This is a genomic window from Seohaeicola saemankumensis (assembly GCF_042678485.1).
GTDB lineage: Bacteria > Pseudomonadota > Alphaproteobacteria > Rhodobacterales > Rhodobacteraceae > Seohaeicola > Seohaeicola saemankumensis.
On the sequence record NZ_JBHTKR010000003.1, the window covers coordinates 57,672 to 113,912 of the forward strand.

The window sequence follows — 56,241 nt, forward strand, 5'->3', positions numbered from 1 at the left end:
GCCCGTTGTTGAGCAGCGCACCGATGCCGCGTTCGCCGCCCATGAAAACCCAGGCGCCGACGATGTTCGCGGCCAGAAAGGCCAGCGCCACCGGCATGCCGATTGCCATCAGCGCCAGGATAGACCCCAGTAGCAGGCCAAGTGCCTCATACCATTCCATTATTCGTGTATCCCTGCTTCACCGGAATGCATCAGCTCGGTCCCGAAGACAAAGCGCGAAAACTCGATCGCCATCAGACCGAAACAGATCGGGAATGACACGGTCAGGATCCAGCGCGGAAAATAATAGGCGCGCACATCATAGTCGTTGCGCGCGATGTTGGTCTGGAACAGCTCGAAGCCTTTCCAGGCCAGGATCAGGCTGACCAGCACACAGGCCAGCGCGACACCCCGGCTGACCAGTCGGCGCAGCGCGGGCGGCAGGGCGGCGGTGACCAGTTCGATATGCACATGGCCCTTTTCCCGCACCAGCCAGGGCGCGCCCAGCATGGTGATGTAAAGCATCGCATATTCGGTCGAGGTGAAGAGCCACGCCCAAGGCTGCATGCCGATATTACGCATGCCCACCGACATGATGACCGCGATCATCACCCAGACCAGCATGGCCCCGGCAAGAACGGCCATGCCGTAAAGGATCAGGGAATAGAACCGGCTCAACTGCTGCATAAGTGCCTCTGGCGGTCGGGTGCGGTTCAGTTTTCATGTCCGCACCGGGAAGGGAAAGCGCGGCCCCGTCACGGGGGCCGCGCAGACCGGACTTACTTGTCCAGTTCGGCGTTGTAGAACAGGCCGATCAGCGTGTCATACTGGCCGTCACCCATCGGGCTTTCCGCCATCAGGCCCTTCATGCGGCCCCAGGTCTTTTCGCGGGCGGCCGCCAGGTAGTTGGCGCGCGCTTCACCCTGAAGCTCGACCACTTTCATGCCGCCGGCCTCGAGTGCCGCGAAATCCTCGTCACGCTTGACGCGCAGCGCTTCGACGGACGCCTTTTCATGCTCGATTGCGACATCCTGAAGGATGGTCTTGGCCTCGTCGGACAGGCTGTTCCACTTTTCCAGGTTCACGATCACGCCCAGGTCGGTCGAGAAGAAGCTCGGCTCGACACGGTAGTTCAGGAACTCGTTCCACTTGAGGTCGATCAGGCCGATCTGGGTCCAGCCGGTCGCATCCACCACGCCACGCTCAAGCCCGGCATAGACTTCGGTCGTGGGCAGGTCGATCACCTGTGCGCCCAGATATTCGGTGAAGAAGGCGTTGTAGACCGCGTTGCCGCGCAGCTTGATGCCCGAGACGTCAAGATTGCCGTTCGCATCCAGCTTGGGCTCGTCCTTCATCCACAGGTTATAGCTGACGCCGCTGTCGAACCAGCCCAGGTACTTGACGCCCATCTTGGCCTGATGGATTTCGTCGATCAGGGCGATGCCGCCATTCTCGCGGGCTTCAACGGCCGTCAGGTTGGACGCGACCAGCGCATCCTTCTCGGGCAGCGCGCCACCGTAGAAGCTGCCGGGGGTGTAGACCATGTCCACGATCCCGTCGCGCACGGCGTCGGGCTGCTGGAACATGCCGATGGCCTCGGGGCCGCCGCGCACTTCGATCTGCACGACACCTTCGCCGGCCTTGTTCACCTTGTCGACGAACTGCAGGAAGGATTGCGTATAGATCAGCGTGCCGGGGAAGGCGTGGACGGCGGTCAGGGTTTCCTGTGCCGTGGCGACCGCGCCGAACATGGTGGAACCGGCGACAATTCCGCCGATAAGGGTCATTTTCATCGTTCTCTCTCCTTTTTCGGGGGTGGCCCCCGCCCTGTTGAAGGTGCCCTTTCAGGGTCACCCGATTGGTGCCACGCGCCACATCAGGCGCGCGGGTCTTTCAAGTCTCCTGCGGCAGCATGGCATGGGGCGCATGTTTCGCCCTTGCCGCGCGGAAAGCCGCGATTGCCGCGCCATGGCTGGCGGTCATGTCGATGTCGTCCCAGCCGTTCAGCAGTTTCAACCGCCAGATCGGATCCAGATCGAAGGCGATCACCTCATTCCCGATGCGGATCACGCCATCCGTCAGATCCACGGTCATCACGGCCGCATCAACGCCCAACCGCGCGATCAGCGCCTCGATCTTGTCCTCTGGCAGGCGGGCCGGCAAAAGGCCGTTGTTCACGGCGTTCGAGGCGAAGATATCCCCGAAACTGGGCGCGATCACCGCCTTGATGCCAAAATCCACCAGCGCATAGACCGCCGCCTCACGTGAGGAGCCGGACCCGAAATTGCGACGTGTGACCAGGATGCTGGCCTCTGGGTGACGGTTCAGGGGCATGTCGGGGCGCACCGCGCCCTCGGCATCGAAGCGCAGATCGTGCAGCAGATAGGGGCCATAGCCATCCTTGCGCGGCACCGACATGAAGCGCGCGGGGATCAGCTGATCGGTGTCTATATTGTCCTGCGGCAGCGCCACGGCCCGACCTTCGATGATGTTCCAGCCCGCCATGTTCACATCCGCCCTTCCAGCAAAGGGCGCACATCGGTCAGCGTGCCGGTCACGGCAGCGGCGGCGACCATCGCGGGGCTCATCAGATGGGTGCGAGCGCCGCGCCCCTGACGGCCCTTGAAGTTGCGGTTGGTGGACGAGGCGCAGCGCTTGCCCGGCGCGACCAGATCGCCGTTCATGCCGACGCACATGGAACAGCCTGCTGCGACCCAATCCAGCCCGGCTTCGGTGAAGATCCGATCCAGCCCTTCCTGTTCCGCCTGCGCCTTGATCAGGGCCGAACCGGGCGAGACAAGACCCGGAACCCTGGACTTGCGGCCCGCCAGAACGGCGGCTGCCATGCGCAGATCCTCGATCCGGCCATTGGTGCAGGACCCGATGAAGACCTGATCGACGGGCGTGCCTTCGATCCGCTGGCCGGGGGTCAGGCCCATGTAATCCATCGCGGCACGGGCCTGATCGGCACGTCCACCTTGCAGTTTGGCGGGATCGGGCAGGCTGGCGGTGATCGGCAACGCCTCTTCCGGGCTGGTGCCCCAGGTTACGGTGGGGGCGATGGCCGCGCCGTCCAGTGTCACTTCGCGGTCGAACACCGCACCTTCATCCGTGGTCAGCGCGCGCCAGTCCGTGACGGCTGCGTCCCAAACCGCACCAGTGGGCGCATAGGGGCGGCCCTCGATATAGGCGAAGGTCACATCATCCGTGGCAATCATGCCACAGCGCGCGCCGCCCTCGATAGACAGGTTGCACAGCGTCATGCGCCCTTCCATCGACAGCGCCCGCACCACAGGCCCTGCATATTCGATGGCATGGCCGCGCGCGCCGTCCGCACCCAGTTCGGCGATCCATGACAGCGCCAGATCCTTGGCCGTGACTGAAGGGCCAAGCTGGCCCGTCACCGTGATCCGCATTGTTTTGGGGCGCTTCTGCCAGATCGTCTGGGTGGCCAGCACATGCGCCACTTCGGTGGCCCCTATCCCGAAGGCCAGCGCGCCGAAGGCGCCATGCGTGGAGGTGTGGCTGTCGCCGCAATTGATCAGCAGGCCCGGCAGGGTCAGCCCCTGTTCCGGCCCCATCACATGCACGATGCCCTGACGCGGATCGCGCATCCCGAAGCAGCGGATACCATGGCGGGCCGTGTTTTCTTCCAGCGTGCGGATCATCCGCGCGATATCCGGGTCACCGATCCGGTCGCGGTTCCGGGTGGGGGCGTAGTGATCGACCACGCCGATGGTCAGCGCAGGTTCTGCCACGGGCAAGCCGCGTTCGGCCAGTTTGGCGAAAGCGTGGTGCGAGCCTTCGTGCACCAGATGACGGTCCACCCAGAGGAGGGATGCGCCATCCTCGCGCCGCAGCACTTCATGCGCGTCCCAGACCTTGTCGAACAATGTGCGGGGATGCGCGCTCATTCCGCGGCCTCCCGCGTGGCGGGATCGCCGATCACCGGCTCCCAGTGCCGCGCGGCACCCTGGCCGACGCGATTCAGGGTCATTTCCAGCCGGAAGGCATCGGCGCGATAAAGCGCAGAAAGGTATTCGACCCCCTGCCCGCTGACATCCCGCACCACCCGGCGCAGCGACAGCAGGGCAGAACCCACGGACACGCCCAGCGCCTCGGCCACATCGGGCGAGGCGAGGGTAGCGGTGACGGATTGATGCGCCGCATCGACCTGCACGCCCGAGCGTTCCAGCAGGCGAAACAGCGGCGTCGTGGCCAGATCGGCCTCGGTGTAGTTGGCGGCGATGGCTTCGGGCACATAGGTTGTCAGATGCGAGAAGGGCCGCCCGTCAACCAGGCGCACGCGCACGGCGGTCTGCACCCGCGCCCCATCCGGCAGGGCCATGGCCCTGGCCACCACTGCGGGCGCGGGGCCGTAGGAGAAGGACAAAAGCCGCGCGGTCGTGGCCTGACCCATGGCCACAAGCTGCGGGATCAGCGTGGTAAAGTCAGCCGCCAGCGGGGCCGCCGCCCCCTCAGGGGCGCGCACGACGCTGCCGCTGCCGACGCGCTTTTCGATCAGCCCATCGGCGGCCAGCGCCTCGAGCGCGCGGCGGATGGTAACGCGCGAGACGGCATGGACTTCGGCCAGACGCTGCTCACCCGGAAGGCTGCTACCGGGCACGTAGGTTCCATTGGAAATGTCATCGCGCAGCAGCAGATAGACCCTGCGCGCCTTGCCACCTTCCGGAAGACCTGCCCTGCCCTGCGTGTCCAAATCATTCCCCCAAAATGCCGGCCAAACGGACCGGATTCGCCTTCAACCGTATCAACGGTTTTTTGAAAAGCAAGCAATCCGTCACCTCAAGGCGCAAATATTTGCGCTTTCCAGATACCACTATCTGTATTACCAAAGATACAGATTTCAGAGGGAGGGATGCGATGCCGATCATCGAGGCGCATGTTCTGGAAGGCTATGACAATGATGCGAAAACGCGTCTTGGCAAGGCTTTGACCGATGCGGTGCAGCTTGTCGTTCCCGCCGCCCCAGATGCCATCACCGTGATTCTGCACGAGATGCCGCGCACCCACTACATGCGCGGCGGCACCCATCGCAGCGGTGCACCTGCCCTGCCCGATCCTTGTGCAGCGGTGCGCGATTATCTGGCGGCGATGGAAGCGCGCGACCTGGACAGCGCCCGCGCCATGCTGGGGGCAGGTTTCGTGATGAACTTTCCCGGCGCATCCGGCCTGACCACGCTGGAAGAGCTGATCGCATGGTCGAAACCGCGCTACCGTTTCGTCAAGAAAACCTATGACGGGTTCGAAGCCCTGCAAGGCGAGGGTTGCGCCGTCGTCTATGCGCGCGGCACGCTATACGGCGAATGGCCCGATGGCGCGCCGTTCGACAGCATCCGCTTCATCGACCGCTTCGAGGTCACGGCGGGCAAGATCACCCGTCAGGACGTCTGGAACGACATTGCCGAAGTCAAAGCATCAGGACACCCGAACGCATGACCCAGACCGCCGATATCGACCCGATCACCCTGGCCGTTCTGGCCGGCCGGATGGAACAGATCGCCGACGAGATGGACGCGACCCTGTTCCGCGCCGCGTTCAACCCGATCATCGCCGAGGCGCATGACGCCAGCCACGGGCTTTATCACGCGGTCAGCGGCGACACGCTGGTGCAGGGCAAGTCCGGCTTGCCGATCTTCGTGGGCGTCATGTCATTCGCCGTGAAAGCGGTGATCGACAAGGCCGCAGAACATGGCGAGATCCGCGACGGCGATATCTATATCTTCAACGACGCGCATCTGGGCGGCACCCATCTGTCGGACATGCGTCTGGTGCGCCCTTATTTCCGGGATGGGCAGTTGTTCTGCTATCTCGCCTCGGTCGGGCATTGGCATGATGTGGGGGGCGCGGTTCCCGGCAACTACAACCCCGCCGCCACGGATGCCTTTCAGGAGGCGTTTGTGCTGCCGCCCGTCCGCCTTGCGCGCGGCGGCGAGGTGAATACCGATATCATCGACATCCTGATGCGCAACACGCGCCTGCCGCAATCGGCCATGGGCGATCTGAACGGGCAGTTGGGCGCGCTGGACCTGGGCGTGCGCCGGATGGACGAATTGCTGGACGAATACGGTGCCGACACCGTGCGCGCGGCGCTGGACGCGCTGGGGCACCGGGCAGAAGCGCTGATGCGGGCCGAGTTGACCGCCCTGCCGGATGGGCGCTGGGAAGCGCTGGATTACCTGGACAATGACGGGATCACCGATGTGGCCCTGCCGATCAAGGTCGCGCTGGAGATCAAGGGCGACCGGATGGTGCTGGATTTCGCTGGCACCGCACCGCGTTGTGCCGGGCCCGTCAACATCGCGCTGCCCACGGCGGTGGCCACGGCCTATGTGGCGATCAAGCATATCTTTCCGGCCCTGCCCGCCAATGCCGGTGTCATGCGGCCCATTGATGTGCGTATCCCCGAAGGATCATTGCTGGCGGCCGAATTTCCCGCGCCCGTGGGCGGCTATACCGAAACGATCCTGCGGATGATCGACGTGATCTTTGCCGCCGCCGGTCAGGCCGCGCCCGACCGCGTGGTGGCCAACGCCTATGGCACGATCAACGCGCTGTCGATTGCGGGCAAGCGCAAGAACGGCCAGCCTTGGGTGATGTTCAGCTTTTACGGCGGCGGTCATGGTGGATCGCCGGAAAGCGACGGGTTGAACCATGGCAACGCGCCGATTTCCACCGCGACGATCCCCCCGATGGAGATCCTCGAGGCGGCCTATCCCGTGATGTTCCGCAAATGGGCGCTGCGACCCGACAGCGCCGGGGCAGGTGCCCATCGCGGGGGCTTGGGTGCCATCTATGAGATCGAAGTGCTTGAGGAAAACGGAGCCGAGGCGTTCCTGTTCGGTGAACGCGGGCGTTTCGCGCCCAAGGGGGCCGCAGGCGGCGGCGAGGCGGCGTTGAACGTCTTTTCCTACGAACAGGCCGATGGCTGGCATCATCCACCACTGGCCTCGAAGATGCGCGGCATCAAGCTGACGCAGGGCCAGGCCGTGCGGTTGGAAACACCCGGCGGCGGGGGCTATGGCCAGGCGGCGGACCGCGACCCCAAGGCTGTCGCGCATGACGTGGCACTGGGGCTGATCAGCGCGGATGAGGCCGACAAGGCCTATGGCGACGCATGGAAAGGGGTTCAGGCATGAGCGAGGCAACAATCGCGGGCCGCATGATCGGCGTCGATGTCGGCGGCACCTTCACGGATGTGTTCGTGCTGGACGAGGCCGCAGGCACGGCCACGGTCGCCAAGGTGCCGACCACGCGGCCCGACCAGTCGGGCGGATTTCTGGACGGGATCGGGCGGCAGGTGTCGGACCTGTCAAGCGTCGCCGTGGTCGTGCATGGCACCACCGCGGGCACCAACGCCCTGCTGGAACGCAAGGGTGCCAGGATCGGCGTGATCACCACCGAAGGGCTGCGCGACGTGCTGGAGATGCGGCGGCGCGACCGGCCCCGGACTTGGGGTCTGCGCGGGGATTTCACGCCCGTGGTGTCGCGCGATCTGCGCCTTGAGGTGCCGGAACGCACGCTGGCCGATGGCACGATCCGCACGCCCGTCGATCTGGACGCGGTGCGCGCTGCCGCGCAAACGCTGATGGATCAGGGCTGCGCCGCCGTGGCGGTGATGTTCGCCAATGCCTATGCCAATCCGGCCAATGAGGCGGCGGCGGTGGCGGCGATCCGCGAAATCTGGCCGAACCCGCATGTCTCGGCCTCCTCCGAGATCCTGCCGGAGATCCGCGAGTTCGAGCGGTTTTCGACCACGGCGCTGAATGCCTATCTGCAACCCGAGGTCTCGGGTTATCTGGACCGTCTGGAAACCGCGCTGAAACAGGGCGGTTTCGGTGGCGAGTTCATGATCGTGCAATCCAATGGCGGGGTGATGGCAGTGGATACCGCCTGCCGTCTGCCGGTCCGCACGGCGCTGTCGGGGCCCGCCGCGGGGGTGATCGCGGCGGCCTATATCGCGCAGACCGCAGGCTTTCCCGATGTGATCACGGGCGACATGGGCGGCACCAGCTTTGACGTGTCGCTGATCGCGGGCGGGCAGTCGATGCTGTCGCCGCAGACCTCCATAGATTTCGGCATGGTCGTACGCTCGCCGATGATCGAGATCACGACGATCGGCGCGGGCGGCGGGTCCATCGCATGGGTCGACAAGGGCGGCTTGCTGATGATCGGGCCGGAAAGCGCCGGATCGAACCCTGGCCCCGTGGCCTATGGCCTTGGCAACACGCGTCCCACGGTGACGGATGCCAATGTGGTGCTGGGCCGGATCGACCCGGACAACCCCATCGGCGGCAAGCTCACGCGTCTGGACGTGGAGGCCGCGGCGAAAGCCATCGACGCGCATGTGGGCAAGCCCCTGGGCCTGTCGACCCTGGCCGCGGCCGAGGCGATCCTGCGGGTCGCCAACAGCCGCATGGCAGGCGCGATCCGTCTGGTCAGCATCGAGCGCGGTTTTGATCCCAAGCGTTTCGCCTTCATGCCCTTCGGTGGCGGGGGCGCGCTGCATTCCGGCGCGATGCTGGCGGATGTGGGATTGGCGCGGGCGATTGTACCGCGCTATCCCGGCGTCACCTCGGCCATGGGCTGCGTGATCGCCGACATGCGCCAGGATTTCGTGCAGACCATCAATGCCATGGTGGACGGTCTGGACGAGGGCGCGCTGGCCGGTTTCATGCAGTCGCACATGACGCAGGGCATGGCGATGCTGGACGCGGCCCAGACCCGGTTCGAGGCGCGCGAAACGGCGTTCGAGCTGGACATGGCCTATGTCGGGCAGACGCATACCGTGGCGGTGCCGCTGCCGGTGACGATCACGGATGGCCGGGTCGTGCCGCCCACCCGCGCCCAGATCGCCGCGGCTTTCGATGCCGCCTACAAGGCCACCTATGGCCGGTTGCTGCCCAAGGGCGCGCGGCGGGTGATGAACCTGCGCTCTGCCGTGACGGGACGGCGACCGAAGTTCGATCTGGCGACCCTGGCCCCGCGCGGAACAGGCACGGCCGAGGACGCCCGCAAGGGCGCGCGCCCGGTGCATTTCGGCGACCAGTGGCATGATACCGCCATCTACAACCGGCTGGACCTGCCGGTGGGTGCCGTGATCCACGGCCCCGCCATTCTGGAGCAACCCGACACAACGGTGTTGATCGAACCGGGCCTGACCGGCACGGTGGATGCCTATGGCAACACCATCATCACACGGCAGGAGGTTTGAGCCATGGGCGCATTGACCACGATTGACCCGAAACGCACGGCGCTTCTGACGATCGACCTGCAAAACGACTTCCTGCATCCCGAGGGGGCTTACGGCCGCGCGGGTCAGGGATCCGAGGCGATCAAGGCCCTACCCGCCCGCGTGGCCCCGGTGCGCGACGCGCTGCGCGCCAAGGGTGGCACCTATGTGTCGGCCCAGTTCACGCTGGTGCCGGGGCCAGGGGGCGAGCCGCTGATCGCGCCACATCTGAAACAGCTGCGCCCCTTTCTGACCAAGGGCGATTTCGCGCCCGGCGGTTTTGGCCACAGCCTTGTGGATGACCTGGCTCCTGCGGATTACACCATTGAAAAGGTGGCCTATTCCGCGTTCTACCAGACGCGGCTGGAATACATCCTGCGCGCACTGGATATCGACACGCTGATCGTCGGCGGGATCGTCACCAATGGCGGGGTCGCCAGCACCCTGCGTGACGCGCATCTTCGCAACATTGAAACGATCATGCTGTCCGATGGTTGCGCCGCCTTCAAACAGGAGGTGCATGACGCCACGCTGATGTCGCTTGGCACCGTGACCCATGTGATGACCTGCGCCGAAACCATCGCCCTGCTGGAGTCTGCAACATGAGCCTGCGCGCCCGCTTGACCCAGACCGACATCCTCATCGCGCCCGGCGTCTATGACGGGCTGACCGCCACGCTGGCCGAACAGGCCGGGTTCGAGGCGCTCTATCTGTCCGGCGCCGCGGTCGCCTATACGCGACTGGGGCGGCCCGACATCGGCCTGACCTCGGTGTCGGAAATGGCCGACACGATGGGCCTGATCCGTGACCGCACGGCGCTGCCGGTCATCATCGACGCCGATACCGGCTTTGGCAATGCGCTGAACGCACAACGCACAATGCGCCTGTACGAACGTGCGGGGGCCACGGCCTTGCAGGTCGAGGATCAGACATATCCCAAGCGCTGCGGGCACCTGGCAGATAAATCGCTGATCTCGCCGGCGGAAATGGCGGGAAAGATCGCCGCGATGGCCGATGCACGCGCCAGTGACGACACGCTGATCATCGCGCGCACCGATGCCATCGCGGTCGAAGGGTTCGACGCCGCCATGGACCGGGCCGAAACCTATGTGCAGGCCGGGGCCGATGTGCTGTTCATCGAGGCGCCCCGCTCGGGTCAGGAACTGGCGACCATCGCGCAGACCTTCAAGGGGCGCGTGCCGCTGCTGGCGAACATGGTCGAGGGCGGGCATACGCCCATCACCTCGGCCACGGACCTGCAAGCCATCGGCTTTGACATCGTGATCTTTCCGGGCGGGATCGTGCGGGCCCTCGCGCGCACGGCGCAGGATTACTATGCCAGCCTGCGGGCCAACGGGTCCAACACGCCCTTCGCCGACCGGATGTTCGATTTCGACGGGCTGAATGCCTGTATCGGCACGCCCCAGATGCTGGCCATGGGTCAGCGGTTCGACGGGCAGGACAAGGGCTGACCCATGACCATCGCCCCCAGCCCCGCCCAAGGGTTCGATCTTGAGGTGCAGACCCTGATCATCGGGGCCGGCGCCTGCGGTATGGTGGCGGCGCTGGCCGCGCAGGAGGCGGGGCAAGAGGTGCTGGTGATCGAGGCCGATCTCCTGCCGCGCGGATCCACCGCGCTGTCGGCGGGGTTGATCCCGGCGGCGGGCACCCGGTTCCAGAAGGACGCCGGGATCACGGATGATGCCGCGCTCTTTGCCGCCGACATCCAGCGCAAGGCCCATGACGAGAACGACCCCGATCTGGTCGCGGCCCTGGCAGAGGGATCAGGCCCCGCGATCGACTGGCTGGCGGATCGGTTCGGGCTGCCCTTCTCTGTCGTCACGGATTTCGACTATCCCGGCCATTCGCGGCGGCGGATGCACGGGCTGCCCACGCGGTCGGGCGCGGAACTGGTGGACCGGCTGCGCCAGACCTGCGAGGCGGAAGGCATCGACATCATCTGCGAACGCCGCGCGACGGTCCTGCATCACGAGGGCCGGACAATCACCGGCGTCACCGTCGCCCTGCCCGATGGCAGCACCGAGACTATCGGCTGCGCGCGACTGATCCTGGCCTGCAACGGCTATGGCGGGAACCGGGCGATGGTGGCCGAACACATGCCCGCGATCAGTGATGCGCTCTGGTTCGGCCATGATGGCAACCGGGGCGAGGCGGTTCTGTGGGGTCAGGCCCTTGGCGCAGGCACCCGGCATCTGGGCGCCTATCAGGGGCATGGCAATGTCGCACATCCCCATGGCATCCTGATCACATGGGCCGTCATCACCGAAGGCGGCGTACAGGTGAACCTTGAAGGGCATCGTTTCTGGAACGAGGCGCAAGGCTATTCCGAGGCCGCGCGCGCCGTCATGGGCCAGCCGCAGGGTCAAGCCTGGGCGATCTTCGATACCCGCATTGCCGGAATAGCCCGCCAGTTTGCCGATTTTCAGGCGGCCGAGGCGCAGGGCGCGGTCAAGACCGCTGACACTGTTGCTGCCTTGGCTGAGGCCACGGGCCTGCCTGCCGATGCGCTGGCCGACACGCTGGCCGCGATCCCGCAGGGCGGCACGGATCAGTTCGGGCGCAGCTTCCAGACCCCGCCGCTGACACCCCCTTATGCCGCCGTGCGCGTGACCGGGGCGCTGTTTCATACGCAGGGCGGGCTGGACGTGACCGGCACAGGCCGCGTGCGGCATCAGGACGGCACGCTTTTCCCCAACCTGCATGCGGCAGGCGGGGCCGCCTGCGGTGTATCGGGAACGGCCGACAGCGGCTATCTGTCCGGCAACGGTTTGCTTAGCGCGGTGGTTCTGGGGCGTGCCGCCGGGGCTGACCGGATCGCGTGACATCGGCGCGTTTCGCCGGGCATCTGCAAGCTTTGCAGGCATATGCGCGTCTTCGCTGCACCGCAGCGCGACATTTCGCCGTGGATCACATGTCCGATATTGCGGGAATCACGGGTGCAGCGTAGGCCGCAAGTCATGAGCACACGCGCCCGCCTGACCCGAACCGACTGGCTGCTGGCCGGCTTCCACGCCCTGGCAGAGGCCGGTCCCGTCGCCTTGAAGGCCGAACCGATGGCCAGGCGGCTGGGTACGACCAAGGGGTCATTTTACTGGCATTTCGCCGATGTGCCGGATTTTCATCGCCAGATGCTTGCGCTGTGGGCCGAAGGGGCGCTGGGGCATATCCCGGCCCTGCTTGCCGATCAGCCCACGCCCGTCGCACGTCTGCGCCGGTTGGGACAGGTGGTGGCCGGGGATGGTCATCCGGTGCTGGGCGATCTGGCGGTCGAACCCGCGATCCGCGCCTGGGCGCGCGGGGATGACAAGGTGGCCCAGGTGCTGTCCGGCGTCGATGCCGCGCGCATCGATCATATCCAGCAGCTTCTGACCGAAGTCGAGATCACCAACCCCGAGATGGCCCGCATCATCTATGCGGCCCATGTCGGCATGCAGGACCTGGCCGCGCGTGACGGTCGCGACAATGCAGGTCCGATGGGGTCGCTGGTCGATCTGGTGCTGGCGCTGCGCTGATCCCGGCCTCAGGTCGGCGCGCTGCGCCGCGCGAATGCATCGACAAAGCGCTGACGCGCCTCGGGCAGAGGTTTGTTGCCCATGGCGGGCGCCAGATGTTCGCGCAGGAAATGCCCGGTCGTGCGGAAACCTTCGGCAATCTCGTGATCGGGGGCGGGGCCATGGCCCATCAGGCAGGGTGGCAAGGGCAGCAAGCGGTCCGCCCAGTCGCCGGCCCCGGCCCGCGACACCGCGCGCCCCGTGCGCGGCGAGACGTAACTCAGGTCATTGGCGCCATGCCCCAGCACGGCGCATGTGCTCAGGTCCAGCCCAAAACCCGCCTCTTCCAGCAGGGCCAGTTCCCATTGCAGATAGGCCAGCGGCCACAGGTCCTGATCCCCCAGCAGATCCAGAAGCGCCTCGCTCCGGGCATAAAGCACGGGATGGCCTTCACGTTCGGGCAAGGCGAACACCAAAAGTGCCGTGACCGCGTTCAGCCCGGCAAGGGCCTGCCTGTCGGACAGGGCCATGGCGGCGCGGCTGCGCAAGGGTTCGACGGTATAGCTGCCGATATGATCCTCAAGCCGCGCGCGCCAGACAACGTCCAGCTGCGCGCCGGGCTGCAGGATCGGCGCGATCTTGCGGCTGGCCCCGCCGCGCACCACGCCTGCGTGGCGGCCATGTTCGCGGGTGAATACCTCGATGATGGCCGCGGATTCACCGTGCCGCCTGCTGCTCAGCAAAATACCCTGATCGCGCCAGTCCATGGTTTCACTATCCACGCGGAAGGGTGCGGGACAAGGGCAGAATGGGTCAGTCCGACAGCCCCGGTTCGTCCAGCAGATGCCGGCCCTGCCGGTCCTCGACCTCGATCACCCAGATATCCCGGTCACGCGCCCGCTGCCGAAGCAGGGCGGCATCCACCTCGGCTTCGTCCCCTTCGGCCAGCACAACCCAGGTGCGCGCGCCCGACATCAGGTCGAAAGATCGCTGGAAAGCGACGGCGCGCCGATCAAGCGTATTCAGCTTGACCAGAACCGCGCCGGCGCTGTCATCGCCATGCGCCACCACGAAGGCCGGGATATCGGCCAGGCGCAGCCGCGCCAGATAGGCCGCGACCCAGAAACTTGCGGTCAAGCGATCCGACATGCCGCGCCCCCTGCTTCATCGTTCCAAAAATACTCAAGGTGCGGCGGCGCGCCGTTTCAGGCGTTGCCGTCCTTGAAATCCAGACCCATCTCGGAATAGCGCTCGGCCTCGTCCAGCCAGCCCGAGCGTACCTTGACCTGAAGGAACAGATGCACCTTGCGGCCCAGGAACTCCTCGATCTCGGCGCGGGCCGCTTGCCCGACCGCCTTGATGGTCTCGCCCTTGTTGCCCAGAACGATGCCCTTGTGCCCGTCCCGGATCACATAGATCACCTGGTCGATGCGGGCGGAGCCGTCCTTGCGCTCTTCCCAGTTCTCGGTCTCGACGGTCAGCTGATAGGGCAGTTCCTGATGCAGCCGCAGGGTCAGCTTTTCGCGCGTCATTTCGGCGGCGATCATCCGCATCGGCAGATCGGCGATCTGATCCTCGGGGTAAAGCCAGGGGCCTTCGGGCAGTTCCTGGGCCAGCCATGCGCGCAGATCCTGCACCCCATGCCCCCGTTCCGCCGAGATCAGGAAAGTCTTCACGAAAGGAAAGCGCTCGTTCAGGTCCTTGGTCAGCGCCAGCAGCGCCTCGGATTTCACGCGGTCGATCTTGTTGATGGCCAGGGCCACGGGACGGCTTTTGCCGATCCCTTCCAGCCCTTCCAGAATGCGCTGCACGCCGTCGGTCACGCCACGATGCGCCTCGACCAGCAACACCACGATATCCGCATCGGCGGCCCCGCCCCAGGCGGCGGCCACCATGGCGCGATCCAGCCGCCGCTTGGGTGCGAACAGACCGGGCGTGTCGACGAAGACGATCTGCGTCTCGCCTTCCATCGCCACGCCACGGATACGCGCGCGTGTCGTCTGCACCTTATGCGTGACGATCGAGACCTTGGCCCCCACCATCCGGTTCAGAAGTGTCGATTTCCCCGCGTTCGGCTCGCCGATGAGGGCCACGAATCCTGCGCGTGTCATGCGCTCTCCAATCTGTCCAGCAGGGCCTTTGCCGCTGCCTGTTCCGCCTGCCGCTTGGATCCCGCGGTGGCGCTTTCGCTCTCGCCCGTCTCAAGCTGGGCCGCCATGGTAAAGACCGGGGCATGATCCGGCCCTGACCGTTTCAATTCAACATATTTCGGAGGCGGCAGGCCGCGTGCCTGCGCCCATTCCTGCAACGCGGTCTTGGCGTCACGGGCGTCTTCCTCGACCGCGCCGATCCGGTCGCCCCAGAGCCGCAGGATCAGGGACCGCGCCGGATCAAAGCCCGCATCGATGTAGACCGCCGCGATCAGGGCCTCCATCGCGTCGCCCAGCAGCGCCAGCTTGCGCCGCCCCCCCGAGATCATCTCGGACCGGCCCAGTTTCAGCACATCGCCAAGGTCGATCTGGCGGGCCACATCGGCGCAGGCTTCCTTGCGCACCAGCGCGTTGTAGCGCGGGGCCAGCTGGCCTTCGGTCGCCTTGGGATCATTGGCCAGAAGCGCCTCGGCCATCACCAGGCCTAGCACGCGATCTCCCAGGAACTCCAGCCGCTGGTTGTCATCCCGCGTGGCCGAGGACATCGACGAATGCGTGACCGCGCGCACCAGCAGTTCGGGCCTTTGGAATGTATACCCGATCCGGCCCTCAAGCGCCTTCAGTTCCGCGGAAAGCTTCACTCGATCCCCTTGAAGTAACGATCGCTGCGCCAGGTCCAGAAGGCCAGCATCGAGCTTCCGGCGGAGGAGAACATGATCCGGTCCGCCCGGCCGATCAGGTTTTCATAGGGCACGAAGCCAACGCCCCCGGCCTGCTGTGGCACACGGCTGTCGGTGGAATTGTCGCGGTTGTCGCCCATGAAAAAGTAATGCCCCGCGGGCACCGTGTAGAGCGGCGTGTCATCCGAGCTTTGGCGCGCGATGTTCAGCACCTTGTGGCTGCGCCCGCCGGGCAGGGTTTCGATCTGGCGCGACTTCAGGCAGGCGCCACCCTCACCCACCGGGCCGTTTTCGCAGCGCGGGCGCAGACGCTGGGGGCCCTGGGCGGTCATCACCTCTTCGAAGATGCCATCATCCTCAAGCTGCACCGGCTGGCCATTGATCTGCAACACGCCGCCGATCACCTGGACGGTTTCGCCCGGCAGGCCGACAAGGCGCTTGATGTAATCCTGACCGTTCACCGGGTGGCGGAAGACCACGACATCGCCGCGCTCCGGTTCGCCGGCCAGAAACCTGGTATTGTCTCCACCGACAAAGCCGCAGATGTCCTCGGCGTCGATGTTCAGGCCCACGACGGGAATGCGGATTGTCGGGCAGGAGGCAAAGGAATAGCCATAGGACATCTTGTTGACGAAGAGGAAGTCACCGATCAGCAAGGTCTCCTTCATCGACCCGGACGGGATCCAGAAGGGTTGGAACAACAGCGTGCGGAAAATGCCCGCGATCAGCAGGGCATAAACGACAGTCTTGATCGTCTCGATGACGGAATTGCCTTTATTGGCATCGGTGGCCATTGGGTCGTGCTCCTGCTCGGGCGGTCAGCGCTACATGAGGGGCGAGGGGGCGCGAGTCAAGCCAAGCCGGGCGCGATGATCTGCCGCCGTCTGCCGGTTTTGCCGGTTACGGGCCTTTTTCGGCGATGGGGCGCGCTTCGATCACCACGAAGGCCTGCGCCCAGGGGTGATCGTCCGTCAGGGTGACATGAATGATCGCCTCATGCCCCGGCGGGGTCATGGCGGCCAGCCGTTCCGCCGCCCAGCCGGTGACCTGCATCTGCGGCTGGCCGCTGTGCAGGTTCGAAACCGCCATGTCGCGCCAGCTGATCCCCATGCGCAGGCCGGTGCCCAGCGCCTTTGAACAGGCCTCCTTGGCGGCCCAGCGCTTGGCATAGGTGCCGGCCACATCCTTGCGGCGTTCGGCCTTGGCCTGTTCGACAGACGTGAAGACACGGTTGCGGAAACGGTCGCCAAACCGTTCAAGCGTGGCGGCGATGCGGTCGATATTCGCAAGGTCGGTGCCGATGCCCAGGATCATTGTCTTTCCCTTTCTGGCCCGCAGACGCTAGCCGATTGCGCTGAACAGCGGAAAACTGACACCCAGCGCCCAGGCCAGCACCAGCCCCAGTCCCAGGCCCGCCGCCGCCGCACCGCTGCGCCGCGCCACCCAACGCCCCATAAGACCATGGACCACATAGAACAACAGGATGACAGGCGCGATCATCACCAGAAAGAACAGCCCTTCCGGGTCCAGGGCCACAGCGATGCCCAGCGACACAAGAAAACCCAGCCGCGCCAGGATGCGCCGCCCCCATGTGCCATGCCCTGCCCCGCTGATCAGCGCGTCGGCTAGCATGAAGGGCACCGCCCCCAGCGCCAGCGCGGCGATGATCCAACCCCGATCGACCGTTGGCAGGAAATTCGCGCCGTAGCGATCCAGCGTCAGACCGAAGGCCCCCAGCCCCCACAACAGCACGAAACCCGCCGCAGGCAGGGATAGCGGGCCGGGCCGCAGGCCGAACCGCCACAGGATCGCCAGTTGCAGACCACCATAGATCAACAGATGCACCGCCAGATGATCGGCCACCAGAACAGGCAGAGTCTGAAGGCCCAGCATTACCGCCAGCACCGGGGCCAAAACGGCGGGCAGCATGATCGCCAAGGCGAACTGTCCGCGCGTGACCTGTGCAACGGGCTTGCCCAGCTTCGGCAGATAACCGGACAAGGGCCAGGCCAGCACCACGACCGCCGCCAGCAAAAGCGCAAGCCAGCGGCCCGTGGCGGGCGGTGTGACATCGCTGACGCGACCGAAGGACTGGTCGAACCAGTCCAGCGCCGCCGCCTGCCCGGCCCTGCTGAAAAGAACGCCGACGTGTTCCACACCCGGCGCCACGATGGCCGCGCGCCGGACAGCGCCATCCGTCACGGTCTGCCCTTCTGCGGCCTTGGGGTCCACCATGTGCAGGGCAGCAAGGGCAAAGCGGCGCAAGGGCGGCTCTGCCTGACCGCTGATCAGCAGCATATCGGCGGGAAAATCCGGTGTGACGGCTTGCGAGAAGGCGGAAATGGCCACGATTGGCCCGATGCCAGGGTCGGCCGCAGCCGTGCGGATGATGATGTCCGTGGCCATCGAATGGCCCAGCAGGGCGACCGGCCCGGTCCAGCCTTCGGCGGCGCGGGCGGCATTGACTACCGCCAGGGTCTGATCGACCAGGCGCATGGTCGTGCCCTCAATCACGGTGACATCGCCGGACATGGGGACCGTGTTGCGGCCATGGCCCTGAAAGTCGAATGACCAGACGCGGTAGCCTGCCCGCGCCAGCGGCAGGGCATAGCCCTGCATCATCTGGCGTGACCCGGCAAACCCGTGTGCGACGATTACCAGCGGGCCGTCGGCACCGGGCAAGGCCGCGCGGGTCACGGGACTGTCCGCCGCGATCAGGCTTTCGATCTGAAGGCCCTGCCGCGCGCGTTCCAATTGCCACAGTGCCAGCGACGCAAGACCCAGCCCCAGCAGCAGGACCGCCTGCCGCCACAGGGTCTTGCGCCGACGCGCCACGGGATCAGGCCTGTGCGGGGGCGCGGGCGGCATCCATCAGGCGGCGCATTTCGTGGATGGCCGGGGCCAGCCCGCGAAAGATCGCCTCGCCGATGATGAAATGGCCGATGTTCAGCTCCATCACCTCGGGGAAGGCCGCGACGGGCTGCACGGTGTCATAGGTCAGGCCATGACCGACATGCACCTCGAGGCCCAGGGAATGGGCAAAGCGGGACATCTCGCGCAGCGCTTCGAGTTCGCGATCCCTGTCGTCGAAACGCCCCTCGTGATGGGCGTCGCAATAGGCGCCCGAATGCAGTTCGATCACCTGCGCGCCGATCCGGTGGGCGGCCTCGATCTGGCGGGCGTCGGCGGCGATGAAGATCGACACGCGGCAACCCGCTTCGCGCAGGGGGGCGATGAAATGCGCCAGCCGGTTTTCCTCGCGCGCGACCTCAAGCCCGCCTTCGGTCGTGCGCTCCTCGCGCTTTTCGGGCACGATGCAGACGGCATGCGGACGGTGGCGCAGCGCGATGCGCTGCATCTCGTCGGTTGCGGCCATCTCGAAGTTCAAAGGCACCTTGAGCACCTGCATCAGCCCTTCGATGTCGGCATCCGAAATATGGCGGCGGTCTTCGCGCAGATGGGCGGTGATGCCGTCGGCACCCGCTTCCTCGGCCAGCCGCGCGGCGCGCAGCGGATCGGGCGTGTCGCCGCCGCGCGCGTTCCGAACGGTGGCCACATGGTCGATATTCACGCCAAGGCGGAGCTTTCCAAGCGGCTTCATCACAATCATCCTTTCGCGTCAGTCGGTTTTTTGCCGCGCCTCGGCCGAACGCTTGGCCTTGGCCTTGAGCGCCGCCAGCTTGGCCTTGATCACCCCGCTGCGGCGTTTCTGATAGGCGCGGATCAGCGGTACACTGATGATGTAGCAGATCGTCGCCGCGACAAGCCCCGGGATGATGCCGCCAATCAGATAGGGAAAGAAAACCTCGTCATAGAAAATCTTGAGGCTGTGCCAGTCGACCGTGGCATCGGTGAACATCGCCATGAAATTGTGCTTCAGCGCCTCGCCTGCATCCATGAACTTGCCGCCAAGCGAGCGCGCGATGTGATCGTCCGAATGCGCGGGCGTGCCCAGCAGGAAATAGCCCATCCGCATCGAAATCACGCCAATCGGCACATAGGTCAGCGGGTTGCCGAAGAAGGTGGCCAGCAAGGCCGCAAGGACATTGCCCCGCATCACGAAGGCGATGATCGCGGCCGTCAGGAAATGCAGCCCATAGAAGGGGGTGAAGGTCGTGAACACACCCGCGAATATGCCGCGGGCGATTTTCTCGGGCGTATCGGGCAGACGATGCAGACGGTGGCGGACATATTGCGCCGCACGTGTCCAGCCGCCACGCGGCCAGAAGAACTCGAACACGACCTGCCAGAGCGGACGCTTTTCCCTGCGCTTGAATACCAAGGACCTGCTCCTCCTCTAACTGTTCGAAGCGCCGGCACGGGACGGATCCCGGAACCTTTCCACTGCGGCCACGTCACTTTCCGCCTCGAGTGCGGAGATGACGGAATGCAGGTGCTCGGCATCCCGCAGATCGACTTCGATCAGCAGTCGATAAAAATCCGGTTTACGGTCGACGAATTGCAGGTCCGAGATATTCGCCTTCTGCTCGCCGATCAATGTGCAGATACGTCCCAATACGCCCGCGTCATTGCCGATGGTCAGGTTCAGGGTGGCGGTATGGATCGGCGGGTGCTTGCCCGAGTGCCAGTGCACGTCCAGCCAACGGTCGGGCTGATCCTCGTAGGTGGCCAGCGCCTCGCAATCAATGGCATGCACCACCACGCCCTTGCCCCGTAAGGTGATGCCCACGATCCGTTCACCGGGCAGTGGCTGGCAGCAGCGGGCGCGGTCGAAATTCTGCTCCGGCGACAGACCGATGACCGCACGTTTCGTGTCGATCTCGTCCGTCTGATCGGGGGTCAGATCGGGATAGACCGAGCGCACGACCTCGCGCGCGCTCAGCTCTGCGCTGCCCAGACGCGCCAGCACCTCGTCGCGCCCGTCCAGCCGCAGATGGCGCGCGGCGGTGTCCAGTACCTTGTCGGTGGCCTTCTTGCCCAGATGTTCGAAAGCCGAGCGCGCCAGTTCGTGCCCCAGCTTGATGAAGCGGCCGCGGTCCACCTCGCGCAGGGCGCGGCGAATGGCGGCCTTGGCCTTGCCGGTCGTGGCGATCTCAAGCCAGGTGGCCTGCGGGATCTGTCCCTGTGCTGTGATGATCTCGACCGACTGGCCATTCTTGATCCGGGTCCAGAGCGGCACACGCATCGCGTCGATCTTGGCGCCCACGCAGGCGTTGCCGATCCGGGTGTGGATCGCATAGGCAAAATCAATGGGTGTCGCGCCGCGCGGCAGTTTCACCACATCGCCCTTGGGCGTGAAGCAGAAGACCTGATCCGAATACATCTCGAGTTTCACCGCCTCGAGGAATTCGTGGTGATCCTCCTCGGCGTCGAACTGTTCGGACAGGCCCGCGATCCACTTGGCGGGATCAACCGCAAAGGGGTTTTGCGTACGCACGCCGTCGCGATAGGACCAATGCGCCGCCACGCCGGTTTCGGCCACGTCATGCATCTGCCGGGTGCGGATCTGCACCTCGACCCGCTTGCCGTCACGCCCCGACACCGTGGTATGGATCGAGCGGTAGCCGTTCGATTTCGGCTGGCTGATGTAATCCTTGAACCGGCCGGGCACTGCACGCCAACGCTGGTGGATCACGCCCAGCGCACGGTAGCAGTCTTCCTCGGACAGGGTGATCACGCGGAACCCGTAGATGTCGGAGAGGCGCGAGAACCCCATCTCTTTTTCTTCCATCTTGCGCCAGATCGAATAGGGCTTCTTGGCGCGCCCGAACACCTGCGCCTCGACCCCGGCCTTTTCAAGCTCGGCGCGCATGTCGCTGGTGATACGATGGATCACATCGCCGGTTTCTTTCTGAAGCGTGATGAACCGCCGCATGATCGAGGCGCGGCCTTCGGGGTTCAGCACCTTGAAGGCCAGATCCTCAAGCTCCTCGCGCATCCACTGCATCCCCATGCGGCCAGCCAGCGGCGCGAAGATATCCATCGTCTCGCGCGCCTTCTTGGCCTGCTTTTCGGGGCGCATCGCCTTGATGGTACGCATGTTGTGCAGACGGTCGGCCAGCTTGACCAGGATCACGCGCAGATCCTTGGACATGGCCATGAAAAGCTTGCGGAAATTCTCGGCCTGCTGGGTCTCGCTGCTGGACAGTTGCAGATTGGTCAGCTTGGTCACGCCATCGACCAGATCGGCAATCTCGGTGCCGAAACGCTCGGCTACTTCGGCATAAGACGCCTTGGTATCCTCGATCGTGTCATGCAACAGCGCGGTGACGATGGTTGCATCGTCAAGCCGCTGCTCTGTCAGGATGGCGGCAACGGCGACGGGATGGGTGAAATACGGCTCGCCTGATTGGCGAAACTGACCCTCGTGCAGGGCCAGGCCATAGTCATAGGCCGCGCGAATAAGCGCCTCGTTGGTCTTTGGGTTGTAGTTGCGGACCAGTGCGATCAGGTCTTCAACCGCGATCATTCCGTCCGCTTCCTTCCCGCGCGCGAGCCTCAGCCCTGACCCTGTGCTTCCATCAGGGCGCGCAGCAGCTTTTCCTCGGACATGTCGTCGTCCATCGGCTTGTCAGCCGCTTCTCCGCCACCCATCAACAGGGCCATCGAATCATCCTCGGGCTCGTCGACCTCGATCTGGTTCTGGTTCGATTCGATCAGACGCTCGCGCAGCTCACCGGCGGACTGGGTTTCCTCTGCGATCTCGCGCAGGGCAACGACAGGGTTCTTGTCCTTGTCACGATCCACGGTAAGAGCAGCGCCAGCAGCGATTTCACGCGCCCGGTGCGCGGCAAGCATCACCAGTTCGAACCGGTTCGGAACCTTGTCTACGCAGTCTTCAACGGTTACGCGGGCCATGAGAGCACTCCAATCAGCGGATGTCGTGTCATACACACAAGGGTGTATACTGTAGAAACCCGCTATTTAGGCCGGATCGATGCCAGTTACAAGCCGCTATTGGCCGGATCCCGTTGCAAGGGGCGCACGGCGGCGCGATCCGCTGCGGAGAGGGCCGCACACATCTGCGCCACGGTCTGCCCGGTCAGCGGGTGTATCCAGTCGGGCGCGACATCGCACAATGGAACCAGGACGAATGCGCGGTCCTGAATCCTGGGATGGGGCAGGATCAGGCGGTCGGGCACATCGCGCGCCTGACGCTCGGCCGGCAGATCGCGCCATGCGGCCTGTGTTGCCGCATCCGGCAAGACAGTGTCCCCTGCGGCCAGCAGATCAAGATCCAGTGTCCGCCCCCCCCAGCGCTGCAGGCGTTTGCGGCCGTGCCGGGCCTCGATCCGGTGCAGGATCTGCAGAACCTCCTGCGGGGTATGCCCCCCCGCCAGACGCGCCGCGGCATTCACATAATCAGGCCCGGCGCCTGCCGGAAAACAGGGTGTAGCGAAGAACCGGCTGACCGCGAGAACCTGCAAACCCGCCGCTGCAATGTCGCGCAGCGCGGCCTGCAATGTCTGATCAGCGCCCCCCGCAGCCGTAGGAAGATTGCCGCCGAGGGCGATGAGGAATTCCTGTATGTGCATGATTTATCAACTATCTTTTGATACCATGATAATGGCTTGCGATTGTACGGGTCGCAGCATAATTTCAACCGCAACTGTCGCTTATTTTACATCTTACACCACTCACGCGTATCATTTCTCGTCTTTTTACAAAAACCGCCCCCCTCCCCCCGTTGCGACAGTGCCGGAACTCGGAAGGATCCACTTATGTTTTACAAGGACGAACGGCTTGCGCTGTTCATCGACGGCTCGAATCTCTATGCCGCAGCCCGTTCGCTCGGTTTCGACATCGACTACAAGCTTCTCCGCCAGGAATTCATGCGTCGCGGCAAACTTGTGCGCGCATTCTACTACACGGCGCTGCTGGAAAATGACGAATATTCGCCGATACGCCCCCTCGTGGACTGGTTGCATTACAACGGGTACACGATGGTGACCAAACCCGCCAAGGAATATACCGACAGCCAGGGGCGTCGGAAGGTCAAGGGCAACATGGATATCGAACTGACCGTCGATGCCATGGAACTGGCCCCGCGCGTGGATCATATCGTCCTGTTTTCGGGCGATGGCGATTTCCGCCCGCTGGTGGAAAGCCTTCAGCGGCAAGGCGTCAGGGTATCGGTCGTGTCGACCATCCGCAGCCAGCCGCCGATGATTGCCGACGAATTGCGCCGCCAGGCCGACAACTTCATCGAACTGGACGAGCTGAAGGACGTGATCGGCCGGCCGCCGCGCGACCTTCCCCTGCCGCGTGACAATGGGGTCGTGGCCGAAGTCTGATGGCGCCGGAACACATGGCACCACATCAAGCGGGCGGGTTGCGGATGCGATCCGCCCGTTTCACGTCATGCGGTCATTTCACCGCGGCCCGCGCATTGATCTGATCGTGAATCTCGATCACGCGCGGTGGCCATGTGCTTTTGATATAGGCCAGCGTCGCTGCGATCTCGGCATCGGTCAGCACATCCGCAAATCCTGACATGTGGCTGCGGTAGCCACCGCCGACCATCGCCTCGATCCCGTATTTCGTGATGTCGAACAATTGCTGATCGGGGTGGTGCCAGGTGTGACCGCTGGGATCATGGGGTGGGGCCGGCAGGTAGCCGTCTTCGTCCCGCACCTGCCAGTCCGCCTGCCCCTCCAGCCCTGCCCCATGACAGGCCGCGCAATATTCACCATAGATCTGCTGCCCCTGGGCCACTGCCGCCGGATCGCGCCACGGCAGAAACCCGGCCTGTTCCGCGGCGCTCAGCGGCTGTGCCACCGGCGCAAGGGCAATTACGGCCAGTATCCGCATCCGCATCGTCACGATCCTTTCCTGTTGTCGCCCGCACCATCTGCGACAGGGCCTTGGCGGGCAAGTCACAGCGCCGTGAGATCGCGGCCCTGCCGTCTTGGGGACTGGACCCGAGGCGGATCAGGCTTTACCTCTGCGGGTAACAGGAGAACGCGATGACAAAACCGCCCCTTACCCTTTACCTGGCCGCCCCGCGCGGGTTCTGCGCGGGCGTGGACCGCGCGATCAAGATCGTCGAGATGGCGCTGGACAAATGGGGGGCGCCGGTCTTTGTGCGGCACGAAATCGTGCATAACAAATTCGTCGTCGATGGGCTGCGCGCCAAAGGCGCCGTTTTCGTCGAGGAACTGGACGAGGTTCCGGCCGACCGCCCGGTGATCTTTTCCGCCCATGGGGTGCCGAAATCCGTGCCCGCCACCGCCGAGGCGCGGCAGATGATCTATGTCGATGCCACCTGCCCGCTGGTCAGCAAGGTTCATATCGAAGCAGAGCGGCACCATGACAACGGGCTGCAGATCGTGATGATCGGCCATACCGGGCATCCTGAAACCATCGGCACGATGGGGCAATTACCCGATGGCGAGGTGCTGCTGGTGGAGACGCCGCAGGATGTGGCGGGGCTGACGGTGCGCGATCCGGCCAAGCTGGCGTTCGTGACGCAGACCACACTGTCAGTGGATGACACCGCCGAGGTCGTGGCAGCCCTCAAGGCGCGTTTTCCGGGCATCGTGGGGCCGCACAAGGAAGACATCTGCTATGCCACGACCAACCGGCAGGAGGCGGTCAAGGCGATGGCCCCCAAATGCGACGCGATGCTGGTCGTGGGGGCGCCCAATTCGTCGAACTCGAAACGCCTTGTCGAAGTGGGGGCGCGGGCGGGATGCGCCTATGCCCAGTTGGTGCAGCGGGCCACGGATATCGACTGGCGCGCGCTTGCGGGCATTTCCAGCATCGGGATCACGGCGGGCGCCTCGGCCCCCGATGTGCTGATCACCGAAGTGGTCGATGCCTTCCGCGACAGGTTCGACGTGACCGTCGAGCAAGTCGTGACCGCCGAGGAGAACGTGGAATTCAAGGTGCCGCGTGTCCTGCGGCAACCGGCCTGAGGCGGATCATGCAAGGCATTCCCCGCTCCGCCCTGATCCTTGGCCTGGCCGGTCTGGTTCCCTTCGTCTGGGGTGCGCTGACCGTGCTGTCCGAGCCGCTGAATTTCTGGAGCGGTCAGACACTGGGGGGGCGCTTCACAGGCCCCTATATCGGGCTGTTCTACGGCGCGGTGATCCTGTCGTTCATGTCCGGCGTGCTGTGGGGGTTTGCCACCAAGGCCAGCGGGGCGGTCGCGGCCTCGGGCTATGTGCTGTCGGTGATCCCGGCGCTCTGGGCGTTCTTCATGACGGGCGGCGGTCCGGTCAGCGCCTCGATCAACCTGATCGCGGGCTTCACGGGCTTGCTGTTGCTGGACTGGATGTTCTGGAAACAGGGGCTTGCGCCCGAATGGTGGATGGGGCTGCGGGTGCTTCTGACCACGATCGTGGTGATCTGTCTGGCGGTCGTCGCCTTCGCCTGACATAGAGGTGCGACCTTTCAAGGAATGCGATCATGACCCGGATGACCCTTTATTCGATGCCATCCTCCGGCAACAGCTACAAGGTGCGGCTGCTGCTGGCGCTTCTGGGGCGTGACTATGCCCATGTGCCCTGCGAGGCGGGAACGCCCGCGCTGGCGCAGGCCAAGGCGGATGGCAAGGCGCCGCTGGGCAAGTTCCCGGTGCTGCATCTGCCCGACGGGCGGGTGCTGAACGAATCCGACGCGATCCTGTGGTATCTGGGCGCAGGCACGGATTGGGTGCCCGCCGAACCATTCGCGCAGGCGCAGATGCTGGCCTGGATGTTCTTCGAGCAAAACCGCCACGAGCCAGTGATCGCCGTCCGCGCGGCGCTGCGGTGCTATCCCGAGCGCGCGCATCTGGCCACGCCGGAACGGATGGCCGCCCTGCTGGAGGAGGGCCACGGCCTGCTGGCGCTGATGGAGGATGGTCTGGCCGGGCAGGACTGGTTCTGCGGCGCGCGTCCGACAATCGCGGATATCGCGCTTTACGGCTATACCTGCACGGCGGACACGCGCGGCGGTTTTGACATGACGCGCTTTCCGGGCCTGCAGGCATGGTGTGCCCGCATGGCTGCCCTGCCAGGGTATGTCGCGCTGGATCATCAGCCGTGACGCAGCTTTACGCCTATACGGACGGGGCCTGTTCCGGCAATCCCGGCCCCGGTGGCTGGGGCGCGCTGATGCGCGCGGTGCGTGACGGGAAAATCATCAAGGAACGCGAGCTGAACGGCGGCGAGGCAGAGACCACGAACAACCGCATGGAACTGCTGGCCGCGATCAACGCGCTTGAGGCACTGGAAAGGCCCAGCGAGATCACCATCGTCACCGACAGCGCCTATGTGAAGAATGGCGTGACGGCGTGGATCCACGGCTGGAAAAAGAATGGCTGGCGCACGGCGGACCGCAAGCCCGTCAAGAATGTCGAGCTGTGGCAAAGGCTGGACACCGCACAGGCGCGCCACAAGGTGACCTGGGAATGGGTCAAGGGCCACGCCGGCCACCCCGAGAACGAGCGTGCGGATGAATTGGCCCGCGCGGGCATGGCCCCGTTCAAGGTGAACGGAAAGGCCAACGGGACATCGGGCCGATGAGCCTGCTTGTCCTGCTCGACTATGCCTCGGTGCTGGTCTTTGCGCTGACCGGGGCGCTGGTCGCGTCGCGCGCGCAGCTTGATATCGTGGGGTTCTTCTTCATCGCCTGCCTGACGGCGGTGGGTGGCGGCACGCTGCGCGATGTGCTGCTGAACCGCGATACCGTCTTCTGGGTGGCGGAACCCACCTATATTGCCATCGCCTGCACGGCGGCGCTGGTGGTGTTCTTCACTGCGCATCTGCTGGAAAGCCGCTACCGCGCGCTGATCTGGCTGGACAGTCTGGCGCTGGCCGTGGCGGTGCCTGCGGGCGTGGGTGTGGCCATGGGCATGGATCAGCCTGCCGCCATCGTGCTGATCATGGGCATGGTCACGGGCTGCCTGGGTGGGCTGATGCGCGACGTGGTCTGCAACGAGGTGCCGCTGGTCCTGAAACAGGGCGAGCTTTACGCATCCGCCGCCTTTGCGGGGGCCGGTGCCGCGCTGATCGCGCGCGAGTTGGGGGCCGGGACACTGACGGTTCTGGCGGCCTGCGCGCTGCTGACATGGGTGCTGCGCGCGGGATCGCTGGCCTTTGGCTGGCGTCTGCCAGTCTACAAAAGCCGCCCGCCACGGGTGTGACAGGCCGATAACGGATCGCTGACGCCGATGTTATCCGGGGGGCGATTGCACGGGGATTTCCTGCCACCCATGTGACCCCTGTTCCGGTGCGTCAACCCTTGAAAGGATATCCCGTGCGCCATCTGTTTCTGACTGCCGCCATCACGCTTGTGGCCCTTCCGGCCCATGCACAAAGGGATGTGACACCCGTATCCAAGGCCGAACGCGGCACGATGGTGACGGTTCAGGGCAAGGTCGCGCGCATTCTGGATGAGGACACGTTCCGCCTGAGCGACAGCAGCGGCGAGATCCGTGTCTATGTCGGGCCGAACGTCGTTCCCGCCAAGGTGGGCGAGAAGATCACGGTGCATGGTGTCGTCGATGACGATCCCGGCCCGCGCGAGATCTATGCGCGCACCATGATGCGCGCCGACGGCACGCTGGTCACTTTCGACTACAGCTATTGAGGGCTGGGCCAGGCGCGTATCTCAGCGCCGGGCATCCGCCAGGATCAGGTCGGATGCCTTTTCGCCAACCATGATCGCGGGGGCATTCGTGTTGCCCGTGGGGATCGTCGGGAAAATCGCGGCATCAGCCACGCGCAGCCCTTCGATCCCGTGCACGCGCAACCGCGCGTCAACCACGGATCGGGCGGGGTCCGCCCCCATCCGGCAGGTGCCGCACTGGTGGAACACGGTCCATGACTTTTCGCGGATCACATCGGCCAGCGCCTCGTCGCTGTCTACATCCCAGCCCGGCGTGATCTCATCCTCGATCACGGCGGCCATGGCGGGTGTGCGGGCGATCTGGCGCATCAACCGGTAGCCCGCCAGCATGACCGCGCGGTCATATTCGGTATCAAGGTAATTGGTGTGCATCTCGGGGGCTGCGAAGGGATCGGGCGAGCAGATCTGCAAATGCCCGGTGCTGGTCGGCTTGCAGGGGTTGAAGCCCAGAAGGAACCCCGGAAAGGGATCGGGATTCATCAGGGGCCGCGTGCCCACCGGCGCGCGCGTATAGCTGACGGGCGAGAAGTAGAGTTGCAGATCGGGCCGCGTGGCGCCTTCAATCAGGCGGATGAACCCGCCGCCCTGGTTGAGGCTGAGCGACAGCGGACCCTTGCGCGTCAGGACATAGCGCAGCCCGGCCCAAAGCTTGCCCATCAGCGGGTTGAGTTCCTGGTTCAAGCTGGGCACGCGGGCGCGATAGAGCGCATCGGCCCCCAGGTGATCCGACAGGTTGCGCCCCACATGCGGCGCATCATGCAGCACCGCGATCCCGTGCCGCTGAAGCACCGCGCCGGGGCCGATCCCTGACAGTTGCAGCAGTTGCGGGGAATTGATCGCCCCGCCCGACAGGATCACCTCGGCGCGCGCCCTTGCCGTCAGGGTGCGGCCGTTCTGCACGTATTCGACACCGACGGCACGGCGTCCTTCGAAAAGCACCCGCGTGACATGGGCGCGGGTTTCGACCTTGAGGTTCGCGCGCTTCATCGCCGGGCGCAGATAGGCGCGCGCCGCCGAGGCGCGCAGCCCGCCCTTGGTGGTGATCTGGTAGAGGGCGGCACCTTCCATGTCGTCGGCGTTGTAATCGGGGTTGACGGGATAGCCCGCCTGTTCCGCCGCTTCCAGATAGACGCGCGTCAACGGGTGCACGTCCTTTGTCACGTCATGTACATGCAGCGGGCCGCCAGTGCCCCGCGTCGGATTCGCGGGGCCGTCCCAATCCTCCATCCGCTTGAAGACCGGAGCGACGTCGTCCCATCCCCAGCCGGGGGCGACCGCGTCCCATTCGGCATAGTCGGACGGATGGCCTCGCACATAGACCATGGCGTTGATCGAGCTTGACCCGCCCAGCACCTTGCCGCGCGGCCAGTAGGACCGGTTGCCGTTGCGGTTGGGATCGGGTTCGGTGGTGTATTTCCAGTTCACCCGTTCGTCGTAATAGACCTTGCCGTAGCCAATCGGCACCTGCACCCAGAATGTCAGGTCGGACCCGCCGGCTTCCAGCAGCAGCACCTTGTTGCGGGCATCCGCGCTGAGCCTGTTGGCCAGCACTGATCCCGCCGATCCGGCCCCCACGATCACATAGTCGACTTCGTGCACGTCATACCCCTGCGCTTGTCATCCCGGCCGCATCCATTCGCGAACCCGGACCCTTGCCGCGCACCATAGCGCCGCCACCCCGGACCGACGCGGCGAAAAACGACAGTTGCGTGACGGTGCCAAACATGCCGGTCCTGCCCTCAGAACGGAAAGAACAGCGGAATGATCGCAATCGCCACGATCCCGAAGATGATGTTCAGCGGCAATCCGACCTTGATGAAATCGGCAAAGCGATAGCCCCCGGCGCTGTAGACGAAGGTGTTCGTCTGATAGCCGATCGGCGTCGCGAAACTGGCCGAGGCCGCGAACATCACGGCCATGATGAAAGGGCGCGGATCGAAACCCAGCTGAAGCGCAAGCGCGATCGCGATGGGTCCGACCAGAACCGCGACCGCGTTGTTGGATACCATTTCGGTCAACAGGCTGGTGACGAAATAGACCGCCGCCAGGATCACAAGCGGCCCTGCGTCACCAAGCGACGCGACAACCGCCGTCACGATCAGCTGGGCCGTGCCCGTCGCGTCCAGCCCCATCGACACGCCCAGCATGCCGAAGATCAGGAACAGGATGCGCCAGTCGATCGCGTCAAAGGCTTCTTCGGGATCGACGCAGCGTGTCAGCATCACGATCACCGCACCGATAACGGCCAGCCCGGCGATCGGCATCACCTCGAATGCGGCCAGCACCATGACGGCCACGATCGTGGCAATGGCGATGGGCGCCTTGGACCAGCGGGTCGCCCGTTCTGACGGGGCGGACAGGTTGATGATCCCGCCATCCTCCATCAGGCGCTGCAACCCTTCGGGCGGACCTTCCAGCAGCAGGGTATCGGCGAATTGCAGCCGCAGTTCCGGCAGATCCTGCGAGATGTTCTGCTCGGCACGGTGCACCGCCATCAGGTAGACGCCGTATTTGCGGCGCAGCTTGAGATCCTTGATCGGGCGGCCCCGCAGATGCGAGTTCGGGCCGACGCTGGCCTCCATCGTGATGGTCTGGTCGGCGGTCACGGGTTCGAAGGCGTGATCGTCGATATCGCGGAACGCCACCTGCCCGTTTTCCTTGAGGCCCAGGATCTCGCCGGTGCCGGTCTTGAGAACGATCCGGTCCCCCGCCTCAAGCGTCATGTCCTTGAGGGTGCGCCGCATCGACACTTCGCCGCGCACCACGTCCAGAATGCGGGTTTCCAGCGTATTGAATGGCAGTTCGGACAGCCGCTTGCCGATGTATTTCGATTCGTGCGGGATCAGCAGGCGCGCCATGAACTTGCGCTTGCCTTCCTTGCCCATCATGCTGGACAGCGAGGCCCGGTCCGGCAACAGGTAGCGCCCCGCAAAGATCATGTAGACCATGCCCACGCCGGCGAAGATCAACCCCGGCAGGGTCATCTCGAACATCGAGATCGCGGGCTGCCCGGCATCGCGCGCCACGCCGCTCATCAGGATGTTGGTCGAGGTGCCCACCAGCGTCAGCGTGCCGCCGAAGATCGCGGCGTAAGACAGCGGGATCAGAAAGCGCGAGGGCGCCACGCCGACCGAGGCCGACATCGAGATCATGATCGGCGTCAGCAGGATCACCACGGGCGTGTTGTTCATGAAAGCCGATGCGCCCATCGCGCCCACCATCATCAGGACCATCGCGCGCAGGAACGATCCGCGCGCCTTGCGCTTGAGCATCCCGCCCAACACCACAAGCACCCCGGTTCTTTCCAGTGCGGCCGAAATGATGAACATCATCGCGATGGTGATCGGCGCGGGCGAGCTGAACACGGTCAGGAAATCGCCGGTCTGGATGATACCCGTCGCCAGCAAGGCGGCGGAGGCGCCAAGCGCCGTCACCTCGGGCGGATAGAATTCCTTGAAGAAACTGATGAAGACTGCCGCCAGCAAGACAAGCATGAATATCTGTTCAAGGGTCATTGATCACTCTTTCTACGGCACAGTCACGTTTGCCCCATAAACCTCAAAGCCGCTTGGCTTTTCAATCGGCAACCGCAGCTTGGGTCTGGCAGGCGTCATTCTTGCAGCAGGATATGCGATCTTTCAGGCACTGTCGCCCGTATGGCAGGGCGCCGCGATCCTGCGGGCGATCCCGTAGGACCTGATAGACGCCACAATCCCGGATCCGCGAACATCGACAGACAGGGCCAAACGGCACGCAGGGCGGGCATGTACGCGCGCGGATGACCACGCATCCGGCCATTGCGGATGGCGTCTATGTTATCGATATGACGCATCAGGTCAGCCCGCTGGCCGGCGTCACGCATGCCCTGACAGGCCTGACGACAGCGGTGGGCGCGGTCACAGCCGCGTGCCGGTCCCGACATCCTCGGGCGCGACCGCCACGGATTTCAGAACCGCGTGACAGATCTGACCCGCCGCAAGCCCCATCGCCTGCGCCGAGCGACGCGTGATGCGCGCGCTCAGGCGTTGCGTTCCGATGTTCAGGGTCACCATCACCCCCGGTCCCTGGCCCGGGCGGATCTCGGCGATCGTACCCGAAAGAATGTTCAGCGCCGACAACCCGCGCGGCACCTCGCGCGCCAGGATCACGTCTTGCGCCGCGATGCGGACCCGCACCACCCGGCCCGGCGCAGCCTCGATCCGGGGCAGCCAGAGCGGCACCTCTCCGGCGGCAAGTTCGGTCAGTCCATCCGCGTGATGGGCCACGACCCGCGCGGTCAGGATCGAGGACGCACCCCGTGCGCCCACCGCGGCCACATCGCCCAGCACCTGCCCCGGCGGGCCGACAGCCGCGACCTTGCCGGCCCGCAAGGCAACCACCGTCGTGGCCAGCCTGGCAACCTCGGCCGAAGCGTGGCTGACATAAAGGATCGGCACTGCAACCTCATCGCGCAGCCGCTCGAAATAGGGCAGGATCTCGGCCTTGCGGGTCTCGTCCAGCGCGGCCAGGGGCTCATCCGCCAGGATCAGCTTGGGCGCTGCCAGCAGGGCACGCCCGATCGCGACACGCTGCTTTTCGCCGCCCGACAGGGCACCGGGGCGGCGTTCCAGCAGATGATCCAGCCCCAACAGCTCCACCACCCTGCCCAGGCTTTCGCCGCGCGCATCACGGGGCGCGAACCAGCGCCCGTAAAGCAGGTTCTGCCGGACAGTCAGATGCGGGAAAAGCCGCCCCTCCTGAAAGATATAGCCGATGCGCCGCTTGTGCGGCGGCAGGTTCCTGCGGGCCTGGGTATCCACAAGCACCAGGTCATCAGAGACGATCCGGCCCAGATCAGGGCGCAACAACCCGGCAACCGCGTTGATCACGGTGGTCTTTCCAGACCCTGACGGGCCGAACAGAACGGTGACGCCGCGCGGCGCCTCGAAGGCCACATCCAGATCGAAGCCGTCGAAATGGTGGCTGAGTGATACGCGCAACGTCATCGGCCCGCCACCCGTCTTGCAACGCGCCGAGACGCGACTTCGGACACCAGCAGCGCGGCCATGGCGATCACGACCGCGACAATGACCAGCCGCCCGGCCTGGTCCTCGCCACCCGGCACCTGAAGCAGGGCATAGATCGCCGAGGGGATGGTCTGCGTCTGGCCGGGAATGTTCGACACGAAGGTGATGGTCGCCCCGAATTCGCCCATCGCCTTGGCAAAGGCCAGGATCCAGCCCGCGATGATCCCCGGCAGGATCAGCGGCAGGGTAACGGTGACAAAAACCCATGCGGGCGAGGCGGCCAGCGTGCTGGCGGCAGCTTCCAGCTTGGGATCGACCGCTTCGATCGCCAGGCGAATGGCCCGGACCATCAGCGGAAAGGCCATGATCGCCGCCGCCAATGCGGCCCCTGTCCAGCGGAAGGACAGCACGATGCCGAACCATTGCTCCAGCAGTTCACCCACCGGCCCGCGCCGCCCGAAGGCCAGCAGCAGCAGGTAGCCCGTGACGACGGGGGGCAGGATCAGTGGCAGATGCACGATGCCGTTCAGCACCTGCTTGCCCGGAAAGGACCAGCGCGCCAACGCATAGGCGATGAAGATGCCGGGCGGCAGGCTGACGAGTGTCGCCCAGAACGACACGCGCAGCGACAGCCGCACGGCCTGCCATTCCGCGGGGCCAAGCCAGCTTGTCCAGTCACCGCCCATCAGTCGGGAAACCCGAAGCCGAAACCCTGCCAGATCGCACGCGCCGCGTCCGATGACAGGAAATCCAGAAACTCTTGCGCCACGGGGCTTTGCGCTTGCGCCGTGATCGCGGCGGGATAGGTGATCGGCGCATGGCTGTCGGCGGGAAAGGTGGCAATGATGCTCACATCATCTTCGACAGCCGCATCGGTGGCATAGACGATGCCCAGCGGCGCCTCGTTCCGCGCCACGAAGGCGAGGGCCGCGCGCACGTTATCGGACTGCGCCACCTTCGGGGCCACGCTGTCCCACAGACCCAGGTGGCTGAGCGCCGCCTTGCCGTAGATGCCCGCCGGCACCGCATCGACCAGCGCCATCGACAGCCGCGCGTCGCCCAGCAGACCCGACAGGTCAAAGGTGCTGTCCAGCGTCACGGGGGCCGCGTCGCGGCCATGGGCGATCAACACAAGGCTGTTGGCCAGGATATCGCGCCGCGTGCCATCGCGCAGGTCGCCAGTGCCCGCCACCGCATCCATCCAGTCCTGGCTGGCCGATATGAACAGATCCGCTGGCGCCCCCTGCTGGATCTGGCGCGCCAGCGCCGACGATCCGGCAAAGGACAGCACCACATGATGCCCCGTCGCGGCAGTCCAGGCTTCGGCCACACGGCCCAGCGCATTGGTCAGGCTGGAGGCCGCGAAAACCGTGACCTCGGCCGCCGTCGCGTAAAGCGGTGCCAGCGGCACAAGCGCGGCGGCAAGAGCAAGACGGCGAAGGACAGGCCCGAACATGCGAGAGGGACACTTTCAGATATGTTTGCCCGAACATAACGCCAAAGCCGCCACCGGGTTGCAAGCGTTATCTTTCACGGGGAATATCGCCTGACGCCCAAGGATGTCAAAGATGCCACCGACACCATGGGGTCCGCCGGTCGGGGATGAAAGGTGTGGCGACTCAGGCGACTTTGGATGCGCCGGCGCGAACACTGTGCCAGACAAGATAAAGCGCCGTGACCGCCAGACCCGGGCCGAACAAGGCCGGATCGCGCATCAGCACCAGCACCGCCAGGACAAGCCGCAGGGCGGTTTCCCAGCCCGCAAGCGCCTGCCGGTCATACCGGGTCAGCGCGCTTGCGATCAGGTAAAGACCGATGCAAAGGCGCGGCAGCAGCAGTGCCAGCGCGGCCCAATCCACCCCCGGACCATATCCTGACAGGAACACCCCGGATCCCGGCGGTGCGGATGGATCCATCTTGGCGGCGTCGATCAGCAAAAGCTCGGGGTAGAAGGCAAAGACGAAGGGCAGCACGAACATCACCACCCCCGATCGCACCGCCGAGAACCCCGTGGCCATCGGATCGGCCCGCGTGATCGAGGCCGCGGCAAAGGCGGCGATGGCCACAGGTGGGGTGATGGCCGAGGCCACGGCAAAGAAAAAGATGAACATATGCGCGGTGAAGGTGGCGATGCCCAACCCCACGACCAGCGGGCCCATCAGAAGCGCCACGTTCACATAGGCCGGCACTGTCGGCATGCCCATGCCCAGAAGGATCGCCATCAGCATGGTCACGAAAAGCGCCGCGAACAGGAAGACGCCGCCGGTCTGCAACTCTGGTCCGAAGGCGCGCAGCATGCCCAGGACATCGCGGGCGATGAAGCCTGAAAGCCCCGTGAAATTCAGGCAGAAGTCGATGATCGAAACTGACAGGAACATCAGGTAAAGCGTCGAGATGGTCACGCCCGCATCGGCCAGCGCATCGATCAACTGGCCCGGCCGCTTGCGGAATTCGGCGTCAAGGAAGAACAGGCAGGACAAGAGCATCAGCGCCCACCAGCCCGCCGATCCTGCGTCGCCCGCGGAATTCTGGATCAGCTGATAGATCCAGGGCAGGTTCTCCGCCCGGCAGACCCCGTTCACCCAGATCTGTTCGACCCCCAGGAACGCGCCCAGGGGTCCGCATCCCACCGCATCCTTGGGTGTGACCAGCAGCACCAGGATCAACAGGATCGGGGCGAAGATCATCACAAGGTTCAGCTTGTCCTGACCCGTCAGCAGCATGTCGGGGGTCTTGTCGCCCACGGCCTCGATCCCCTGCTTGCGCGCCTCGAAGACCACGGTCAGGAACAGGCAGCCGAAATAGGCCAGCGCGGGGATCACGGCGGCAAAGACCACCTCGCGGTAGGGGGTCACGGTCATCGCGGCCAGAACGAAGGCTGCCACCCCCATGACCGGCGGCATGATCTGCCCGCCGGATGAGGCCGCGGCCTCGACCCCGCCGGAAAAGACCCGGCCAAAGCCGCGCTTCAGCATCATGGGGATCGTCAGGACGCCCGTTGACAGCACGTTCACGACCGGACCGCCCGAAATGGTGCCGAACAGCGCCGAGGACACGATGGCGGCATGGGCGGGGCCACCGCGCAGGCGCCGCGTCCACAGGAACGCCAGCTTGATCAGCGACTTGCCCCCCGCGGAAATGCCGAAGAGCGAGCCAAGCACGATATAGGGAAAGACCGAGTTCAGCAGGATGCCCATGAAGCGGCCCATCAGGCCCTGGGCGTTGTTGACAAGGATGTCTTCCACATTGGGGCGTCCATCCATCAGGCTGCGCGGCTCGCCGCCCAGCTTGGTGATCAGGTATTTGTTCATGTCATCGGCACCGAAGACATACCACACCAGCACGGTGATCAGCGTATAGGCCGCGATCACGATCGCCACTGCCACCAGCGGAAAGCCCCAGACCCGCACGTTATAGCCCAGAAACACAGCCAGTGCGCCGCCCACGATCACGAAGATCCAGCCGCCCAGCGTCTGCACGCAGGCGGGATCCTCGACCGTGTTCGGCTCGGGCAGGCCATAGAGCAGGGCAAATTCCTTTTCCTCCTCCAGCGCGCGGGCCAGCAGGTCGGCGCGCACCCCGGTCGCCCGGTCGATGAGACAGATCGAGTCGATCTCGATCATGTAGCCCAAGGCCACGACCAGGGCCGTGACAACCAGCAGGACATCCATGACCGCGCCCAGCCGCAGCTTGAGCGGGCCAACCTCGCGCGCCCGGAAATCGGCCCAGAAGGAATGGTGCAGCGCCACCACCGCCATCATCAACACGAAGGCCAGAGGGTAGAGCCATTGATAGGGAAACTTGCGGATCGCGAAGGCGGGATCGCCCGACAGATCCTGAAAGAAGGCATCAAGCCCCGGGATCGAAGGAATGGTGTTCACAAGCCCGACCGCCACCAGCACCAGCCCAAGAACCCGGGCCATTCGCTTGAGCGTGACGTCAGCGCGACGCCCGGTGTCGGTCGTGGTCATGACGGCCTCGTTGGTCTGGGGATGGGGGCAAAAGGGGGCGGCCGGGCCGCCCCCGCCGGATCACTTGGCGCAGTCGGGAATGGCGTATCCCGCTTCTTCCCAGGCCGCGACGGCGCCGGGGTGGTACTTGAGCGACAGGCCGTTGCACAGGCCCGTCACGTCCGCATCGACCACGTCATAGTTGACGTTTGCCGCATAGGGCGAGCGTGTCTTCAACTCGGGCAGGCTTTCGATATAGGCCGCAACGATCGCCTTCACCACGTCGTCGGGCAGATCGGCGCGCGCCACAGTGGCAAAGGGCACGCCCGGCGACCGGAACATCCCGTCCTCGGAAATCAGCGTGACACCGCTGCCCTCGGCATAGCCCATGTCCGCGCCCTTGATGACGACCGGCGCATTGCCGGGCGCCTTGAGGAACTTCTGCATCCCTTCGCTTTCCCAGATATCCTTGGGAAACGAGATGATGTTGACATTGCCGGCCGCCAGCGCCGTCACCACGCGGTCGGACGGGAAGGTGATCGGCACCATGAATGCCTCGGCCGAACCATCGACAAGCGTGGTCGGCAACTGGCCCCAGTTGGTCTGCAGGCCCTTGTAATCCTCGCCATCCTTGAAACCGCCGGTGCCAAGCTGCAACGTCTGGCGTCCCACGGTCAGCGCCGCACCCGAAGGCGGGCCGTTCCAGATCGTGCGCCCCTTGATATCGGCATAGCTGTTGATCCCCGACACGACCGGGGCGAACAGGCCATAAGCGCCCGCGTTATAGGTATAGAGAACCTTGACGTTCGGCGCGATTTCCTGACCGCGTTCGCCCACGCTGCTGAAAGGACCACGGCCCTTTTCCAGCAGGAAATGCAGCAGTGTCGGCGCGGTCACGATATCGGATTTGCCTTCGGCCACGTTCAGCATGGAATTTGTGGCGGTCTGGCCTTCCTGCACCTGCAGGTTCGCGATGCCCTTGCGGCCCACTACATCGGCAAGATGCAACGTCGACAGATGCGGCGAGTTGCCGGCGCTGGATGTCTCGACCGTCAGGTTGGCTTGCGCCAGCGCCATCTGGCCAGTCAGCGTCAACCCGACGATGGTCAAGGCCGTGCGTGTCAGTCTTGAAATCATGGTTCTTCTCCCTGTCACCATGGTTGCCGGGGCCTCCTCCTGCCCCGTTTCGGTCAGTTCTTGATCGTTGATGCACGCATGTCGCGCGCCTTGCGGCCCACATATTTGGCCACCAGTTCCGGCTCCAGATCGCCCTCCTCGACGATGCCGATCAGAACGCCCTTGCGTGCGGTCTTGCCCCGCGCCGCCATCAGCGCGGCATTGGATATCGTGGTGCGCGCGCCAGGCCGGCAGGCCCAGGCGAAAAGCCTGTCATAAAGTGCTGTCCGGATATCCGCATGGGCGTCCGACGCGCCAAGGTCATCGACTTCGCCGGGATCGCTGTCCAGATCGAACAGCATCGGGCGGAAACCGCCTTCGAAATGGATCATCTTCCAGCGTCCATCGAACACCATGAACATGCGGGCCAGTTTCGGATGCAGCCCCAGCTTGTTTGCCAGCGGCGTGGCCGAATAATCATATTCGCAAAACACCGCATCGCGCGCGGGCGCGTCACCGCCGCGCAACAGCGGCAGCAAAGAACGGCCTTCAAGGATGTGATCCAGCCGCCCCGCGTCCCCGCCGGCCACATCGACGAAGGTCGGCAGCAGGTCGATACATTCCACCAGCGTATCGCAGACCGTGCCGCGCGTCGCGTCCGCCTGTTCCGAGGGGTCATAGATGATCAGCGGCACCCGCACGCTGGCATCGTGGAAAAACGTCTTTTCCCCCATCCAGTGATCGCCCATGAAATCGCCGTGATCCGAGGTGACGACGATCATCGTGTCATCCATGCGCCCGGTCTTTTCCAGCCAGTCGAACAGCACGCCGATCTGATCGTCGCATTGCTTGATCAGGCCCATGTAGGCGCGCAGCACCTTGTCACGGGTGTCGTCACGCGCGAAGGCACGGCCCACGGGCGCGTTCTGGAACCCCTTGAAGACCGGGTGATCCGTCTCTTGTTCGGCCTGGGTGGCGACACGCGGCAGGAAATCCTGCGGGCCATACATCGCGGCATAGGGTTCGGGCACGATATAGGGCCAGTGCGGCTTGATATAGCTCAGGTGGCAGCACCAGGGCCCGGTGGCGCCCGCGATGAATTCCATCCCGCGGCGGGTCAGATAGGGGGTTTCACTGTCCTCCTCGCGGATATTCGCGGGTTGGTCGGAATTGTTCAGGAACCAGCCGGACAGCACGTTGCCTGCGTCATCAATGCCGGAATTGGCATAGTCGTGCCAGGGATTTTCGCCTTCATAGCCTTTGACGCGCAGGTATTCGTTGTACTTCAGCGCGCCGCCCGCGTCGTAATACCCGTCCGGCCCCTCGGGGCGCATGCCGTCGTCGCGCTCGAAGATGTCGAAGCCGCATTCGGACACGCGCGCGCCGATCACGCTGTCGGGTTCCAGCCCCAAGCGGCGCATGCCTTCGGCATCCGCCTTCATGTGGGTCTTGCCGACCAGCCAGCAGCCCATGCCCAGATCGCGCAAATGATCGCCCATGGTCAGCTCGCCCACCTTCAGGGGGACGTTGTTCCAGCTGGCCCCGTGCGAATGCACGTAGCGGCCCGTATAGGTCGACATGCGCGACGGGCCGCACAGCGGCGACTGGATATAGGCACGGTCGAACCTGACGCCCATCGCGGCCAGCCGGTCGATATGCGGCGTCTTCAGATGCGGATGGCCATAACAGGACAGGTAATCCCACCGCAGCTGGTCGAACATGATGAACAATATGTTCCGCGGCTCTGCCATCGGTGCTGGTCCCCTCCCTGCAAGGTCCAATGCTTGTTTCGCGCGGTCCCTCGGGTGGATGCTAGCAGTCAAAAAGTCATTGCGGAAATAGTTTACGCAACCGCGTCATATCCAATTCGATATATCAGGCATAAACCTGTGCGGCACGGCGCATGTGGTCGCGCAGCAGCGCGGCCTCGGGCGTGGGGTCGCGATCGCTGGCATAGGTCATGCCCACAGAGCCCATCAGCTCTTCGCTCTGAACGCCCAGTCGCACCAATCGGCCCTCGGCCAGTTCCTCGCGCACGGCGCCAAGGGGCAAACAGGCCACCGCGCGATTGGTCGACAGGAAACTGCGTGTGAATTCGAAGGACACGGTTTCGATCTTGTTCGGAAAGGGGCCATAGCCGCGCGCGGTCACGAACTTGTCCATCTCCGTGCGGATGATCGTGCCGGGGATCGGCACCACGACCAGACCGGCGCGGATATCTTCGAGCGTCACGTGATCGGGTGTGGCGGCAAAGGGATGGTCGTGGTGGACCACGAAGATCAGCCGCTCGAAATACAGATGCTCGAACCTGACGCCGGGCATGTAATCCAGCGCCAGCAGCCGCCCGATCAGAAAGTCGATCTCGGCCCGGTGCAGACGCGCGACAAGTTCGGGGATCGACGCCCAGTAGAGCCGCAGATCGACCTCTGGTGCCTCAGCCTTGAAGGTCGCGGCGGCCTCGACCGCAAGGGTGCGGGACACGTTGGGCAGCATCCCGATCGCCACGACCGGCACAGGCGAGCCGCCTGCCGCAAGCCGCGTGCCGGCTTCAAGCTGCGACAGGGCCGTGTCCACGTGGCGGCGCAGGGCGGTGCCCGCCTCGGTCAGGGACAGGCCACGCCCCGTGCGGTGAAACAAGGACTGGCCGATCAGCGCCTCAAGCTCGGACAGGGTCCGCGACAGGGCGGGTTGCGAGCTGCCCAGATGGTCGGCGGCGGCTGTCACCGACCCATGCAGGGTGATCGCCTGAAAACAGCGCAGGTGGCGCATGCGCAGCCTGGAAAACGCCTGGTTCATGATCCGCCTTCTATTGCTGAAGGGTTGCGGGACAGGTCCCAGACAATCGGCACGCCCCGCACCTGTCAAGCATGGCGGACGCTTGCGCGGCATTGCCAGCCGCTGCGGCCCGCCATAGGCTTTGTCACAAGACCAAGGAGGCCGGATTGCCCAGGATCGCCCGCATCGAGACCTTCCATACCGAATTCGTCTGCTTTGTCCGCATCACCGCCGACGATGGCGCGTTCGGCTGGGGGCAGACCTCGACCTATAACGCAGATATCACGGCGCAGGTCCTGCATCGCCAGATCGTGCCCTGGGCGCTGGGGGCCGATTGCGCCGACATCGCAGGACTGGTGCATCTGATCGAGCGGCGCGAGCACAAGTATCCTGGCACTTATCGCTGCCGCGCGCTGGCCGGCCTGGATACCGCGCTTTGGGACATGGCGGGGCGACGGGCGGGCAAACCCGTGGCCAGCCTGCTGGGCGGCGCGCCGGGACGCATCCGCGCCTATGCCAGCTCGATGAAGCGCGACATCACGCCAAAGGATGAGGCCGAACGCCTGACACGGCTTTGCGCCGAACAGGGCTTTACCGCCGCCAAGTGGCGCATCGGCGCGGAATGCGGCGGCGATGCGGATGAATGGCCCGGTCGCACGGAAGAGATCATTCCGGTGATGGCGCGCGCGCTTGGCGACGGGATCGACAAGCTGGTGGATGCCAATTCAGGCTTTTCGGTACCGCGCGCCATCGCCGTGGGGCGGATGTTGCAGGATCACGGGATCGGCCACTATGAGGAACCCGTGCCCTATTGGGATCTGGAGGCGACGCGCGCCGTGACCGCGGCGCTGGATGTCGATGTGACCGGCGGCGAACAGGACTGGGACATGGCCACATGGACACGGATGATCGACATGCGCGCGGTCGATGTGGTGCAGCCCGATGTGATGTACATGGGCGGCATGGCCCGGACCATGCAGGTGGCCGCCATGGCCGGGGCGGCGGGGTTGCCCTGCACACCCCATGCGGCCAACCTGTCGCTGGTGACCATGTGCACCATGCATCTGCTGGCGGCGCTACCCAATGCGGGCAAATACCTGGAACTGTCGATCGAGGGCGATGACTATTACCCTTGGCAGCGTGACCTGTTCCTGGGCCAGCCCTTTGCCGTGTCGGGCGGGCATGTGACCGTCACCGACACACCCGGCTGGGGGCTGGAGGTCAACCCGGCATGGCTGGAACGCGCCGCCTATACCGAGGCCGCGCTGGACAGTTTCCGGCCCAGCGCCTACGGCGCGCTTTATCACAAGGCCAGCGGCGCCTGAGGCGTTAAAGCAGCGCCTTGGCCATCATCATGTGCACGCCCTTTTCGCGGTTGACGGTCTGCGTGATCCGCAGATCGCCCGCCAGCGAACACAGCATATACGCCTCTTCGCGCGAGATGCCCGCGCGCGCGGCGACCAGCGTGATCATGCGGCGCAATGCGATCTCGACGCAACGGTCCAGATCGGCATGCATCCCCATGGTGATCAGGTGGGTGGGGGTTTCCGCCTCGGGATAGGTCACGTCCATATCGCGCCGGATCGTCAGGCGGAAACGGCCCTGCAAGGCGGTTTCGATGGCGGTCACGCAAACCTCGCCATCACCTTGCGCGCCATGCCCGTCACCGCAGGAAAACAGCGCGCCTTCGGCCATGACCGGCAGGTATAGCGTGGTGCCTGCGACCAGTTCCTTGTTGTCGAGGTTGCCACCATGGGCGCGCGGCTCGATCGTCGAGATGCGGCCCCAGTCAGCGGGCGGCGCGACCCCCATCACACCGAAGAAGGGCGCAAGCGGCAGCTTCAGCCCCCAGGGCAGCGTCGCCTCGGACCGGGCAGCATCCAGCGGGACGGTCATGTGGTGATACTGCGGAAAATCCTGCGGCAGGGTGCCTGACAGGGGCCGGATGAAAGTATAGCCCCAGTTCTGGCGCAACTGCACATCCAGGATATCCACCTGCAGCACGTCGCCCGGCATGGCGCCTTCCACGGCAACGGGCCCGGTCAGGATATGGCCCGGCACGGTGGGCACGCCGGCGGCGTGGATTTCCAGCAACTCGGGCGGCACATCGAATCCTGCCCCCGGCAGCACGTTGGGCCCGCCCGAGACGGTGTTGATCGTCACCTCATCCCCGCTGGCCACGGTGGCGACAGGCGGCAGGTCGGCAGTGAAGAAACCCCAATGGCAGGTTTTCGGTCCGGCGTTCACGATCATCGGAAATGTCCTTGCTGTTTCGGGTAGCACCCGTTGCACAGGTTCTACGTGAGCCTGCCGGGGATTGGAAAGCAGAACTGCGCGGGCCCGACCCGTTCCGGCCGCAATGGACGAAAAACGGGCCAAGCGGGGGCCAAGCGGTCAAATGCAGGCGAGAAGGCCACTTAATTCTTGCGACTTCGGCGTGGGACCGTGAAAGTTGAGGGCATGACGACATCAACACCACTCGTTGTCTTCACCGATCTTGACGGGACCTTGCTGGACCATGTCACCTATGATTGGGAACCGGCACGTCCGGCGCTTGCGGAACTGGCCCGGATCGGCGCGCCCGTCGTGCTGTCCAGCAGCAAGACCGCTGCGGAAATCGCCGTATTGCAGGATCGCATCGGTCTGACGGGTCATCTGGCCATTTGCGAGAACGGCTGCGGGTTGATCGGTGCGGGCAGCGGCGCGGGAACCGGCGATCATGCCGCGCTGCGCCGGGAACTGGACCGCCTGCCCCCGCATCTGCGAGAGGCGTTTCGCGGCTTCACCGACATGCCGACTGACGAGGTGATGGACCTGACGGGGCTGTCGCGCGAAGACGCTGTCCGGGCAAAGACACGCGATTTTTCCGAGCCGGGCCTGTGGCTTGGGGATGATGCCGGGCGGGCGGCCTTTGTCGCGGCCCTGGGCGCGCTCGGCGTGACCGCACGACAAGGCGGGCGGTTTCTGACCCTGTCGTTCGGCGGCACCAAGGCCGACCGCATGGCCGAAGTGATCGCCCATTACCGACCGGCCCGCACCATCGCGCTTGGTGATGCCCCCAATGACATCGAGATGCTTGAGGCGGCCGATAGCGGCGTGATCGTCAGCAATCCGCATCACAGCCCCCTGCCCCGTCTTCAGGGCGAGGATCAAGGGCGCATCATTCGCACGGATCGCCCCGGCCCATCGGGCTGGAACACGGCCATTCTGGCGCTGCTGGACAGGCTGGGCCTGAACAAGGAAAGGCAAGGTCATGGTTGATTTTCATCAGAACGGTCATATCGCCACGCTGCACAATCTGCGGACGCGCAATCTGGCCGATATGACCTATGAGCTGGAGACATTCGCCCAGACCCGCAAGATGTCGCTGATCCTGCCTTGCCTTTATTCGGAGCTGGAGACAGAGGCGATGCCGCAGATCCTGTCCGAGCTGTCGCGCGTCAGCTACCTGCACCGGATCATCATCGGGCTTGACCGGGCGGATGCCGCGCAGTTCCGCCATGCGCGTGATTTCTTCGCGGCATTGGGCCAGAACCATGTGGTGATCTGGAATGACAGCCCCAGGATGCAAGAGATGGAGGCGCGGCTTGCCGCCATGGGGCTTGGCCCGGCCGAACCGGGCAAGGGCAAGAATGTCTGGACCTCGATCGGCTATCTGATCGGCTGCCAGGACAGCGCGGTCATGGCGATCCATGATTGCGATATCCTGACTTATACGAACGACATGCTGGCGCGGCTGATCTATCCGGTGGCCAACCCGACCTTTCCCTTTCAGGTCGCCAAGGGATATTACGCCCGCATCGGTCAGGACAAGCTGAACGGACGGGTCACGCGGCTGCTGGTCAGCCCCCTGCTGATCGCGCTCAAGCGCGTGGTCGGGGACCGCGACTACCTGGATTACCTGCGCAGCTTCCGCTATCCGCTGTCGGGCGAATTCGCCATGCGTACCAATATCCTGCCCGATCTGCGCATTCCTTCGGATTGGGGGCTTGAGATCGGTGTGCTGTCCGAAGCCTGGCGCAACCTCGCGCCCTCGGCCGTTTGCCAGGTCGAAATCGCGGATGCCTATGATCACAAGCACCAGACCCTCAGCCCTGAGGATGCGACGACCGGGCTCAACCGCATGTCCACCGACATCTGCAAGGCGATCTTTCGCAAGCTGGCGGCAGATGGCACGGTGTTCACAAACAATGTCTTCCGCACCCTGAAAGCCACCTATTACCGCAGCGCGCTGGACCTGCTGGAGGCTTATCATTCAGACGCGAAGATGAACGGCCTGACCCTGGACCGCCATGCCGAAGAAGCCTCGATCGAACTGTTCGCCGAGAACATCATGCGCGCGGGGCAGACCTTTCTCGAGAATCCGCACGAAACACCTTTCATCCCGACATGGAACCGGATTCACGCGGCCGACCCCGAGTTCCTGCGCGATCTGCAGACGGCCGTGGCCCGGGATGCAGAAGAGCATCAGTAGCGCAGGTTACTGATCCAGAGGCATTGATAGGGGGCCAGCACGATGTCCTGATCGGTGACGGGAAGGCCCGTCAGAAGATCGGTCCAGGCTTCGTCTTCGATCAGGTTCAGACGCATGATCGGCAGCGTCACCGTGTCGGCGCTGACATTGTGCAGCGCAAAGATCGACTGCTGCCGGTCAAGGCTTTGCCGCCACAGCCCGAACAGGCGGTCATCGCCGGTATGGATCGTGAATTGCGTGGCATTGGGGTGAAAGGCGGGCTGCCGCCTGCGGATATGCAACCTTGCCCGCAGCCCTTCCATGACCTGCGCCTGATCGCTCGCGGGGTCCGCAAGCCTGTCCTGCAAAGCGGGATAGTCCCAACGATGGCGATTGATCGCGCGGTTCATGCCGCGCTTTTCCACGCTGTCATGATCGTTGGGCGTAGCCAGCATCGAATGGATATAGAAGGCGGGGATCCCTTCCAGCGACATCACGATGGTCTGGGAACACAGGAACCGTGCGATATGGTGATCGTCAGGCCCCGCGAAGGTCTGGCGCATCGCATCGAAAAAGGTGGTATTCAACTCGTAAGGCGCCTCGCCCCCGCCGGCCAGGGTGCGCATCGACACCAGCCCGCCGATCCGCTGCACCGTCTGGATGACAGCGGCCTGATCGGCGGCGGACAAAAGCCCCTCGGCCGGGCGCATCCCGATCCCGTCATGGCTGGCGGTGAAATTCAGATAGGCGCAGCCCAGCGGCGCGGGCGGCATCCTGCGCTGCCATTCCACCAGGTGCCGGGCCGAGCCGGACATCATCGCGTGCAGGATCAGTGGCGGCAGGGGAAAGTTGTAGATGACATGCGCCTCGTCGCCCTTGCCGAAATAGCTCAGGTTCTCGGCCTTGGGGACATTGGTTTCGGTCACCAGGATCACGGGTTCGACCGCGTAATCACACAGCAGCCGGATCAGCTTCACGATCGCATGGGTCTGGGGCAGATGGACCGAGGGCGATCCGACCTCTTTCCACAGGAAGGCCACCGCATCCAGCCGGATGATGCGTACGCCATTGTCCAGATGCAGGCGGATGATCCGCAGGAATTCCAGCAAGACCTCGGGGTTGCGGAAATCCAGGTCGATCTGGTCATGGCTGAAGGTGCACCAGACATGCCGCACTCCGTTCGCTGTCTCGACAGGCTGCAGCAAGGGCGTTGTGCGCGGGCGCACCACCATGCTCAGGTCATCCGCGGGCGAGGCTTCGAAAAAGAACCGGTCATAGGGCGGCTTGCCCTGCCTGTAGTCGTTGAACCAGGGCCCCTGGCTGGAGACATGGTTCAGCACAAGATCGGACATCAGTTTGAACTTGTCCGCGATGCGGTTGATGTCAGGCCAATCGCCCAGTTGCGTGTTCACCGACCTGAAATCGGTCACGGCGAACCCGTCATCCGAGGTAAAGGGAAAGAACGGCAGCACATGCACGCCGTTGATCATGTCGCGCAGGTAACGGCGCAGAAAATCGTTCAGCAGGTCCAGCGGCTTGTGCGCCCCGTCCAGCAGCGAATTGCCATAGGTGATCAGCAGGACATCGCCCTGGGACCACAGCCTGTTGTCGCGCGCGCGGGCCCGTTTGCGGCGATGCAAACCATCCGGCCAGAAGGCGTCCATGCATTGGCGCGCCAGATCACCGGGATCACAGGCGGGGTAGATGCGCCCAACCAACGCGGCCAGCGCGCGGTCGAATGAATGCGTATCGGACTTTTTCGGGGCCTCGGGTTCCATGGGGTCAGCCAAGCACATCCAGCTTGCGGTGACAAATCTCTGTCGGCCAGTTTTTCCGGCCACTGGCCAAAAAGGGGCGGCGGAGCCGCCAGTTCAGATCATCTTTGCAGCAGTTGTGCCGGTTTCAGGGCAGGCCCGTGCCGTTCGGGCGATGCCATCCGCGCCTGTGTCAGACCTTGTGCCCTCAGGCGCCCGGCCATCAGCCATTTGTGCATCCTAGCCGGCATGACCCTGTGGCGGTGCGTTTCGGCAAACCTTGTATCTGTCAGAAGCGCCCCCGGTCATCTTTGTCCGATCTTCACGTTCTTGAACAGCGACGCGTATTCCCGCGGCTGCGAGCGCCAGTATTGCCGCGGTGCGCTGACCTGTGCGCCCAGGGCCGCCGCCGCGTGCCAGGGCCAGCGCGGATCGTAAAGCATGGATCGCGCCAGCGCGACGGCATCGGCATCGCCGTCCTGCAGGATCTTTTCGGCCTGGTGGGGTTCGGTGATCAACCCCACCGCAATGGTGGGCAGACCGATCTCGGCCTTGATCCTGGCCGCGAATGGCACCTGGTAACCGGGGCCGATCGGGATCTGCTGCTTGGGTGACACTCCGCCCGTGGTCACATGGATGGCCGCACAACCGCGCCCTTTCAGGGCCGCGCACAGCGCAAGCGTGCTGTCCAGATCCCATCCGCCAGGCACCCAGTCGGTTGCCGAGACGCGTATCCACAGCGGGATATCCGCGGGGATCGCGACCTTGACCGCATCGAACACTTCAAGCGGAAAGCGCATCCGGTTTTCAAGCGTGCCCCCATAGGCATCCTGACGCTGGTTCGACAGGGGCGACAGGAACTGATGCAACAGGTAGCCATGGGCCATGTGCAGCTCGATCCCCCGAAAACCGGCGCGCACGGCGCGGCGCGCGGCCATTGCGAAATCATCCCTGACGCGGATCAGCCCGGCCGCATCCAGCGGTTCCGGAACGTCTTCGCCCTCGGCATGCGGCAGGGCTGATGGAGCCTCGGCCTTCCAGCCGCCCGGCGCGTCCGGCAGGATCTGCGCGCCCCCGTCCCATGGCGCGAGGCTGGACCCCTTGCGCCCGGCATGGGACAGCTGAATGGCGACCGGCATGTCCGACTGCTGGCCCAGCGCCTGAATGACACGGGTCAGCGCGGCCTCGTTCTGATCCGAATAGATCCCCAGGTCCACGGGTGAAATCCGTGCCCGTGGCGATACGGCCGTGGCCTCGATGATCAGCATCCCTGCCCCGGACAGGGCCATGCCGCCAAGATGGATCAGATGCCAATCCTGCGCGTTGCCATCAACGGCGGAATACTGGCACATCGGCGCGACGATGATGCGGTTCTCAAGCGCAAGCGCGCCAAGGTGCAGGGGTTCGAAAAGCAGGCTCATCGGTTGTTTCCTTTTGTCCAGCCCGTCATGGGCCTTGGCTGTCCATCGCGCCGGTTCCGGCTTTTTGCCGAACGGGCCCGTAGACGGTTTCAGTTGTGCCCCATGCCCCGGTTCAGGTCCGGGTGCGGAAATCGGCAGGGCGGCGCTCCAGAAAGGCCCGGACACCTTCGCGCCCCTCGGCGCTTTCGCCTGCCCGCGCAATCGAGGACAATTCCCGGTCCATCTGGCTGGCAAAGCCAGAGGCAAAGCTTTCATGCAGCAACCGGCGCGCAGCCCCCATCGAGGCCACCGCGCCAGAGGCCAGCCGCGCGGCCAGTTCGGCCCCTTCACGCTCCAGCTCCGTGTCGGCCACGACGCGGCTGATCAACCCGATCGCCGCCGCCTCGGTCGTGTCGACGCGGCGGTTCGTCAGGATGATGTCCTGCGCCTGCCGCATGCCGACAAGGCGCGGCAAAAGCCATGTCATGCCGCCATCCGGTGTCAGGCCGATGCCCAGATAACCGGCCGTGAAATGCGCCGCAGGATCCGCCAGCACCATATCGCCACTGATTGCCATGCTCAGCCCGGCGCCGGCCGCCGGACCGTTCACAAGGCAGATCATCGGCTTGTTCATCGCGGCAAGGATGGTCATCGCCTGATGGAGGGTTCCGGCCAGCCTGCTCAGGAAGGCGGCGATCCCCGCGCTGTTGCCGGCGAAATCAGCGATATCGCCGCCCACGCAGAACATCTTGCCCGCGCCGGTCAGAACGACACAGCGCACATCGGGATCATTGGCGCAGCGCAAGGCCGTGTCCAGCAGCGCATCCGCCATCGGCTGGTTGATCGCATTGCCCCGGTCAGGACGGTTCAGCACGATGCGCGCGACGCCATCGCTCAGTTCCAGCAAGACGGGGTCAGTCATAGACACTCCTTCGCGGCTTGCACCGCCAGTTCGACCAGTTTCGGAAATTGCTTCACGCGGTCCATGGAATGGGCCGACGCGGCCGACCCCCGGATCACGCGGCCCTTGATGCCATGGAAGATCGCCGCCATCCGAAAGAAATTGAAGGCGATGTAGGCAGGGTAGTCGGGAATCCCGGCACGCCCGGTCAGGGCGCAGTATTGCGCGACATGATCTGCTTCACCGGGAATGTTCAGAGGGGTCGGATCAATCCCCCCCAATCCGGCCACGATATCGGGCGGCATGCGGTACATCATCGCGTGATAGGTGAAATCGCACAGAGGATTGCCCAGCGTCGAAAGCTCCCAATCCAGAACCGCGATCACGCGGGGTGCGGTCGGATGGAAAATCAGGTTGTCACAGCGGAAATCACCATGCACCACGCTGGTCTCGTCACTGTCGGGCACGGCTTGCGGCAGCCATTCGATCAGCCAGTCCATGCCCGGATCGCGCCCGGCCTCGGCATCGGCAAGATAGGATTTGGTCCAGCGGCTGATCTGACGCGCGGCATAGTTGCCGCCGGGTCCGAAATCACCAAGCCCGATCGCGGCGGGATCAGCCATGTGCAGCTGCGCCAGCGTTTCATTCATGGCCTGGAAATACCGCGGGCGGTCGGGTGCTGACACCTCGGGAAAGGTCGCATTCCAGAAGATGCGCCCCTCGACCATGTCCATGACATAGAACCAGCTGCCGATAATGCTGTCGTCGGTGCAAAGCCCCCGGACCTGCGCGACAGGAAACCCCGCCGCGCCAAGCGCGCCTAACACGCGGGCCTCGCGATCGACGGCGTGGGCCCCCTTGGCCAACTGCCCCGGCGGCTTTCGCCGCAACACATAGGTCTTGCCCGGCGTGATCAGCTGATAGGTCGGGTTCGATTGCCCCCCCTTGAACTGTCGCACCGACATCGGCCCGCGAAACCCCGCCACATGCGCCGCCATCCACCGTGACAGCGCCGCGGTGTCAAAGCCGAAACCGTCGCGCACGGGCGTGGTGCCCGTGTTGGCCGCGGCGCTGGTGGCGCTGGCCGTCATGCGGGTTGTGCGGCCTTCCAGTCCCGCTTGATCTTCTTGGCCAGGCTCCATTTATGCACCTCGGTCGGGCCGTCATAGATGCGGAAGGCGCGGATTTCGCGGAACACCTGTTCGACGATGGTATCGGCCGTGACGCCCTGCCCGCCCATGCATTGCACACAGCGATCCGCGACACGCATCAGGGCCTCGGACACCGCGACCTTGGCCATGGAGCTTTCCGCGCCCCCCTGCGCGCCGCTGTCCAGCACATCGGCACACCAGTAGATCATCAGTTCGGCCTGCTTCAGATCCATCAGGTTCTCGGCCAGCATGAAGCCGACGCCCTCGTGGTCGATCAGGGGCTTGCCAAAGGCCATGCGGCGATTGGCGTAGTTGGTCGCGATTTCATGGGCGCGCACGCAAGCGCCCAGCCAGCGCATGCAATGGCTCAGCCGGGCGGGGGCCAGGCGGACCTGCGCGTATTTGAACCCCTCGCCGGATGCGCCCAGCATCTGGTCGGCCGGAACGCGCAGGTTGTCGATCGTGATCACCGCATGCCCGCCGGGCATCGAGTTGTCGATGGTATCCAGCACCCGTTCGATCCGGATCGCGGGATGGGGCAAATCGACCAGGAACATGCAGGCCCCGTCGTCTGACTTGGCCATGATGATCCCCATCCCGGCCCCATCGGCCCCGGTGATATAGGTCTTGCGACCGTTCACGACCCAATGGTTGCCGTCCATCTTGCAGGTGGTCAGCATCATCGACGGGTCAGAGCCCGCGCCGCCATCCTCGGCCGGTTCCGTCATGAAAAAGGCGGTCCGCATGCTGCCATCCACCATGCGCGTCAGGAACCGTTCCTTCAGCTCCGGCGAGGCGACCTTGCCCAGAAGAAACATGTTGCCCTCGTCAGGGGCGCAGGTGTGGCAGGCCAGCGGGCCCAATGGCGACAGGCCCGACCGGATCAGCACGGCGGCAGTTTCGCGCTGTGTCAGGTGGCCGCCATCCTCCAGGATATGCGGTGTCATGACACCTGCGGCCCGCGCCAGCGCCTTGAGTTCGTTCGCCAGATCCTCGGAGGGGCCATGCGCGCCCTGGCGTGGATCGCGCTCATAGGGTGCGACTGTCTCGCGCACGAAGGCTTCGACCTTGTCGGCGATTTCAAGGGCGCGGGCCGAAATCCCCTCGCGTTGCAGCATCTTGTTCATGGCGGTCAGTCCTGCTTCTGGCCCCGGGTCATCAGACGCCGCTTCGGGCCGTTGGTTGGTGGACATGCGGCGCGACAGGGCGCGGCATCGTCCGGGCGATCACGTATCCAAAAACCCCAGATCCTGCTTGATCTGGCGTTTGAGTATCTTTCCATTGGCATTGCGCGGCAGCGGGGTCTCACGCAGGGTATAGCTTTCGGGGCACTGATAATCGGCAAGCTGCGAGGCGCATTGCGCCGCGACCGCGTCCTCGGTCACTTCGCCGGGCCTGATGCACAGGACCGCGTGGACACGCTCGCCCAGGATCGGGCAGGGTTTGGCGACCACGGCGGCCTCGATCACGCCGGGACAGGCGGTAATCACGCTTTCCACCTGCGCGGTAAAGACCTTGTGGCCACCACGGTTGACCATGTCCTTCTTGCGGTCATGGACATGCACATAACCGTCGGCATCCACCGCCCCGATATCACCCGACTTCCAGAAACCGGCTGAAAATTCGCGCGCATCCGCTTCGGGATTGCGCCAGTAGCCGGGAACGACCATCGCCCCCCTGATCCACAGCTCTCCGGGTTGGCCGACAGGCACTTCGCGTCCGGCATCGTCCATGACGCAGATTTCCGCCCCCGGCACGGGCTGTCCCACCGACAGGCGTCTTGCCGCGGTCTGATCCGCGGGCATGACCGTGGCCGGAGATGTTGTTTCCGTCGCGCCATAGGCGTTCATCAACCCCAGACCCGGCAGCGCCTTGGCCAGCCGTTCGATGGTGGCTGCCGGCATCGGTGCGCCGCCATAGCCGCCGACACGCCAGGCCGACAGGTCGAACGCGGCCAGATCGGCCTGATGCAGACACAGGTTATACATCGCAGGCACCATGAGCGAGCAGGTCATGCCCTCGCGCGCGGCGCATTCAAGGAATTTCACCGCCTTGAACTCGCGCATGACAACGATGCTTCCGCCGGCACGGACAAGGGTGTGTATCCCCGCCACCAGCCCCGTCACATGGTTCATCGGGACGACCACGATGGTCTTGTCATCCGGCCCCAGGTCCATCGTGGTCACGAAATTCGTGGCCGAATGGACGATGCCAAGCCCCGTCAACATCGCCCCCTTGGGTACGCCCGTTGTTCCCGAGGTATAAAGGATGGTCGCAACCGCATCCTCCGGGACATCGGCGGCTGTGACCAATGGCTTGTTGTCGCGCAGCCGGTCGTAATCGACATATCCGGGCACCTGCCCCAGGCTGATGCGCGCCCGAAGATGCGGGGTCATGTCGGGCGGCGGCACAAGGTCTGCAAACGCGCTCTCGACGATCAGGGCAACCGCCTCTGAATTCAGCAGCGCGTGGCGGATCCCCGGCATCTGGTCTCGAATGCTCAGCGGTACGGTCACCGCGCCGATACGGGCAGCGGCATAGGTCAGCACCAGGAAGGGAATGCCATTGCCCAGCAGCATGGCGACCCTGTCGCCCTGTGCGACGCCCATGGTGGCCAATCCGGCAGCCACACGGGCGACCTCGTTGTCGAAATCCGCATAGGACCAGCGGGTCCCCTCGCAGATCACCGCGTCCTTGTGCGGGTGGCGCGCCACCGCCTCGGCCAGCAGACCATGCACATTGCCGGGGCGCCGGACATGACAGGCAAAGACCCGATCGCCGTAGTGAAGCTCTTTTCGCATATGCAGCTGATGCGACATCAGGCTTGCCCCAACTCGACCAGACGGCTGGCCACGCCCGCGATCGGCTCATCCAGGGGCAGGCCCGCGTGGATATAGCCGCGCCTGAAGTCGTCGATATGGCGCGCCATCCAGGTGCGCGCCGTTTCGGGATCTTTGGCGCGTATCGCCTCGATCACATGGTGATGGGCCACAACCTGCCGTGACATGGCTTGCGGAAGTTTGGGGATCAGCACGCCGATCCCGCGATAGAGCAGAAAGCCGATCGGTTCGCGAGCCAGTTGCAGCACGCGGTTCTTGCTTGCGGCCGCCACGCGCGAATGGAATTTGGTATCGATCTCGATCGTGACCTGGCCCTGCCCCTGCGCCGCCATGAGGTCTTTCTGGATCTCGTCCAGCGCCGCGATATCCGCAGCATCGGCATGGCGCGCGGCCAGTTCGGCCGCCAGCGGTTCGGTCGCGATGGCGACATTCCACAATTCGTCGAATGTCACCTCGAGCATGCTCAGCGCGCGGGTCTGCCGCGAGGACAGCTCGGCCATGCGGGGGATGCTGACCACCATCTTGCGGGGCGAGATCCGGCGCACGAAGCCTTCGCTTTCAAGCCGCCGGATGCCTTCGCGCACGGTCGAGCGATTGACATGGAACATGCTGGCCATTTCCGCCTCGCCCGGAAGCCTGTCACCAGGCTTCAGCGCCCCGCTGAGGATCTGGGTTTCGATTTCGGTCGAAACCTGTTCATAGGCATGCTGGACACGAAGTGGTTTGGGCTTGAGCGGCATGGAGGTTTCATCTCTTGGGAAACAGGATCACGGTGAAAGAGCCGGGACAGATCCGGCAGGACAGTTCGGACACAAGGCGGGTGCAATGGTCATGTCTTCTCCAGCAGGGAACGATCCATCACGTTGACCGCGACGATCTCGCCCCGTTCGATGACGCTTTCACGCTGCAGCAATTCGCGTGAATGGCTCAGCTCGGATTGCGCGATCAGCACCGACAGCCCTTCGGACTTGAGCGAGGTGATGACCTCGGAAATCCGCATCGCCAGCGCGGGCGCCACACCCTCGAAAGGTTCATCCAGCAGCAGCAGCCTGCGGCCGGCGATCAGGGCCCGTCCCAGCGCGACCATCTTCTGCTGTCCGCCCGACAGCAGCAGCGACTTGCGCGGCGCCATCTTGGACAGTTCCGGCATCAGGTCATAGACGAATTCCAGACCTTTCTGACCGTCGATCGCATCATTGACCCAGGCGGGCAGCAACATGTTTTCCTCGACCGTCAGATCGGGGACCAGGCGGCGGTCTTCGGGCATGTAGCCAAAGCCAAGCCGCGCCCGTTCACGGGGCGGCATGGCCGATATGTCCTCGCCGTTCCAGAACACCTTGCCGGAGGCCATGTTCGCCAGTCCGGTTATGGTGCGCATGACCGTGGTCTTGCCCGCGCCGTTGCGACCGATCAGGCCCATCCGTTCGCCGGTGCCAACCTCAAGACTGACCCCGCGCAGGATCGGCGCGGCCTGGATGCTGACCTGGACGTTCTCAAGCTTCAGTGTCATGCCGGTGCCCCCGTCACATATCGCTGCACTTCGGGATCGGACAGCACCTCGTCGGGGGCGTCATCCGCAATGATCCGACCGTCATAGAAGGCCAGCACACGTTCGGAATAGCGCGTCACGATATCCATGTCATGTTCGACGAAGATGACGGTCACCCCGGCCGATCGCAAGGCGTCCATCACCAGGTCCATGATCGGAAACTTCTCATCCGCCGCGACGCCCGATGTCGGTTCGTCCAGCATCATGATCTGCGTGTCGCCGGCCATGGCCATGGCGATATCCAGCAGTTTCTTGACCCCGCCGGACAGTTCGGGAACCAGACGGTGCCGATGCTCGGCGATGTTGAAACGCTCCAGCGTGGCCATGGCGCGATCGCGCGCTTCGGGCTGATGGGCCCGACGCAGGAACGATGCCCCGGTCTTGGCGTGGATTGCATCGGCCACCAGCATGTTTTCCTCGACCGTCAGTTCGTTGCACAGCTGCGCGATCTGGAAAGACCGGTGAATGCCCATGCGCGTGATCTGGCGCGGCGCCAGACCGACGATGTTTCGGTCGCCGAACCGGATCGTGCCGGAATCCGGCTTGATATACCCCGTCACCATGTTCACGAAAGTCGTCTTGCCCGCCCCATTAGATCCGATCAGCGAATAGACCGCCCCTTCGGGCACGGTGACCGATATGTCCCTGGCGGCCGTCACGGCGCCGAAGGATTTCTGCACGTCGCGGACGTCGAGAACGCTCTTGCTCATGTGGCATCTCCCTTGCGGCGGCGGCTGACAAGCGAACCAAGCCCGTTGGGCAGAAGGACGATCACGACCAGCAGGAAAATGCCCAGTGCAAGCTGCCAGGTGTTCGGGAAATACAGGTTCGAGAAGGACCGCACCATTTCAAGGATGATCGCCGCGACAAAGACGGCCGGAACCGACCTGTAGCCTGCAAGGATCGCCACGAAGACGAACTCGCCCGATGTGGTCCAGAACGCGAATTCCGGGTCCACATGGCCCAGGGCCAGGGCTGCGATGGTGCCGCCGACACCACCCAGAACCGCACCGAAGACATAGTTGTATCCCATGATGTTGCGGACCGATGCCCCGAGGTATTCCACCCGCAGTTCATTGTCGCGCGTGGCCAGGGTCAGCAATCCGCGTTCACTGTCGAAATACAGCCGCATCAGCGCGCCCGCGATGACGACGATCGCCACGACATAGATGTAAAGCGCCGTCTGCAACGGGCGG

General features: G+C 64.6%; 56 protein-coding genes (2 of these 56 running past the window's edge). 17 read left to right on the top strand and 39 right to left on the bottom strand.

Annotated features, from left to right (window positions below; genetic code table 11):
• From ACFQ3C_RS07055 to ACFQ3C_RS07080, 6 genes are all read right to left on the bottom strand, one after another.
• On the bottom strand, positions 1-160 hold the start of the coding sequence (locus ACFQ3C_RS07055; RefSeq protein ID WP_380789883.1) for a TRAP transporter large permease. Its footprint begins 1,145 nt before the window's first position; the window shows 160 of its 1,305 coding nt (coding positions 1-160); the start codon lies at positions 158-160; its stop codon lies off the left edge, out of view.
• Complete coding sequence (locus tag ACFQ3C_RS07060) at positions 160-666, bottom strand: TRAP transporter small permease (protein WP_380789885.1); 507 nt, start codon at positions 664-666, stop codon at positions 160-162. Before ACFQ3C_RS07060 ends, ACFQ3C_RS07055 begins: the two co-directional genes overlap by 1 nt.
• A 92-nt stretch (positions 667-758) precedes the next feature.
• Positions 759-1,772: a TRAP transporter substrate-binding protein DctP gene (gene dctP, locus ACFQ3C_RS07065; protein WP_380789887.1), complete on the bottom strand. Its 1,014-nt coding sequence runs from the start codon at positions 1,770-1,772 to the stop codon at positions 759-761.
• Between the two features lie 100 nt (positions 1,773-1,872).
• Positions 1,873-2,484, bottom strand: coding sequence for a 3-isopropylmalate dehydratase small subunit (leuD, locus tag ACFQ3C_RS07070; protein ID WP_380789889.1), 612 nt, complete (start codon positions 2,482-2,484; stop codon positions 1,873-1,875).
• A gap of 2 nt (positions 2,485-2,486) precedes the next feature.
• Entirely contained in the window at positions 2,487-3,893 is a 1,407-nt protein-coding gene (leuC, locus tag ACFQ3C_RS07075; RefSeq protein ID WP_380789891.1) for a 3-isopropylmalate dehydratase large subunit, read from the bottom strand.
• Complete coding sequence (locus ACFQ3C_RS07080) at positions 3,890-4,699, bottom strand: GntR family transcriptional regulator (RefSeq protein WP_380789893.1); 810 nt, start codon at positions 4,697-4,699, stop codon at positions 3,890-3,892. Before ACFQ3C_RS07080 ends, leuC begins: the two co-directional genes overlap by 4 nt.
• Positions 4,700-4,863: 164 nt before the next feature.
• Between ACFQ3C_RS07080 and ACFQ3C_RS07085 the strand changes: the two genes are divergently transcribed.
• From ACFQ3C_RS07085 to ACFQ3C_RS07115, 7 genes are all read left to right on the top strand, one after another.
• Positions 4,864-5,439, top strand: a complete 576-nt coding sequence (locus ACFQ3C_RS07085; protein WP_380789895.1) for a tautomerase family protein — start codon at positions 4,864-4,866, stop codon at positions 5,437-5,439.
• Positions 5,436-7,139, top strand: a complete 1,704-nt coding sequence (locus ACFQ3C_RS07090) for a hydantoinase B/oxoprolinase family protein (protein ID WP_380789897.1) — start codon at positions 5,436-5,438, stop codon at positions 7,137-7,139. The genes ACFQ3C_RS07085 and ACFQ3C_RS07090 overlap by 4 nt, the downstream gene beginning before the upstream one ends.
• On the top strand, positions 7,136-9,214 hold the full coding sequence (locus ACFQ3C_RS07095; protein WP_380789899.1) for a hydantoinase/oxoprolinase family protein: 2,079 nt from the start codon (positions 7,136-7,138) through the stop codon (positions 9,212-9,214). The genes ACFQ3C_RS07090 and ACFQ3C_RS07095 overlap by 4 nt, the downstream gene beginning before the upstream one ends.
• A gap of 3 nt (positions 9,215-9,217) precedes the next feature.
• Complete coding sequence (locus ACFQ3C_RS07100; RefSeq protein WP_380789901.1) at positions 9,218-9,838, top strand: isochorismatase family protein; 621 nt, start codon at positions 9,218-9,220, stop codon at positions 9,836-9,838.
• The gene (locus ACFQ3C_RS07105; protein ID WP_380789903.1) at positions 9,835-10,704 is read left to right on the top strand and encodes an isocitrate lyase/PEP mutase family protein; all 870 of its coding nucleotides are present in this window, start codon (positions 9,835-9,837) and stop codon (positions 10,702-10,704) included. The genes ACFQ3C_RS07100 and ACFQ3C_RS07105 overlap by 4 nt, the downstream gene beginning before the upstream one ends.
• A gap of 3 nt (positions 10,705-10,707) precedes the next feature.
• Complete coding sequence (locus ACFQ3C_RS07110) at positions 10,708-12,075, top strand: FAD-dependent oxidoreductase (protein WP_380789905.1); 1,368 nt, start codon at positions 10,708-10,710, stop codon at positions 12,073-12,075.
• A gap of 135 nt (positions 12,076-12,210) precedes the next feature.
• Positions 12,211-12,765: a TetR/AcrR family transcriptional regulator gene (locus tag ACFQ3C_RS07115; RefSeq protein ID WP_380789907.1), complete on the top strand. Its 555-nt coding sequence runs from the start codon at positions 12,211-12,213 to the stop codon at positions 12,763-12,765.
• Between the two features lie 8 nt (positions 12,766-12,773).
• On the opposite strand, the gene recO is transcribed toward ACFQ3C_RS07115, so the two are convergent.
• From recO to folK, 12 genes are all read right to left on the bottom strand, one after another.
• Positions 12,774-13,511 (bottom strand): DNA repair protein RecO, encoded by a 738-nt coding sequence (recO, locus tag ACFQ3C_RS07120; protein ID WP_380791114.1) that lies wholly within the window; start codon positions 13,509-13,511, stop codon positions 12,774-12,776.
• Positions 13,512-13,557: 46 nt separating this feature from the next.
• Entirely contained in the window at positions 13,558-13,893 is a 336-nt protein-coding gene (locus ACFQ3C_RS07125; RefSeq protein ID WP_380789909.1) for a DUF1491 family protein, read from the bottom strand.
• Between the two features lie 56 nt (positions 13,894-13,949).
• Complete coding sequence (era, locus tag ACFQ3C_RS07130; protein WP_380789911.1) at positions 13,950-14,855, bottom strand: GTPase Era; 906 nt, start codon at positions 14,853-14,855, stop codon at positions 13,950-13,952.
• Positions 14,852-15,535 carry a ribonuclease III gene (gene rnc / locus ACFQ3C_RS07135; RefSeq protein ID WP_380789913.1) on the bottom strand — a complete coding sequence of 228 codons (684 nt, stop codon included), beginning with the start codon at positions 15,533-15,535 and terminating at the stop codon, positions 14,852-14,854. Before rnc ends, era begins: the two co-directional genes overlap by 4 nt.
• Positions 15,532-16,368 carry a signal peptidase I gene (lepB, locus tag ACFQ3C_RS07140; protein ID WP_380789915.1) on the bottom strand — a complete coding sequence of 279 codons (837 nt, stop codon included), beginning with the start codon at positions 16,366-16,368 and terminating at the stop codon, positions 15,532-15,534. Before lepB ends, rnc begins: the two co-directional genes overlap by 4 nt.
• A gap of 106 nt (positions 16,369-16,474) precedes the next feature.
• Complete coding sequence (gene acpS, locus ACFQ3C_RS07145; protein ID WP_380789917.1) at positions 16,475-16,888, bottom strand: holo-ACP synthase; 414 nt, start codon at positions 16,886-16,888, stop codon at positions 16,475-16,477.
• 27 nt (positions 16,889-16,915) lie between these two features.
• The gene (locus ACFQ3C_RS07150) at positions 16,916-18,442 is read right to left on the bottom strand and encodes an alpha/beta hydrolase (RefSeq protein WP_380789919.1); all 1,527 of its coding nucleotides are present in this window, start codon (positions 18,440-18,442) and stop codon (positions 16,916-16,918) included.
• Positions 18,414-19,175, bottom strand: a complete 762-nt coding sequence (locus ACFQ3C_RS07155; protein ID WP_380789921.1) for a pyridoxine 5'-phosphate synthase — start codon at positions 19,173-19,175, stop codon at positions 18,414-18,416. Before ACFQ3C_RS07155 ends, ACFQ3C_RS07150 begins: the two co-directional genes overlap by 29 nt.
• An 18-nt stretch (positions 19,176-19,193) precedes the next feature.
• Positions 19,194-19,856: a DUF2062 domain-containing protein gene (locus tag ACFQ3C_RS07160; protein ID WP_380789923.1), complete on the bottom strand. Its 663-nt coding sequence runs from the start codon at positions 19,854-19,856 to the stop codon at positions 19,194-19,196.
• A gap of 15 nt (positions 19,857-19,871) precedes the next feature.
• Positions 19,872-22,004: a RelA/SpoT family protein gene (locus ACFQ3C_RS07165; protein ID WP_380789925.1), complete on the bottom strand. Its 2,133-nt coding sequence runs from the start codon at positions 22,002-22,004 to the stop codon at positions 19,872-19,874.
• Between the two features lie 29 nt (positions 22,005-22,033).
• Positions 22,034-22,393, bottom strand: a complete 360-nt coding sequence (gene rpoZ / locus ACFQ3C_RS07170; RefSeq protein ID WP_380789927.1) for a DNA-directed RNA polymerase subunit omega — start codon at positions 22,391-22,393, stop codon at positions 22,034-22,036.
• Positions 22,394-22,479: 86 nt separating this feature from the next.
• Entirely contained in the window at positions 22,480-23,070 is a 591-nt protein-coding gene (gene folK, locus ACFQ3C_RS07175) for a 2-amino-4-hydroxy-6-hydroxymethyldihydropteridine diphosphokinase (RefSeq protein ID WP_380789929.1), read from the bottom strand.
• A 186-nt stretch (positions 23,071-23,256) separates the two neighbouring features.
• On the opposite strand from folK, the gene ACFQ3C_RS07180 reads away from it, so the two are divergent.
• Complete coding sequence (locus tag ACFQ3C_RS07180) at positions 23,257-23,829, top strand: LabA-like NYN domain-containing protein (RefSeq protein WP_380789931.1); 573 nt, start codon at positions 23,257-23,259, stop codon at positions 23,827-23,829.
• Positions 23,830-23,902: 73 nt separating this feature from the next.
• Here ACFQ3C_RS07180 and ACFQ3C_RS07185 read toward each other — a convergent pair whose 3' ends face one another.
• Positions 23,903-24,352 (bottom strand): c-type cytochrome, encoded by a 450-nt coding sequence (locus ACFQ3C_RS07185; RefSeq protein ID WP_380789933.1) that lies wholly within the window; start codon positions 24,350-24,352, stop codon positions 23,903-23,905.
• A gap of 149 nt (positions 24,353-24,501) precedes the next feature.
• Here ACFQ3C_RS07185 and ispH point away from each other — a divergent pair, with 149 nt between their 5' ends.
• From ispH to ACFQ3C_RS07215, 6 genes are all read left to right on the top strand, one after another.
• Positions 24,502-25,452: a 4-hydroxy-3-methylbut-2-enyl diphosphate reductase gene (gene ispH, locus ACFQ3C_RS07190; RefSeq protein ID WP_380789935.1), complete on the top strand. Its 951-nt coding sequence runs from the start codon at positions 24,502-24,504 to the stop codon at positions 25,450-25,452.
• An 8-nt stretch (positions 25,453-25,460) separates the two neighbouring features.
• Positions 25,461-25,913, top strand: a complete 453-nt coding sequence (locus ACFQ3C_RS07195; protein ID WP_380789937.1) for a DUF3429 domain-containing protein — start codon at positions 25,461-25,463, stop codon at positions 25,911-25,913.
• Positions 25,914-25,945: 32 nt separating this feature from the next.
• The gene (locus ACFQ3C_RS07200; protein ID WP_380789939.1) at positions 25,946-26,566 is read left to right on the top strand and encodes a glutathione S-transferase family protein; all 621 of its coding nucleotides are present in this window, start codon (positions 25,946-25,948) and stop codon (positions 26,564-26,566) included.
• Complete coding sequence (gene rnhA / locus ACFQ3C_RS07205; RefSeq protein ID WP_380789941.1) at positions 26,563-27,045, top strand: ribonuclease HI; 483 nt, start codon at positions 26,563-26,565, stop codon at positions 27,043-27,045. The genes ACFQ3C_RS07200 and rnhA overlap by 4 nt, the downstream gene beginning before the upstream one ends.
• Complete coding sequence (locus ACFQ3C_RS07210; protein WP_380789944.1) at positions 27,042-27,665, top strand: trimeric intracellular cation channel family protein; 624 nt, start codon at positions 27,042-27,044, stop codon at positions 27,663-27,665. Before rnhA ends, ACFQ3C_RS07210 begins: the two co-directional genes overlap by 4 nt.
• 113 nt (positions 27,666-27,778) lie before the next feature.
• On the top strand, positions 27,779-28,111 hold the full coding sequence (locus ACFQ3C_RS07215; protein WP_380789946.1) for a NirD/YgiW/YdeI family stress tolerance protein: 333 nt from the start codon (positions 27,779-27,781) through the stop codon (positions 28,109-28,111).
• 21 nt (positions 28,112-28,132) lie between these two features.
• Here the strand turns inward: ACFQ3C_RS07215 and ACFQ3C_RS07220 are convergent, their stop codons facing one another.
• The 9 genes from ACFQ3C_RS07220 to ACFQ3C_RS07260 all read right to left on the bottom strand — a co-directional run bounded on the left by ACFQ3C_RS07220 (position 28,133) and on the right by ACFQ3C_RS07260 (position 41,018).
• A complete protein-coding gene (locus ACFQ3C_RS07220) occupies positions 28,133-29,749 on the bottom strand; it encodes a GMC family oxidoreductase (protein WP_380789948.1) in 1,617 nt (538 codons plus the stop codon).
• A gap of 140 nt (positions 29,750-29,889) precedes the next feature.
• Entirely contained in the window at positions 29,890-31,665 is a 1,776-nt protein-coding gene (locus ACFQ3C_RS07225) for an SLC13 family permease (protein ID WP_380789950.1), read from the bottom strand.
• Between the two features lie 381 nt (positions 31,666-32,046).
• Positions 32,047-33,135 (bottom strand): molybdenum ABC transporter ATP-binding protein, encoded by a 1,089-nt coding sequence (gene modC / locus ACFQ3C_RS07230; protein WP_380789952.1) that lies wholly within the window; start codon positions 33,133-33,135, stop codon positions 32,047-32,049.
• Entirely contained in the window at positions 33,132-33,842 is a 711-nt protein-coding gene (gene modB / locus ACFQ3C_RS07235; RefSeq protein ID WP_380789954.1) for a molybdate ABC transporter permease subunit, read from the bottom strand. Before modB ends, modC begins: the two co-directional genes overlap by 4 nt.
• Positions 33,842-34,612 (bottom strand): molybdate ABC transporter substrate-binding protein, encoded by a 771-nt coding sequence (gene modA, locus ACFQ3C_RS07240; protein ID WP_380789957.1) that lies wholly within the window; start codon positions 34,610-34,612, stop codon positions 33,842-33,844. The genes modB and modA overlap by 1 nt, the downstream gene beginning before the upstream one ends.
• Before the next feature lie 163 nt (positions 34,613-34,775).
• On the bottom strand, positions 34,776-37,127 hold the full coding sequence (locus ACFQ3C_RS07245; protein WP_380789961.1) for a TRAP transporter permease: 2,352 nt from the start codon (positions 37,125-37,127) through the stop codon (positions 34,776-34,778).
• Between the two features lie 60 nt (positions 37,128-37,187).
• Entirely contained in the window at positions 37,188-38,243 is a 1,056-nt protein-coding gene (locus tag ACFQ3C_RS07250) for a TAXI family TRAP transporter solute-binding subunit (RefSeq protein WP_380789963.1), read from the bottom strand.
• A gap of 53 nt (positions 38,244-38,296) precedes the next feature.
• Positions 38,297-39,973 (bottom strand): sulfatase-like hydrolase/transferase, encoded by a 1,677-nt coding sequence (locus tag ACFQ3C_RS07255; RefSeq protein ID WP_380789965.1) that lies wholly within the window; start codon positions 39,971-39,973, stop codon positions 38,297-38,299.
• Positions 39,974-40,097: 124 nt separating this feature from the next.
• Entirely contained in the window at positions 40,098-41,018 is a 921-nt protein-coding gene (locus ACFQ3C_RS07260) for a LysR substrate-binding domain-containing protein (RefSeq protein WP_380789967.1), read from the bottom strand.
• Between the two features lie 146 nt (positions 41,019-41,164).
• On the opposite strand from ACFQ3C_RS07260, the gene ACFQ3C_RS07265 reads away from it, so the two are divergent.
• Positions 41,165-42,322, top strand: a complete 1,158-nt coding sequence (locus ACFQ3C_RS07265) for a mandelate racemase/muconate lactonizing enzyme family protein (RefSeq protein ID WP_380789971.1) — start codon at positions 41,165-41,167, stop codon at positions 42,320-42,322.
• A gap of 4 nt (positions 42,323-42,326) precedes the next feature.
• Here ACFQ3C_RS07265 and ACFQ3C_RS07270 read toward each other — a convergent pair whose 3' ends face one another.
• On the bottom strand, positions 42,327-43,250 hold the full coding sequence (locus tag ACFQ3C_RS07270; protein ID WP_380789974.1) for an acetamidase/formamidase family protein: 924 nt from the start codon (positions 43,248-43,250) through the stop codon (positions 42,327-42,329).
• Between the two features lie 207 nt (positions 43,251-43,457).
• Between ACFQ3C_RS07270 and ACFQ3C_RS07275 the strand changes: the two genes are divergently transcribed.
• Positions 43,458-44,258, top strand: coding sequence for an HAD-IIB family hydrolase (locus ACFQ3C_RS07275; protein ID WP_380789977.1), 801 nt, complete (start codon positions 43,458-43,460; stop codon positions 44,256-44,258).
• On the top strand, positions 44,251-45,471 hold the full coding sequence (locus ACFQ3C_RS07280; RefSeq protein ID WP_380789979.1) for a glycosyl transferase: 1,221 nt from the start codon (positions 44,251-44,253) through the stop codon (positions 45,469-45,471). Before ACFQ3C_RS07275 ends, ACFQ3C_RS07280 begins: the two co-directional genes overlap by 8 nt.
• Here ACFQ3C_RS07280 and ACFQ3C_RS07285 read toward each other — a convergent pair.
• The 10 genes from ACFQ3C_RS07285 to ACFQ3C_RS07330 all read right to left on the bottom strand — a co-directional run.
• Positions 45,465-47,228 (bottom strand): sugar phosphorylase, encoded by a 1,764-nt coding sequence (locus ACFQ3C_RS07285; protein WP_380789981.1) that lies wholly within the window; start codon positions 47,226-47,228, stop codon positions 45,465-45,467. The genes ACFQ3C_RS07280 and ACFQ3C_RS07285 overlap by 7 nt on opposite strands.
• A 281-nt stretch (positions 47,229-47,509) precedes the next feature.
• A complete protein-coding gene (locus ACFQ3C_RS07290; protein WP_380789983.1) occupies positions 47,510-48,625 on the bottom strand; it encodes an NADH:flavin oxidoreductase/NADH oxidase in 1,116 nt (371 codons plus the stop codon).
• A 112-nt stretch (positions 48,626-48,737) separates the two neighbouring features.
• Positions 48,738-49,526, bottom strand: a complete 789-nt coding sequence (locus ACFQ3C_RS07295) for an enoyl-CoA hydratase/isomerase family protein (RefSeq protein ID WP_380789985.1) — start codon at positions 49,524-49,526, stop codon at positions 48,738-48,740.
• Positions 49,523-50,596, bottom strand: coding sequence for a phosphotransferase (locus tag ACFQ3C_RS07300; protein ID WP_380789987.1), 1,074 nt, complete (start codon positions 50,594-50,596; stop codon positions 49,523-49,525). The genes ACFQ3C_RS07295 and ACFQ3C_RS07300 overlap by 4 nt, the downstream gene beginning before the upstream one ends.
• Entirely contained in the window at positions 50,593-51,783 is a 1,191-nt protein-coding gene (locus tag ACFQ3C_RS07305) for an acyl-CoA dehydrogenase family protein (protein WP_380789989.1), read from the bottom strand. Before ACFQ3C_RS07305 ends, ACFQ3C_RS07300 begins: the two co-directional genes overlap by 4 nt.
• A gap of 99 nt (positions 51,784-51,882) precedes the next feature.
• Positions 51,883-53,475: a class I adenylate-forming enzyme family protein gene (locus ACFQ3C_RS07310; RefSeq protein ID WP_380789991.1), complete on the bottom strand. Its 1,593-nt coding sequence runs from the start codon at positions 53,473-53,475 to the stop codon at positions 51,883-51,885.
• Positions 53,475-54,236: a FadR/GntR family transcriptional regulator gene (locus ACFQ3C_RS07315; protein ID WP_380789993.1), complete on the bottom strand. Its 762-nt coding sequence runs from the start codon at positions 54,234-54,236 to the stop codon at positions 53,475-53,477. The genes ACFQ3C_RS07310 and ACFQ3C_RS07315 overlap by 1 nt, the downstream gene beginning before the upstream one ends.
• Positions 54,237-54,325: 89 nt before the next feature.
• Complete coding sequence (locus ACFQ3C_RS07320) at positions 54,326-55,006, bottom strand: ABC transporter ATP-binding protein (RefSeq protein ID WP_380789995.1); 681 nt, start codon at positions 55,004-55,006, stop codon at positions 54,326-54,328.
• Positions 55,003-55,755, bottom strand: a complete 753-nt coding sequence (locus tag ACFQ3C_RS07325) for an ABC transporter ATP-binding protein (RefSeq protein ID WP_380789998.1) — start codon at positions 55,753-55,755, stop codon at positions 55,003-55,005. The genes ACFQ3C_RS07320 and ACFQ3C_RS07325 overlap by 4 nt, the downstream gene beginning before the upstream one ends.
• On the bottom strand, positions 55,752-56,241 hold the 3' portion of the coding sequence (locus tag ACFQ3C_RS07330; protein WP_380790003.1) for a branched-chain amino acid ABC transporter permease. The gene runs 452 nt beyond the window's last position; the window shows 490 of its 942 coding nt (coding positions 453-942); its start codon lies beyond the right edge, outside the window; it ends in the stop codon at positions 55,752-55,754. The genes ACFQ3C_RS07325 and ACFQ3C_RS07330 overlap by 4 nt, the downstream gene beginning before the upstream one ends.

Coding starts and splice junctions, on each gene's coding strand:
- ACFQ3C_RS07060 (WP_380789885.1), bottom strand. CDS start 666: ATGCAGCAGTTGAGCCGGTTCTATTCCCTGATCCTTTACGGCATGGCC.
- dctP (WP_380789887.1), bottom strand. CDS start 1,772: ATGAAAATGACCCTTATCGGCGGAATTGTCGCCGGTTCCACCATGTTC.
- leuD (WP_380789889.1), bottom strand. CDS start 2,484: ATGGCGGGCTGGAACATCATCGAAGGTCGGGCCGTGGCGCTGCCGCAG.
- leuC (WP_380789891.1), bottom strand. CDS start 3,893: ATGAGCGCGCATCCCCGCACATTGTTCGACAAGGTCTGGGACGCGCAT.
- ACFQ3C_RS07085 (WP_380789895.1), top strand. CDS start 4,864: ATGCCGATCATCGAGGCGCATGTTCTGGAAGGCTATGACAATGATGCG.
- ACFQ3C_RS07090 (WP_380789897.1), top strand. CDS start 5,436: ATGACCCAGACCGCCGATATCGACCCGATCACCCTGGCCGTTCTGGCC.
- ACFQ3C_RS07095 (WP_380789899.1), top strand. CDS start 7,136: ATGAGCGAGGCAACAATCGCGGGCCGCATGATCGGCGTCGATGTCGGC.
- ACFQ3C_RS07100 (WP_380789901.1), top strand. CDS start 9,218: ATGGGCGCATTGACCACGATTGACCCGAAACGCACGGCGCTTCTGACG.
- ACFQ3C_RS07105 (WP_380789903.1), top strand. CDS start 9,835: ATGAGCCTGCGCGCCCGCTTGACCCAGACCGACATCCTCATCGCGCCC.
- ACFQ3C_RS07110 (WP_380789905.1), top strand. CDS start 10,708: ATGACCATCGCCCCCAGCCCCGCCCAAGGGTTCGATCTTGAGGTGCAG.
- ACFQ3C_RS07115 (WP_380789907.1), top strand. CDS start 12,211: ATGAGCACACGCGCCCGCCTGACCCGAACCGACTGGCTGCTGGCCGGC.
- recO (WP_380791114.1), bottom strand. CDS start 13,511: ATGGACTGGCGCGATCAGGGTATTTTGCTGAGCAGCAGGCGGCACGGT.
- ACFQ3C_RS07125 (WP_380789909.1), bottom strand. CDS start 13,893: ATGTCGGATCGCTTGACCGCAAGTTTCTGGGTCGCGGCCTATCTGGCG.
- era (WP_380789911.1), bottom strand. CDS start 14,855: ATGACACGCGCAGGATTCGTGGCCCTCATCGGCGAGCCGAACGCGGGG.
- lepB (WP_380789915.1), bottom strand. CDS start 16,368: ATGGCCACCGATGCCAATAAAGGCAATTCCGTCATCGAGACGATCAAG.
- acpS (WP_380789917.1), bottom strand. CDS start 16,888: ATGATCCTGGGCATCGGCACCGACCTTGCGAATATCGACCGCATCGCC.
- ACFQ3C_RS07150 (WP_380789919.1), bottom strand. CDS start 18,442: ATGCCGCCCGCGCCCCCGCACAGGCCTGATCCCGTGGCGCGTCGGCGC.
- ACFQ3C_RS07155 (WP_380789921.1), bottom strand. CDS start 19,175: ATGAAGCCGCTTGGAAAGCTCCGCCTTGGCGTGAATATCGACCATGTG.
- ACFQ3C_RS07165 (WP_380789925.1), bottom strand. CDS start 22,004: ATGATCGCGGTTGAAGACCTGATCGCACTGGTCCGCAACTACAACCCA.
- rpoZ (WP_380789927.1), bottom strand. CDS start 22,393: ATGGCCCGCGTAACCGTTGAAGACTGCGTAGACAAGGTTCCGAACCGG.
- folK (WP_380789929.1), bottom strand. CDS start 23,070: ATGCACATACAGGAATTCCTCATCGCCCTCGGCGGCAATCTTCCTACG.
- ACFQ3C_RS07180 (WP_380789931.1), top strand. CDS start 23,257: ATGTTTTACAAGGACGAACGGCTTGCGCTGTTCATCGACGGCTCGAAT.
- ACFQ3C_RS07185 (WP_380789933.1), bottom strand. CDS start 24,352: ATGCGGATGCGGATACTGGCCGTAATTGCCCTTGCGCCGGTGGCACAG.
- ispH (WP_380789935.1), top strand. CDS start 24,502: ATGACAAAACCGCCCCTTACCCTTTACCTGGCCGCCCCGCGCGGGTTC.
- ACFQ3C_RS07195 (WP_380789937.1), top strand. CDS start 25,461: ATGCAAGGCATTCCCCGCTCCGCCCTGATCCTTGGCCTGGCCGGTCTG.
- ACFQ3C_RS07200 (WP_380789939.1), top strand. CDS start 25,946: ATGACCCGGATGACCCTTTATTCGATGCCATCCTCCGGCAACAGCTAC.
- ACFQ3C_RS07210 (WP_380789944.1), top strand. CDS start 27,042: ATGAGCCTGCTTGTCCTGCTCGACTATGCCTCGGTGCTGGTCTTTGCG.
- ACFQ3C_RS07225 (WP_380789950.1), bottom strand. CDS start 31,665: ATGACCCTTGAACAGATATTCATGCTTGTCTTGCTGGCGGCAGTCTTC.
- modC (WP_380789952.1), bottom strand. CDS start 33,135: ATGACGTTGCGCGTATCACTCAGCCACCATTTCGACGGCTTCGATCTG.
- modB (WP_380789954.1), bottom strand. CDS start 33,842: ATGGGCGGTGACTGGACAAGCTGGCTTGGCCCCGCGGAATGGCAGGCC.
- modA (WP_380789957.1), bottom strand. CDS start 34,612: ATGTTCGGGCCTGTCCTTCGCCGTCTTGCTCTTGCCGCCGCGCTTGTG.
- ACFQ3C_RS07245 (WP_380789961.1), bottom strand. CDS start 37,127: ATGACCACGACCGACACCGGGCGTCGCGCTGACGTCACGCTCAAGCGA.
- ACFQ3C_RS07250 (WP_380789963.1), bottom strand. CDS start 38,243: ATGATTTCAAGACTGACACGCACGGCCTTGACCATCGTCGGGTTGACG.
- ACFQ3C_RS07255 (WP_380789965.1), bottom strand. CDS start 39,973: ATGGCAGAGCCGCGGAACATATTGTTCATCATGTTCGACCAGCTGCGG.
- ACFQ3C_RS07260 (WP_380789967.1), bottom strand. CDS start 41,018: ATGAACCAGGCGTTTTCCAGGCTGCGCATGCGCCACCTGCGCTGTTTT.
- ACFQ3C_RS07270 (WP_380789974.1), bottom strand. CDS start 43,250: ATGATCGTGAACGCCGGACCGAAAACCTGCCATTGGGGTTTCTTCACT.
- ACFQ3C_RS07275 (WP_380789977.1), top strand. CDS start 43,458: ATGACGACATCAACACCACTCGTTGTCTTCACCGATCTTGACGGGACC.
- ACFQ3C_RS07280 (WP_380789979.1), top strand. CDS start 44,251: ATGGTTGATTTTCATCAGAACGGTCATATCGCCACGCTGCACAATCTG.
- ACFQ3C_RS07285 (WP_380789981.1), bottom strand. CDS start 47,228: ATGGAACCCGAGGCCCCGAAAAAGTCCGATACGCATTCATTCGACCGC.
- ACFQ3C_RS07290 (WP_380789983.1), bottom strand. CDS start 48,625: ATGAGCCTGCTTTTCGAACCCCTGCACCTTGGCGCGCTTGCGCTTGAG.
- ACFQ3C_RS07295 (WP_380789985.1), bottom strand. CDS start 49,526: ATGACTGACCCCGTCTTGCTGGAACTGAGCGATGGCGTCGCGCGCATC.
- ACFQ3C_RS07300 (WP_380789987.1), bottom strand. CDS start 50,596: ATGACGGCCAGCGCCACCAGCGCCGCGGCCAACACGGGCACCACGCCC.
- ACFQ3C_RS07305 (WP_380789989.1), bottom strand. CDS start 51,783: ATGAACAAGATGCTGCAACGCGAGGGGATTTCGGCCCGCGCCCTTGAA.
- ACFQ3C_RS07310 (WP_380789991.1), bottom strand. CDS start 53,475: ATGTCGCATCAGCTGCATATGCGAAAAGAGCTTCACTACGGCGATCGG.
- ACFQ3C_RS07315 (WP_380789993.1), bottom strand. CDS start 54,236: ATGCCGCTCAAGCCCAAACCACTTCGTGTCCAGCATGCCTATGAACAG.
- ACFQ3C_RS07320 (WP_380789995.1), bottom strand. CDS start 55,006: ATGACACTGAAGCTTGAGAACGTCCAGGTCAGCATCCAGGCCGCGCCG.
- ACFQ3C_RS07325 (WP_380789998.1), bottom strand. CDS start 55,755: ATGAGCAAGAGCGTTCTCGACGTCCGCGACGTGCAGAAATCCTTCGGC.